Source organism: Cytobacillus citreus, assembly GCF_018343665.1.
GTDB lineage: Bacteria > Bacillota > Bacilli > Bacillales > Cytobacillaceae > Cytobacillus > Cytobacillus citreus.
This window is the reverse complement of the sequence record NZ_JAGYPM010000012.1, coordinates 1-57,671: the sequence shown is the minus strand read 5'-3', so window position 1 is coordinate 57,671 and position 57,671 is coordinate 1. Positions and strand designations below refer to the sequence as shown.

At 38.4% G+C, this 57,671-nt stretch carries 56 protein-coding genes, 1 tRNA gene and 2 rRNA genes (1 of these 59 running past the window's edge); 56 read left to right on the top strand and 3 right to left on the bottom strand.

The features are described from left to right. Positions 1-17 (top strand): 5S ribosomal RNA (gene rrf / locus KHA94_RS25530) (it extends 100 nt beyond the left edge of the window). Positions 18-641: 624 nt separating this feature from the next. Here the strand turns inward: rrf and KHA94_RS25525 are convergent. Beyond that, a complete protein-coding gene (locus KHA94_RS25525; protein ID WP_213104866.1) occupies positions 642-845 on the bottom strand; it encodes a sigma factor G inhibitor Gin in 204 nt (67 codons plus the stop codon). Positions 846-1,305: 460 nt separating this feature from the next. On the opposite strand from KHA94_RS25525, the gene KHA94_RS25520 reads away from it, so the two are divergent. The 9 genes from KHA94_RS25520 to rsmI all read left to right on the top strand — a co-directional run bounded on the left by KHA94_RS25520 (position 1,306) and on the right by rsmI (position 8,517). Further along, positions 1,306-2,745: an aminotransferase class I/II-fold pyridoxal phosphate-dependent enzyme gene (locus KHA94_RS25520; protein ID WP_213104865.1), complete on the top strand. Its 1,440-nt coding sequence runs from the start codon at positions 1,306-1,308 to the stop codon at positions 2,743-2,745. A 38-nt stretch (positions 2,746-2,783) separates the two neighbouring features. Beyond that, positions 2,784-3,422, top strand: coding sequence for a dTMP kinase (gene tmk / locus KHA94_RS25515; protein ID WP_213104864.1), 639 nt, complete (start codon positions 2,784-2,786; stop codon positions 3,420-3,422). A 155-nt stretch (positions 3,423-3,577) separates the two neighbouring features. Further along, positions 3,578-3,907 carry a cyclic-di-AMP receptor gene (locus KHA94_RS25510; protein WP_057776809.1) on the top strand — a complete coding sequence of 110 codons (330 nt, stop codon included), beginning with the start codon at positions 3,578-3,580 and terminating at the stop codon, positions 3,905-3,907. 53 nt (positions 3,908-3,960) lie between these two features. After that, a complete protein-coding gene (holB, locus tag KHA94_RS25505) occupies positions 3,961-4,968 on the top strand; it encodes a DNA polymerase III subunit delta' (protein WP_213104863.1) in 1,008 nt (335 codons plus the stop codon). Then, the gene (locus KHA94_RS25500) at positions 4,961-5,788 is read left to right on the top strand and encodes a PSP1 domain-containing protein (RefSeq protein WP_213104862.1); all 828 of its coding nucleotides are present in this window, start codon (positions 4,961-4,963) and stop codon (positions 5,786-5,788) included. Before holB ends, KHA94_RS25500 begins: the two co-directional genes overlap by 8 nt. A 13-nt stretch (positions 5,789-5,801) precedes the next feature. Further along, a complete protein-coding gene (gene yabA, locus KHA94_RS25495) occupies positions 5,802-6,176 on the top strand; it encodes a DNA replication initiation control protein YabA (protein ID WP_213104861.1) in 375 nt (124 codons plus the stop codon). A gap of 69 nt (positions 6,177-6,245) precedes the next feature. Continuing rightward, entirely contained in the window at positions 6,246-6,986 is a 741-nt protein-coding gene (locus KHA94_RS25490) for a tRNA1(Val) (adenine(37)-N6)-methyltransferase (protein ID WP_213104860.1), read from the top strand. Then, the gene (locus KHA94_RS25485; RefSeq protein WP_213104859.1) at positions 6,976-7,248 is read left to right on the top strand and encodes a GIY-YIG nuclease family protein; all 273 of its coding nucleotides are present in this window, start codon (positions 6,976-6,978) and stop codon (positions 7,246-7,248) included. The genes KHA94_RS25490 and KHA94_RS25485 overlap by 11 nt, the downstream gene beginning before the upstream one ends. A 384-nt stretch (positions 7,249-7,632) precedes the next feature. Next, positions 7,633-8,517: a 16S rRNA (cytidine(1402)-2'-O)-methyltransferase gene (rsmI, locus tag KHA94_RS25480; RefSeq protein WP_213104858.1), complete on the top strand. Its 885-nt coding sequence runs from the start codon at positions 7,633-7,635 to the stop codon at positions 8,515-8,517. A gap of 52 nt (positions 8,518-8,569) precedes the next feature. On the opposite strand, the gene KHA94_RS25475 is transcribed toward rsmI, so the two are convergent. After that, entirely contained in the window at positions 8,570-8,854 is a 285-nt protein-coding gene (locus KHA94_RS25475) for an AbrB/MazE/SpoVT family DNA-binding domain-containing protein (RefSeq protein WP_249365753.1), read from the bottom strand. A gap of 738 nt (positions 8,855-9,592) precedes the next feature. On the opposite strand from KHA94_RS25475, the gene metG reads away from it, so the two are divergent. The 26 genes from metG (at position 9,593) to KHA94_RS25345 (ending at position 35,936) form a co-directional block, all read left to right on the top strand. Continuing rightward, the gene (gene metG, locus KHA94_RS25470; protein WP_213104857.1) at positions 9,593-11,548 is read left to right on the top strand and encodes a methionine--tRNA ligase; all 1,956 of its coding nucleotides are present in this window, start codon (positions 9,593-9,595) and stop codon (positions 11,546-11,548) included. Between the two features lie 360 nt (positions 11,549-11,908). Further along, positions 11,909-12,676 (top strand): TatD family hydrolase, encoded by a 768-nt coding sequence (locus tag KHA94_RS25465; RefSeq protein WP_213104856.1) that lies wholly within the window; start codon positions 11,909-11,911, stop codon positions 12,674-12,676. A gap of 264 nt (positions 12,677-12,940) precedes the next feature. Beyond that, positions 12,941-14,125, top strand: coding sequence for a G5 and 3D domain-containing protein (locus tag KHA94_RS25460; protein ID WP_213104855.1), 1,185 nt, complete (start codon positions 12,941-12,943; stop codon positions 14,123-14,125). Positions 14,126-14,341: 216 nt separating this feature from the next. Next, positions 14,342-14,893 carry a ribonuclease M5 gene (gene rnmV, locus KHA94_RS25455; protein WP_213104854.1) on the top strand — a complete coding sequence of 184 codons (552 nt, stop codon included), beginning with the start codon at positions 14,342-14,344 and terminating at the stop codon, positions 14,891-14,893. Positions 14,894-14,895: 2 nt separating this feature from the next. Further along, on the top strand, positions 14,896-15,774 hold the full coding sequence (gene rsmA / locus KHA94_RS25450; RefSeq protein WP_213104853.1) for a 16S rRNA (adenine(1518)-N(6)/adenine(1519)-N(6))-dimethyltransferase RsmA: 879 nt from the start codon (positions 14,896-14,898) through the stop codon (positions 15,772-15,774). A gap of 527 nt (positions 15,775-16,301) precedes the next feature. After that, positions 16,302-17,171: a sporulation peptidase YabG gene (gene yabG / locus KHA94_RS25445; protein WP_420828197.1), complete on the top strand. Its 870-nt coding sequence runs from the start codon at positions 16,302-16,304 to the stop codon at positions 17,169-17,171. Positions 17,172-17,544: 373 nt separating this feature from the next. Further along, entirely contained in the window at positions 17,545-17,808 is a 264-nt protein-coding gene (veg, locus tag KHA94_RS25440) for a biofilm formation stimulator Veg (RefSeq protein WP_057776771.1), read from the top strand. A 196-nt stretch (positions 17,809-18,004) separates the two neighbouring features. After that, complete coding sequence (locus KHA94_RS25435) at positions 18,005-18,181, top strand: small, acid-soluble spore protein, alpha/beta type (protein WP_213104873.1); 177 nt, start codon at positions 18,005-18,007, stop codon at positions 18,179-18,181. A 357-nt stretch (positions 18,182-18,538) separates the two neighbouring features. Further along, positions 18,539-19,408, top strand: coding sequence for a 4-(cytidine 5'-diphospho)-2-C-methyl-D-erythritol kinase (gene ispE / locus KHA94_RS25430; protein WP_213104872.1), 870 nt, complete (start codon positions 18,539-18,541; stop codon positions 19,406-19,408). Positions 19,409-19,466: 58 nt separating this feature from the next. Continuing rightward, positions 19,467-20,285, top strand: coding sequence for a pur operon repressor (gene purR / locus KHA94_RS25425; protein ID WP_213104851.1), 819 nt, complete (start codon positions 19,467-19,469; stop codon positions 20,283-20,285). A 20-nt stretch (positions 20,286-20,305) separates the two neighbouring features. Beyond that, positions 20,306-20,680, top strand: a complete 375-nt coding sequence (gene ridA / locus KHA94_RS25420; RefSeq protein WP_213104850.1) for a 2-iminobutanoate/2-iminopropanoate deaminase — start codon at positions 20,306-20,308, stop codon at positions 20,678-20,680. A gap of 248 nt (positions 20,681-20,928) precedes the next feature. Next, the gene (gene spoVG, locus KHA94_RS25415; RefSeq protein WP_057776776.1) at positions 20,929-21,219 is read left to right on the top strand and encodes a septation regulator SpoVG; all 291 of its coding nucleotides are present in this window, start codon (positions 20,929-20,931) and stop codon (positions 21,217-21,219) included. Positions 21,220-21,463: 244 nt separating this feature from the next. After that, positions 21,464-22,837: a bifunctional UDP-N-acetylglucosamine diphosphorylase/glucosamine-1-phosphate N-acetyltransferase GlmU gene (glmU, locus tag KHA94_RS25410; protein WP_213104849.1), complete on the top strand. Its 1,374-nt coding sequence runs from the start codon at positions 21,464-21,466 to the stop codon at positions 22,835-22,837. A 17-nt stretch (positions 22,838-22,854) separates the two neighbouring features. Continuing rightward, entirely contained in the window at positions 22,855-23,811 is a 957-nt protein-coding gene (locus KHA94_RS25405) for a ribose-phosphate diphosphokinase (protein ID WP_213104848.1), read from the top strand. Between the two features lie 86 nt (positions 23,812-23,897). Next, on the top strand, positions 23,898-24,533 hold the full coding sequence (locus KHA94_RS25400) for a 50S ribosomal protein L25/general stress protein Ctc (RefSeq protein WP_213104847.1): 636 nt from the start codon (positions 23,898-23,900) through the stop codon (positions 24,531-24,533). Between the two features lie 248 nt (positions 24,534-24,781). Further along, complete coding sequence (gene pth, locus KHA94_RS25395; RefSeq protein WP_057776780.1) at positions 24,782-25,342, top strand: aminoacyl-tRNA hydrolase; 561 nt, start codon at positions 24,782-24,784, stop codon at positions 25,340-25,342. Between the two features lie 118 nt (positions 25,343-25,460). Next, positions 25,461-25,691 (top strand): anti-sigma-F factor Fin, encoded by a 231-nt coding sequence (locus KHA94_RS25390; RefSeq protein WP_213104846.1) that lies wholly within the window; start codon positions 25,461-25,463, stop codon positions 25,689-25,691. 105 nt (positions 25,692-25,796) lie between these two features. After that, the gene (mfd, locus tag KHA94_RS25385) at positions 25,797-29,330 is read left to right on the top strand and encodes a transcription-repair coupling factor (protein ID WP_213104845.1); all 3,534 of its coding nucleotides are present in this window, start codon (positions 25,797-25,799) and stop codon (positions 29,328-29,330) included. A 274-nt stretch (positions 29,331-29,604) separates the two neighbouring features. Continuing rightward, entirely contained in the window at positions 29,605-30,141 is a 537-nt protein-coding gene (gene spoVT / locus KHA94_RS25380) for a stage V sporulation protein T (protein WP_213104844.1), read from the top strand. 437 nt (positions 30,142-30,578) lie between these two features. Next, the gene (locus KHA94_RS25375; RefSeq protein WP_213104843.1) at positions 30,579-32,186 is read left to right on the top strand and encodes a putative polysaccharide biosynthesis protein; all 1,608 of its coding nucleotides are present in this window, start codon (positions 30,579-30,581) and stop codon (positions 32,184-32,186) included. Positions 32,187-32,194: 8 nt separating this feature from the next. Then, positions 32,195-33,673, top strand: coding sequence for a bifunctional methyltransferase/pyrophosphohydrolase YabN (gene yabN, locus KHA94_RS25370; protein ID WP_213104842.1), 1,479 nt, complete (start codon positions 32,195-32,197; stop codon positions 33,671-33,673). Further along, entirely contained in the window at positions 33,660-33,926 is a 267-nt protein-coding gene (locus KHA94_RS25365; protein ID WP_213104871.1) for an RNA-binding S4 domain-containing protein, read from the top strand. Before yabN ends, KHA94_RS25365 begins: the two co-directional genes overlap by 14 nt. Before the next feature lie 103 nt (positions 33,927-34,029). After that, positions 34,030-34,332 (top strand): sporulation protein YabP, encoded by a 303-nt coding sequence (gene yabP, locus KHA94_RS25360; RefSeq protein WP_213104870.1) that lies wholly within the window; start codon positions 34,030-34,032, stop codon positions 34,330-34,332. Next, complete coding sequence (gene yabQ / locus KHA94_RS25355; RefSeq protein ID WP_213104841.1) at positions 34,329-34,961, top strand: spore cortex biosynthesis protein YabQ; 633 nt, start codon at positions 34,329-34,331, stop codon at positions 34,959-34,961. The genes yabP and yabQ overlap by 4 nt, the downstream gene beginning before the upstream one ends. Positions 34,962-34,975: 14 nt before the next feature. After that, the gene (locus KHA94_RS25350) at positions 34,976-35,386 is read left to right on the top strand and encodes an FtsB family cell division protein (protein ID WP_213104839.1); all 411 of its coding nucleotides are present in this window, start codon (positions 34,976-34,978) and stop codon (positions 35,384-35,386) included. An 82-nt stretch (positions 35,387-35,468) separates the two neighbouring features. Further along, on the top strand, positions 35,469-35,936 hold the full coding sequence (locus KHA94_RS25345; protein WP_057776790.1) for a S1 domain-containing RNA-binding protein: 468 nt from the start codon (positions 35,469-35,471) through the stop codon (positions 35,934-35,936). Between the two features lie 464 nt (positions 35,937-36,400). On the opposite strand, the gene KHA94_RS25340 is transcribed toward KHA94_RS25345, so the two are convergent. Next, positions 36,401-36,474: transfer RNA gene (locus tag KHA94_RS25340), tRNA-Met, on the bottom strand. Between the two features lie 200 nt (positions 36,475-36,674). On the opposite strand from KHA94_RS25340, the gene spoIIE reads away from it, so the two are divergent. The 20 genes from spoIIE to KHA94_RS25240 all read left to right on the top strand — a co-directional run. Continuing rightward, positions 36,675-39,155 carry a stage II sporulation protein E gene (gene spoIIE, locus KHA94_RS25335; RefSeq protein ID WP_213104838.1) on the top strand — a complete coding sequence of 827 codons (2,481 nt, stop codon included), beginning with the start codon at positions 36,675-36,677 and terminating at the stop codon, positions 39,153-39,155. Between the two features lie 124 nt (positions 39,156-39,279). After that, the gene (locus KHA94_RS25330; RefSeq protein WP_338030881.1) at positions 39,280-40,032 is read left to right on the top strand and encodes a vWA domain-containing protein; all 753 of its coding nucleotides are present in this window, start codon (positions 39,280-39,282) and stop codon (positions 40,030-40,032) included. After that, positions 40,001-40,990, top strand: coding sequence for a serine/threonine protein kinase (locus KHA94_RS25325; protein WP_213104869.1), 990 nt, complete (start codon positions 40,001-40,003; stop codon positions 40,988-40,990). Before KHA94_RS25330 ends, KHA94_RS25325 begins: the two co-directional genes overlap by 32 nt. Positions 40,991-41,062: 72 nt before the next feature. Further along, positions 41,063-42,466: a tRNA lysidine(34) synthetase TilS gene (tilS, locus tag KHA94_RS25320; RefSeq protein WP_213104868.1), complete on the top strand. Its 1,404-nt coding sequence runs from the start codon at positions 41,063-41,065 to the stop codon at positions 42,464-42,466. Positions 42,467-42,516: 50 nt separating this feature from the next. Next, on the top strand, positions 42,517-43,062 hold the full coding sequence (hpt, locus tag KHA94_RS25315; protein WP_213104836.1) for a hypoxanthine phosphoribosyltransferase: 546 nt from the start codon (positions 42,517-42,519) through the stop codon (positions 43,060-43,062). Between the two features lie 144 nt (positions 43,063-43,206). Further along, positions 43,207-45,207, top strand: a complete 2,001-nt coding sequence (gene ftsH / locus KHA94_RS25310; RefSeq protein WP_213104835.1) for an ATP-dependent zinc metalloprotease FtsH — start codon at positions 43,207-43,209, stop codon at positions 45,205-45,207. A 179-nt stretch (positions 45,208-45,386) separates the two neighbouring features. Beyond that, entirely contained in the window at positions 45,387-46,163 is a 777-nt protein-coding gene (locus tag KHA94_RS25305; protein WP_213104834.1) for a type III pantothenate kinase, read from the top strand. A 43-nt stretch (positions 46,164-46,206) separates the two neighbouring features. Continuing rightward, positions 46,207-47,085 carry an Hsp33 family molecular chaperone HslO gene (gene hslO / locus KHA94_RS25300; RefSeq protein ID WP_213104833.1) on the top strand — a complete coding sequence of 293 codons (879 nt, stop codon included), beginning with the start codon at positions 46,207-46,209 and terminating at the stop codon, positions 47,083-47,085. A 22-nt stretch (positions 47,086-47,107) separates the two neighbouring features. Further along, positions 47,108-48,004, top strand: a complete 897-nt coding sequence (locus tag KHA94_RS25295) for a peptidyl-prolyl cis-trans isomerase (protein WP_213104832.1) — start codon at positions 47,108-47,110, stop codon at positions 48,002-48,004. Between the two features lie 253 nt (positions 48,005-48,257). Further along, positions 48,258-49,187: a cysteine synthase A gene (gene cysK, locus KHA94_RS25290; protein ID WP_213104831.1), complete on the top strand. Its 930-nt coding sequence runs from the start codon at positions 48,258-48,260 to the stop codon at positions 49,185-49,187. A gap of 48 nt (positions 49,188-49,235) precedes the next feature. Continuing rightward, positions 49,236-50,693 (top strand): anthranilate synthase component I family protein, encoded by a 1,458-nt coding sequence (locus KHA94_RS25285; RefSeq protein ID WP_420828196.1) that lies wholly within the window; start codon positions 49,236-49,238, stop codon positions 50,691-50,693. Next, a complete protein-coding gene (gene pabA, locus KHA94_RS25280) occupies positions 50,690-51,262 on the top strand; it encodes an aminodeoxychorismate/anthranilate synthase component II (RefSeq protein ID WP_213104829.1) in 573 nt (190 codons plus the stop codon). The genes KHA94_RS25285 and pabA overlap by 4 nt, the downstream gene beginning before the upstream one ends. A gap of 11 nt (positions 51,263-51,273) precedes the next feature. After that, positions 51,274-52,131 (top strand): aminodeoxychorismate lyase, encoded by an 858-nt coding sequence (gene pabC / locus KHA94_RS25275; RefSeq protein WP_213104828.1) that lies wholly within the window; start codon positions 51,274-51,276, stop codon positions 52,129-52,131. A gap of 15 nt (positions 52,132-52,146) precedes the next feature. After that, positions 52,147-52,968 carry a dihydropteroate synthase gene (folP, locus tag KHA94_RS25270; RefSeq protein ID WP_213104827.1) on the top strand — a complete coding sequence of 274 codons (822 nt, stop codon included), beginning with the start codon at positions 52,147-52,149 and terminating at the stop codon, positions 52,966-52,968. Positions 52,969-52,973: 5 nt separating this feature from the next. Then, positions 52,974-53,333 carry a dihydroneopterin aldolase gene (gene folB, locus KHA94_RS25265; protein WP_213104826.1) on the top strand — a complete coding sequence of 120 codons (360 nt, stop codon included), beginning with the start codon at positions 52,974-52,976 and terminating at the stop codon, positions 53,331-53,333. A gap of 3 nt (positions 53,334-53,336) precedes the next feature. Then, on the top strand, positions 53,337-53,864 hold the full coding sequence (gene folK, locus KHA94_RS25260; protein WP_213104825.1) for a 2-amino-4-hydroxy-6-hydroxymethyldihydropteridine diphosphokinase: 528 nt from the start codon (positions 53,337-53,339) through the stop codon (positions 53,862-53,864). Beyond that, positions 53,816-54,028 (top strand): helix-turn-helix domain-containing protein, encoded by a 213-nt coding sequence (locus KHA94_RS25255; RefSeq protein ID WP_213104824.1) that lies wholly within the window; start codon positions 53,816-53,818, stop codon positions 54,026-54,028. The genes folK and KHA94_RS25255 overlap by 49 nt, the downstream gene beginning before the upstream one ends. Before the next feature lie 53 nt (positions 54,029-54,081). Next, a complete protein-coding gene (gene dusB, locus KHA94_RS25250; protein WP_213104823.1) occupies positions 54,082-55,083 on the top strand; it encodes a tRNA dihydrouridine synthase DusB in 1,002 nt (333 codons plus the stop codon). A gap of 441 nt (positions 55,084-55,524) precedes the next feature. Further along, positions 55,525-57,015, top strand: coding sequence for a lysine--tRNA ligase (gene lysS / locus KHA94_RS25245; protein ID WP_338030879.1), 1,491 nt, complete (start codon positions 55,525-55,527; stop codon positions 57,013-57,015). A gap of 439 nt (positions 57,016-57,454) precedes the next feature. After that, positions 57,455-57,671, top strand: a 16S ribosomal RNA gene (locus KHA94_RS25240); the annotation flags it as partial.

The following is a 57,671-nucleotide window of genomic DNA, read 5'->3' as shown; positions in this document are numbered from 1 at the left end:
GTAGGACGTCGCCAAGCGAAATGAAGAACAGCTAAATGAGCTGTTCTTTTTTTACACGTTAAGAAAGTATAAATTGTCAGCGCAGAAGATGATTCGACGTAGTTTCCAATTTTAGGAATTAAGTATAAGTTCAACTACGCCTCTGTCTTCGCCTTTCCAAGGCTCGCCAATCGGCGAGTTTTCTTTATATGTGTTCGAAGAACATTTGAAAATTTGTATAGAAACGATAAGAAGTTTAGAAAGGGAACCCCGAGGCTTTGAAGAAGCAAGGAGATCAAGGAAGCAAGGGAGTGACGCCCGGAATGTGCGATGCACATGAGGACGGAACGAGTGCAGCTGACGTAGAGATCCGCCGCTTATTCAAAGCCGAGGCTGAACACGGAAGTTAAACTTCTGCGCCGATGGTAGTTAGGGGCTGTCCCCTTGTGAGAGTAGGACGTCGCCAAGCGAAATGAAGGAGTATCCAATGGGTACTCTTTTTTGTTTTGTATAAATTTTTTATTTATCTGTGAACTTGGACAAAATATTTCTAATTTTTAGCGCAGGTATTTTTTACAAGAAAAATAAATGAAAACAAGGGGATAAATAAATTTTATGCCAGGTTTGGTGCCAAAATAAAAAGCCCCAAACTGGAGGGCGCATTAAGAAAAAATTTCTGGATTTGTTATCTTTTTTAGCTGTTTTAAATAATATTTATATTTTGGATTGCTTGTATCTGTAGAAATTAAATCATTTTCACAATCTGTACAGATAAAAGAAGTGTATAGATGTATCCCTTTTATTTTTGTTTGCTCGCAAATGACACACTCTTCCCCTATATGTTTCTTTGCTAATAGCGAACTCAATCACTCCACCTCCATACACTAATTCTGCCCGGATTTATATTATTGTATACAATCTTTTGAAAATTCATCGTAAAGAGCTTACTTAATTACTATTGTATGAGATAGTTCTTATTTGGTTGTATGTCTTATTGAATTCTTTATCGTAGATTAACGCGTCCTCGAAAAAGAAAAAAGCTTTTACGAGGATGTCCTAGTTAAGCGAAGTCCACAGGATAAGGAAAGCATCATCAGCGATACTACGAACGATTAAAAGAGAAGTTTTTGGGAGGACGTGGTGTTCTGAGCGTGATAATTTCAACAAACAATCAGTAGGGGATGAAGGAAAAGCCCCACTGGTTAATGTTTCACTATATTATTAATAAGATCCGATTTCAAATGTCTAAGGTGGAAGTATCGCTTTAATCTCCTATTTGGTAAAATAGATGAGACAATAAAACAAATTGATTTTTGGTGATATGAATTGGATCAGACTCGAACACCGTTATTTGGAGCCTTAATAAGACATATAGATAATAAACCTGTTTCCTTCCATGTTCCAGGACATAAATATGGCAGCCTTTTTCCAAAGGAAGCAAAGCATTTCTATAATAAATTGTTAAAGCTTGATGCAACAGAGCTAAGTGGGTTAGACGACCTACATTCTCCTGAGGGGGCGATCTTGGAAGCCGAACAGCTACTTTCCCAATTATATGGAACTAAAAAGAGTTTTTTCTTAGTCAACGGGTCGACTGTCGGAAATTTGGCCATGATCATGGCAGCAATCAGGGAAGATGATACAGTTCTTGTTCAGAGAAATTGCCATAAATCAATATTAAATGGTATTAACCTTGTAAAGGCAGAACCTGTTTTTTTAGAGCCTACTTATGATGAGGAATGGGGTGTCGCAGGAGGCGTATCAATAAATACTGTTAAAAAGGCGATTAAAGCATTCCCTTCTTCAAAGGCGATCATTCTTACATATCCAAATTACTATGGGATGATTAATGATCTAGAGGAGATTATTCAATTTTCCCATTCAAAAGGAATACCAGTATTAATTGATGAGGCACATGGTACTCATTTTATAGGAAATGATATTTTTCCACAGTCCGCTGTTTCATTAAAGGCTGATATCGTTGTCCAATCAGCCCATAAAACGCTTCCGGCGATGACGATGGGGTCATATCTTCATTTTAATAGCAATCTTCTTTCAGAAAAGGATATTCGCAGCTATCTTGAAATTTTACAATCAAGCAGTCCATCCTATCCAATTATGGCTTCATTGGATATAGCTAGAAGCTATTTAGCTGGATTTTCGAATGATGATGCAGAGGCTCTTTTATATAAAATTCAGGATTTCAAAAGGAGATTACAAAAATTAAAAGGAATTAAAGTGTTATCTTTTAAAAATGGAATAGGCGATCCGTTGAAAATAACCCTTCAATCCACCTCTTCTTTAAGTGGGTATGAACTGCAGGGTAGACTTGAAAGCGTTGGCATTTTTACGGAGATGGCTGATCCTTATAATGTTTTGCTTATTTTTCCTTTACTGAAATCAGATATGGAATACTCCATTGAGGATATGGTCGATCGATTTGAAGCAGCCCTTAAATCGGTTACAATTCATAAGCACCCCAAAAAAGCAAAAACTGGTTTTGTCACGTCAAGTATTTCAAAGCTGGAATTGAATGCGAAACAGAGAGCCGATCTTACTAGCATATCTGTTCCAATGGACGAGGCAATAGGAAAGGTATGTGCACAGTTTATTATCCCCTATCCTCCAGGTATTCCTTTATTATTTCCTGGGGAAACAATTAGTAAGGAACATATAGACAATATTAGATTACTCTTTGAAACGGGGGCTAGATTTCAAGGGGCTGAGGGCATAAAGTCCGGAATGATAGACATATTTCCCAATTAATTAAATATATTATTATTGAAGCATCTTGGAGGTTTACGATGGAAAAAGGAATGTTTATTACGGTGGAAGGGCCGGAAGGAGCAGGAAAAACGACGATCATTGGCATGTTAGGAGAAGATTTACAGGCAGAAGGCTATCAAGTCTTACTAACTAGAGAACCTGGTGGAATCGATATTGCTGAGCAAATAAGAAATGTTATTCTTGATAAGAAAAACACGAAAATGGATCCTAGAACAGAAGCTCTTTTATACGCAGCGGCAAGAAGGCAGCATCTTGTTGAAAAAGTCCTTCCTGCTATTGAGAAAGGATATATCGTTTTATGTGATCGCTTTATTGATAGCTCTCTAGCTTATCAAGGGTATGCAAGAGGATTAGGTATAGATGATGTGCTTTCAATTAATCAATTTGCTATAGAAGGTATGATGCCAATACTTACTTTTTATTTTGATATTGATCCTAAAATTGGCCTTGAAAGGATAAATCGGCATAAGGAGCGAGAAGTAAATCGTCTTGATTTAGAAGACTTAGAGTTCCATCATAAAGTACGTGAAGGCTATTATCATTTAATGAAGGAGCATCCTGAACGTATATATAAAATAGATGCTTCAAAGCCAATTGGAACTGTATATAAAGAAGCAAAAAGCTTGCTGAAAAAAATGATTGATCAGGAAGATTAAACAAATGCCTTAAAGAACACTCTTTAAGGCTTTTTTGCACCAAATCCATGAAACGAATTCCAGCTGATAACAACGATTTATATATGTTTGTTCATAAAATAATTGTTATAATGGAGATAGGAAAGAAAGTGGAAAAAATGAAAGGGGCTGAGAGAATGAAACTTATATTAGCGGTTATTCAAGACCAAGACAGCAATAAATTAATGAATGCATTGGTGGACAATAACTTCCGTGCAACCAAGCTAGCAAGTACAGGTGGCTTTCTGAAATCAGGAAACACAACCTTTATGATTGGAACAGAAGATATTCGAGTGGACAGAGCATTGCAAATAATAAAGGATAATTGCAAGTCAAGAGACCAGCTAGTTGCCCCTATCTCTCCAATGGGTGGAAATGCTGACTCGTATGTTCCTTATCCAGTGGAGGTTGAAGTTGGTGGTGCAACAGTGTTTGTATTGCCAATTGAAAATTTCCTGCAATTTTAAAAAGAATGACTTCAATGTGAATTCATAATAAAGTTACGTAAGTGGTGATGATTGTGGCAAAAACGTGGGAAGAGCTAGAAGACATACAGCCTATCGTTTTGAAAATGTTTAAAAATAGTATGATGAAGAATAGGCTGGCTCACGCTTATTTATTCGAAGGGATGAAGGGGACAGGGAAACGCGATGCAAGCTTTCTTTTAGCGAAAAGTGTTTTTTGCCACTCACCTATGCAAGGTTATATCCCTTGTGAAACATGTGTAAATTGCAAGAGAATTAATAACGGAAACCATCCAGATGTTCATCTTGTCGAACCAGATGGGCTATCAATCAAAAAAGCCCAAATTCAATCACTTCAGGAGGAGTTCTCCAAAACGGGTGTTGAATCGAAAAAGAAGCTATATATGGTTGTCCATGCGGATCGAATGACTGTGAATGCAGCGAATAGTTTGCTAAAATTCCTTGAAGAACCACATCCGGAGACAATAGCTATATTGATGACAGAACAGGCACAGCAAATACTTCCTACAATTCTTTCTCGTTGCCAAACGATCTCATTTCAGTCATTATCAGCTGAAAAAATGATTGAAAAGCTAAAATCCCACAATGTCGAACCACAGATAGCACCATTAATTGCCCAGCTTACCAATAATATTGATGAGGCAATTGAATTTAGTCAGAATGATTGGTTTGTACAAGCACAAAAAATAGTGTTAAAATTATATGAAGTACTTAAAAAAACACCATTGGAAGCAATGGTTTCTCTTCAGGATGATTGGTTTAAGCACTTCAAAGAGAAAGAACAATTTGATCTTGGGTTAGATCTTTTACTTCTTATTTTTAAGGATTTATTATATATACAACTTGGCAAGGAGGAGCAGGTCGTCTATCTAATCGAAAAGGAGCGTTTAGAGCAGTTTGCTTTGCAATCTACAAGTCGAAGGATATCTGAGCAGATGACGGCTGTTTTGGAAGCAAAGAGAAAATTGCATGCAAATATGAATCCGCAGCTGTTAATGGAACAGCTTGTGTTGAAATTGCAGGAGGGGTCTTTGTTTGTATGATGTAGTAGGAGTCCGCTTTAAGAAAGCGGGTAAAATATATTATTTCGATCCTGGTGGACTAGCAATCGAAAAAGATGACTTTGTCATTGTTGAAACGGTTCGTGGTGTAGAGTATGGCAAGGTTGTGGTTGCACCAAAGAAAGTGGATGAACATGATGTAGTCCTCCCCTTAAAAAAGGTTCTCCGAATTGCAGATCCTAAGGATCGGATGATTGTTGAGGAAAACAAGCAGGCAGCAAAGGAAGCTTATGAGGTTTGCAATGAAAAGGTTATTACTCATCAATTAGATATGAAACTAGTTGATGTCGAATATACATTTGATCGAAATAAAGTGATCTTTTACTTCACTGCCGATGGAAGAGTAGATTTTCGAGAGCTCGTTAAAGATCTTGCAGCCATATTTCGTACTAGAATTGAACTTCGGCAAATTGGTGTAAGAGATGAAGCGAAAATGCTAGGTGGTATTGGTCCTTGCGGTAGAATGCTTTGCTGCTCTACTTTTTTAGGCGATTTTGATCCAGTATCTATCAAGATGGCAAAAGATCAGAATCTTTCCTTAAACCCAACAAAAATTTCGGGTTTATGTGGTCGTTTGATGTGCTGTTTAAAATATGAAAATGACGAATATGAAGAAGCAAAAGCTCAGCTTCCAGACCTTGGAGAATGGATTCAAACACCTGAAGGACCAGGAAAAGTAGTAGGATTAAATATTTTAGAGCGGGTGCTGCAAGTGGATGTCACAGCTGCTGAACGCGTCCTGGAATATACACTTGATGAATTATCGAAACAAGGTGCTGTAACAGTTCAATCCACAGATTAATGAGGTGGAATACGTGGATAAAAAAGAAATCTTTGACTCAGTAAGTAATATGGAAATTCAAATTGGTCAGTTATATACGCAGCTTGGTGAGTTAAAGCAGCATTTGGCAGAAATATTAGAAGAGAATAACTCTTTAAAGCTGGAAAATGAACATTTAAGACGCCGTTTAGAATTAACAATTGATAAAGAAGAATCGGCTAGAAAAAAAGATCAAGCACCAAGTAATCCAGTGGGTACAACTTATGATAAATCGGTCGATATTGGAGAAGGCTACGATAATCTTGCCCGTCTATACCAAGAGGGCTTTCATATATGTAACCTCCATTTTGGAAGTCCCCGAAAAGAAGGAGATTGCCTTTTTTGCTTATCTTTTCTTAATAAGAAATAATATGATGGCCTTCCCGATAAAGGAAGGCTATTTTTTAGCTAATGAAACTTAATATTTGGAGGAAAGAAGATGGACTTTTTAAAAGGAGATGAACGATTAGATTATTTACTCGCAGAAAATTTGCGCATTATTCAGAGCCCTACTGTGTTCTCCTTTTCATTGGATGCTGTGTTACTGGCAAGGTTTGTGTATGTGCCGATTCAAAAGGGTAACCTGATCGATCTTTGCAGCGGTAACGGGGTGATACCGTTATTTCTAAGTGTAAGAACAAAGGGAACGATAACAGGTGTTGAAATTCAAGAGCGGCTTTTCGATATGGCTAAGAGAAGTATTGAGTACAATCAATTGGAACATCGATTACATATGGTACATGGTGATATTAAAGAAATGCCGAAAGAGCTAGGGTATGGGAAATTCGATGTTGTTACATGTAATCCACCTTATTTCCCGACTCCATCTTCTGAAGAGATGAATGAGAATGAACATTTGGCCATCGCCCGCCATGAAATCCTCTGTACACTAGAGGATGCGATTAAAGCCTCAAGCCAGCTAGTCAGGCAAGGTGGAAAGGTAGCATTTGTTCATCGGCCGGGACGATTTCTAGATATCGTAACATTAATGCGTAAATATAAGCTAGAGCCAAAAAAAATTCAATTTGTTTATCCAAAACAGGGGAAAGAGGCCAATACACTGCTTATTGAAGCAACTAAAAACGGCAGTCCAGATTTGAAAATAATGCCACCCTTAATCGTTTATAATGATGATAACGAATACACCTCTGAAATAAAGGAAATTTTATATGGGAAATAATCATTACTTTTATGTTCTTCATTGTAAAGATGACAGTTTGTATGCGGGTTATACAAATAATCTAGAGAGGCGTGTGAAGCTTCATAATGAGGGCAAGGGGGCTAAATATACAAGGGGCAGAGGACCAGTAGAGCTGGTTTTTTCAAAAATGTATGATAATAAAAGTGATGCATTAAAGGCAGAATATGAATTTAAGCAATGGCCCCGAAGGAAGAAAGAAGAATATATAAAAATCAATATAGAAAATAACTTTGAAAGTTAGATAATTGTTTAGCTCCACAATGAATGCTACGGCAGGATATGCATCGCACGACTAAAAGTGGAGCTTTTAGGAGGAGCGCCTACCCCCTCGGCGACAAAAACGCCACGTCCTGTGGCATTGTCGCCACTAGCACGTCCTGTACGTCGGAGGTCACAAGCTTGTCTAGTTACGGCTCCTGGGGACGAAAGTCTAGCCAATCCCTTCCAGAAGACAAAGAACGTCTTCTTACAGGGCTCGTCTTAAGCTGTCGTCCCTAAACAGTCGCCTCCACATTTCGATCAATCCTCCCAGAAAGGTAAAGAACACCTTTCAGAGAGGCACGTCTTGTGCTATGCCTGAGGGTAACCGAGGCGCTTCCGCATTTTAATGAAACGGGTGGTACATATGTGGCAGCAAAAAAGTTTTGAAAATGAAAAAGGAAAAGGAATTTTGTATTTAGTCCCGACTCCCATTGGGAATCTTGAGGATATGAGCTTTCGAGCAATAAGAATGATGAAAGAGGCAGATTATATAGCTGCAGAGGATACGAGAAATACGAAAAAGCTTTGTAATTATTTTGAAATCGAAACCTCTATTATTAGCTATCATGAACACAATAAAGCAGTAAGCGGACAGAAAATACTTGAAAAATTAGCTAATGGGGCAAAAATTGCTCTTGTGAGCGATGCGGGAATGCCGACTATTTCTGATCCTGGGTATGAGCTTGTTACTGCTGCTGTAGAGGAGAAATTAACGGTTGTGCCACTGCCCGGTGCAAATGCTGCTTTAACAGCATTAATTGCATCAGGTCTTAATCCGCAGCCCTTTTATTTTTTTGGTTTTTTAGATCGCCATAAGAAGACAAAAAAGAAAGAGCTTCAAGAACTGGCTAAAATGTCTGCAACGATCATCATATACGAAGCTCCACATCGTTTAAAAGAAACACTTACTCTTATAGATGAACAATTGGGTAATAGAAAAATAGTCCTATGTCGTGAATTAACAAAAAAATACGAAGAATTTATTCGTGGGACGGTACAAGAAGCCTTAAATTGGGCAACAAACGAAGAAATAAGAGGTGAATTTTGCCTCATTATTGAAGGATCTTCTGAAAATTTACAGGATGAGGAAGAATCTTGGTGGATAGATTTAACGATCCAAGCACATGTAGAGCATTATATGGATGTGAATGGAATGACAAGTAAGGATGCAATTAAGCAAACAGCAAGCGACAGAAGCATGAATAAAAGAGAAGTATACCATGCTTTTCATGTACAAGAGCAGGGATAAAAAGAGTAAGTATAAAAAAAGCTTCTCAGTTTACTGAGAAGCTTTTGTATTATTATTTTACAAGTTCAAATCGAGATTGAATTTCTTGTAATAAATTTTCTGCACCTTCACGGCTAACAATTAATTTTCCGTTTGCTAATGAGATGTTATCGTCGGAAACTTCACCAGTTACAAGACATGTCATATTTGGCTTGTACTTTTTAAGGATAATACGATCATCATCCACATAAATTTCAAGCGCATCTTTTTCTGCAATGTCTAATGTACGTCTTAATTCAATAGGAATAACCACACGACCAAGCTCATCAACCTTACGAACAATACCAGTAGATTTCATAAAAATTCTCCTCTCAAACCTCAAAATATATTTTTCTAATTCGTCAATATTCGACAAAATTCTTTATTAATTCAATAATACCAGCGTTTCCCAAATACGTCAATTACTTTATTTTTTAATTTGAATAGAAATTTTTTACTTTCATTATAAAAGTTGATATATAGCGGTTTTATAAGATTTTAATTTTTAGTAAATCCAATTAATAGAAAATCCCTTATTAAATAAGTATAAATTGAAGAAATTTTCATCAATATTTTTCGACAAAATTCCCTTTTTTCTATTAAAACCATATAATAATATTCGAAGAAAGAATTGAGTATTTGTCCAGATTGTAGTAATAAAAAGTATTACTTTTATGAATTAGAGAAATGTCCAGCTCCATAAGGAAAGCTCCTTAGAATAATCATCGCAGGGACAATCTGAACTTTGATTGTTCCGAAGGTGTTTGCGCTTTTCTTATTTGTTGCACAAATACTAATTTTTAGGTATATTTTGATGGTATAAGAGGATATGATGAATGAAAGTATTATCTTATTAATTTTGTCCTTATTAATATAGAAAGTTCAATATTACCGTGTATTACAGTATGTTCTCGTCCCTCATTGGGGCCGGGATTTTTTATATATAATGAAGGTATTCGTTATATGACTGATTGCAATACAAGGAAGCCTAAGTCAGCAATGAATGAGACATTGCTGGCAAAGGACTTTTAACTGATTTTTTAGGGAGGGAATTCTCATGGAGGAAAAATTAAAAACCTTTTATTTGACAACACCGATTTATTATCCTAGTGGAAATTTACATATAGGCCATGCCTATACGACAGTAGCTGGAGATGCAATGGCTCGTTATAAGCGTTTACGTGGCTTCGATGTGATGTATCTAACTGGCACGGATGAGCATGGCCAAAAGATTCAGGAGAAAGCGGAGGAGAATGGAGTTACTCCTCAAGAATATGTTGATGAAATTGTTGCTGGAATTCAAGAACTATGGAAAAAACTTGATATTTCTTACGATGATTTTATTCGTACGACTCAGGATAGACATAAGCAGGTTGCCCAAAAAATCTTCTCTCAATTATTGGAGCAAGGTGATATTTACCTCGGTGAATATGAAGGATGGTATTGTACACCATGTGAATCATATTTTACTGAGCGTCAGTTAGTAGAAGGAAATTGCCCGGACTGCGGAAGATCTGTGAACAAAGTGAAGGAAGAATCTTATTTCTTCAAAGTGAGTAAATACGCTGATCGATTGCTGCAATATTACGAAGAGAATCCTTCATTTATTCAGCCAGAATCACGAAAAAACGAAATGATTAATAATTTTATCAAGCCAGGTTTGGAAGATCTTGCTGTTTCTAGGACGACATTTGATTGGGGAATTAAGGTTCCAGAGAATCCAAAGCATGTAATCTATGTTTGGATTGATGCTTTAGCAAACTATATTACGGCTCTTGGATACGGGACTGATGATGACTCGAAATACTTAAACTATTGGCCAGCTAATGTTCATTTAGTAGGAAAAGAAATCGTTCGATTCCACACTATTTATTGGCCAATTATGCTTATGGCTCTAGATTTACCGCTTCCGAAAAAAGTATTTGCCCACGGCTGGCTATTGATGAAGGATGGAAAAATGTCCAAATCAAAAGGAAATGTTGTTGATCCTGTAACATTAATTGATCGATATGGCCTAGATGCACTAAGATATTACCTATTGCGCGAGGTTCCATTTGGTTCAGACGGCGTTTTCACACCAGAAGGTTTTGTAGAGAGAATTAACTTTGATTTAGCAAATGATTTAGGAAACTTACTAAATCGGACATTAGCAATGGTAGACAAATATTTTGAAGGGATTATTCCAGCCTATAATGGCTCCGTTGGAGAATTTGATCAGTCATTACTTCTTGCAAACAAGGAAGCTGTAACTAAATATGAAGAAGCAATGGAAAAAATGGAATTTTCCGTGGCACTAACTGCTATTTGGCAATTAGTAAGCAAAACAAATAAATACATCGATGAAACACAGCCTTGGTCTTTAGCGAAGGATGAAGCTAAGACAGCTGAGCTTGGAAGCGTAATGGCACATTTAGCGGAATCGCTTAGAAGAATCGCTGTTCTTCTACAGCCTTTCTTAACACGTACACCAAAAGAAATATTTACACAATTAAATGTAAATGAAGAAGGCCTAACTTCTTGGGAAAGCTTAGAAGAATTTGGTTTGATTCCTAAGGATACAAAGATAGCAAAAGGTGAACCGATTTTCCCTCGTCTTGATTTAAATGAAGAAGTGGAGTTTATTAAAACAAAGATGCAAGGATCTGCTCCACAAGTAGAAGAAGTGAAAGTGGAAGAAAAGCCTGATAGTGAAGAAATTACGATTGATGATTTTATGAAGGTTGATTTACGAGTAGCAGAAGTTATTCAAGCCGAACCTGTAAAAAAAGCTGATAAGCTCCTTAAATTGCAGCTAGATCTTGGTTATGAAAAGCGACAAGTTGTATCTGGGATTGCACAATTTTACAAGCCAGAGGATCTTGTTGGACGTAAAGTTGTATGTGTCACAAATTTAAAGCCTGTTAAATTGCGCGGTGAGCTTTCTGAAGGCATGATCCTTGCAGGCAGTAAAGACGGCGAGCTTTCATTAGCAACCATTGCAGAATCTCTTCCGTTGGGAGCAAGAGTGAAGTAAAGTAAACTTCAATCAAGGGGACCTTAACGACCGTTAATCTGCGATAAAGTGAAACTTCCATCAGTGGGGGTCTTACTGCCCGTTAATCTGCGATAAAAGTCGAAAACATAGAAATGTTTCACGTGTAACATTTGACGTCGGACATTTCTATGTTTTTCTTTTATTAAATAATAATGACAAAAAAAATGATCCATAATATCAATGTTATATTGAAAATTCAGGCATACATTTAATATATTTAAATAATAAAGTGATAATCCTAATATTATATTGACAAAACATCTTGAATTTTGACTTAGTTGTTACTTTAATGAGAAATATGTAATCAAAAAATAATTTTTGTTAAAAGGAGACTTTTCTATGTTTTTCGACACACACGCACATTTGAATGCTGAGCAATATAATGATGATCTAAGAGAGGTTATTGACAGAGCTTTAGGAGAGGGAGTTTCACGCATTGTCGTTGTGGGTTTTGATCGTCCAACCATTGAAAAAGCGATGGAACTTTCGGAACAATATGATTTTATATATGCGAGTGTTGGCTGGCACCCTGTTGATGCAATTGATATGACGAATGAGGATCTCAAGTGGATTGAGGAGCTGACGCAGCATCCAAAGGTTGTTGCTCTTGGTGAGATGGGGCTAGATTATTATTGGGACAAGTCTCCAAAGGATATTCAAAAACAAGTATTTAGAAAGCAAATCCAGCTTGCTAAAAAAGTAAAGCTGCCTATTATTATTCATAATCGGGAAGCAACAGCAGATATCGTAGAGATTTTAAAAGAAGAAGGAGCAGAGGAAGTAGGAGGCATCATGCATTGCTTTAGCGGCAGTCCAGAAATTGCTAAGGAATGTGTTGAGATGAATTTTTATATTTCCTTAGGAGGGCCAGTAACCTTTAAAAATGCGAGGAAACCAAAGGAAGTAGCAGAGGCCATTCCGTTGGAAAAGCTCTTAATTGAGACAGATTGCCCTTATTTAGCCCCACATCCTTATCGTGGAAAACGAAATGAACCGAGCTATGTTAAGCTTGTCGCGGAGCAAATTGCCGAAATAAAAGGTGTCACTTTAGAAGAAGTTGCAGAAGCAACGACGTCCAATGCAAAAAAATTATTCGGCATAAACTGATAATGATTTTTGTCGATTTAAGGGTGTGCATGTCCTTTTATTTTCTAATTCTAAAAAGTTCTACATTTCCTTGTCCGCTCATAGGATAACCATGTCGATAAGTCTCTCTTTCATTTCTTTTGAAGTTTTTGCATAATAGTGAATATGTTCAGAAAGGAGATGGTTTTTGGAAAGGGGAAAGTGAAAGAGAGTTGACAAACCTGCAAGATAGTCTATATAATCACTCCGAGAGAAAAGGAGGCGTTTTTCATCGTATTTCAAAACATGAAAAACCTGTTATCCAAGTCTTTGAGTAAAAAGAAATTGGCCGTAATCTCTGCTAGTTTCATAGTTTTTACAGCTGCTATTGGCTTTTTAATTTTTGAAACAACACAGAAAACGGTAGCAATTACATTAGACGGTCAGGAAAAAGTCATTAAGACACATGCAGGAACAATCGAAGAGCTTTTCGATGATTTAGATATTTCTTTGCGCTCAGAGGACTATGTGTTTCCTTCGGTAAACACAAAGGTGAAAAACAACTTAGAAGTTGTTTGGAAGCCGGCTAAACAGGTTCATATTGTGAAAGACAACGAGAAGAAAACGATTTGGACACTATCGAATACAGTAGAGGAACTTTTACAAGAACAAGAGATTGCTATAACTGAGCATGATAAAGTTCAACCAAATCTCGAAGAAAAAATAAAAAATGATCTTGAAATCACTGTAGATAAAGCATTTCCGCTCACATTATCAGATGGAGGGAAAGAGCAGAAAGTATGGTCAACTTCGACTACGGTCGGTGACTTTTTAACACAGCAGGGCATTACACTAAATGAATTAGATCGTACTGAGCCTAAAGCGGAAGAGATCGTCAAAGAAAATGACATCATCCAAATCGTTCGAGTAGAAAAAGTCACCGATGTAGTGGAAGAACCAATTCAATTTGCTGTTGTTACGGAAAAGGACTCAAGCCTTGCCAAAGGATCTCAAAAAGTCATTAACGAAGGTAAGGAAGGCCTTCTAACGAAGGAATATGAAGTCGTTTTAGAGAATGGCAAAGAAATCTCAAGGAAATTAATTAGCGAGAAAAAGTCAAAAGAAAAACAGGATAAGGTTGTTGCAGTAGGAACAAAACCATTAGCTGTAAAGCAAGTTGCTTCCCGAGGCAGCGAGAGCGGCCAGGAATTATATGTGGATTCAACTGCCTATACAGCAAACTGTAACGGCTGTTCAGGAAGAACAGCAACGGGAATTAATCTGCGTTCAAATCCTGGTGCTAAAGTGATAGCAGTAGATCCGAGAGTAATCCCATTAGGCACAAAAGTCTATGTAGAGGGCTACGGGTATGCTATTGCCGCTGACACAGGCGGATCTATTAAAGGAAATAAAATTGATGTATTTTTTCCATCGAAAGCAGATGCCTATCGTTGGGGACGAAAGACTGTCAAAATAAAAATCCTAAATTAATTTCTTAAGGTGCAGGGGATAATTATCATCCTCTGCATTATTTTTTTATTTCTTTTCGTTTTTCATATATAATAATTAAAATCATTATTTACAGCTCATCTATATAGACGAATTACATTACAAAAATGTTTCAGTTTTTTATCAAATATTTTATTTATATTTTTAACTGAATGAAAAAGAATATCTTTTCTAACTTCCAGGCTCTAAGGGGGAACTATGAGAATTAGAGAAATTATTGTGGTTGAAGGCAAGGATGATACGACTGCAATTAAAAATGCATTAGATGCAGATACAATTGAGACAAATGGTTCAGCCATTAACGAAGAAACGATAGAAAAAATAAAGCTCGCTCAAAAGACGAGAGGTGTTATTGTTCTTACGGATCCAGATTATCCAGGTCAGAAAATACGCAATACGATCAAAGAAAAGGTACATGGCTGCAAGCATGCATTCATTGAAAAGGGCGATGCTATTCATAAATACGGCAAAGGGGTTGGAGTTGAGCATGCATCCCCTGAGGTGATTCGAAAGGCTCTTAGCAATGCACATATGATGCATGAAGAGATTATTGAGACCATTACACAAGAAGATTTAATTGCGGCTGGCCTAATTGGCGGGTCAGGTGCAAAAGAGCGAAGAGAGAAGCTTGGAAAACTGCTTAAAATTGGCTTTACAAATGGAAAACAGCTTCATAAAAGTTTAATGATGTTTCAAATTAGTAAAGAAGAATTTGCTGCTGCCATCCAAGTGATACGTCAGGAGGAATAATATTGCAAAAAGATATTGCTACCCCAGTAAGGACTCGTGCCATTCTAGAAAAGCATGGGTTCTCCTTTAAAAAAAGCTTAGGACAAAATTTTTTAATTGATACAAATATCCTCAAAAGGATTGTCGATCATGCAGAACTTACCGAAGAATCAGCTGCGATTGAAATTGGTCCAGGAATTGGAGCTTTAACTGAGCAGCTGGCAAGAAGAAGCAAAAAAGTAGTAGCATTTGAAATTGATCAGCGGTTACTGCCAATTTTACAAGAAACATTAGCGCCATACCCAAATACCACTATTATTCATGAAGATGTATTAAAAGCTGATGTCCTAGGGATGGTTGAAAAGGAATTACAAGGTATTGATGATATTATGGTGGTGGCTAATCTGCCGTACTACGTAACAACGCCGATTATTATGAAGCTGCTAGAGGAAAAGCTGCCCATTAGAGGGATCGTCTGTATGCTTCAAAAGGAAGTCGCTGATCGCATCTCTGCCAAGCCAGGGACGAAAGATTACGGATCCTTATCCATTGCTATTCAGTATTATACTGAGGCCGAAACGGTTATGATTGTCCCTAAAACGGTATTTATTCCTCAACCGAATGTTGATTCGGCTGTTATCCGATTAACAAAGCGAAAGGAACCAGCAGTCTCGGTTAAAGATGAGCCATTCTTTTTCCAAGTAATAAGAGCAAGCTTTGCACAAAGGCGCAAAACTTTACTCAATAACTTGATTAGTCATCTGCCTGAAGGAAAGCAAAAGAAGGAAGATATCCTGGCCGCCTTAGAGCAGGCAGAAATTGAACCAGGTAGAAGAGGGGAAACCTTATCTATAGAGGAATTTGCCCGTTTAAGTGAATCTCTATATCCAATCTTTAAATAAAGACCCGTTATCACGGGTCTTTGTTTTTGTCGTCTTCGAGGTCATAAGCTTGGCTAGTTGCGGCTCCTAGGGACGAATGTCTAGCCAATCCCAGCCAGAAGACAAAGAACGTCTTCTATCTGGGTTCGTCTTATGCAGTCGTTCCTAACAGTCGCCTCCACATTTCGATCAAGCCTCACAGAAAGGTAAAGAACACCTTTCCGTGAGGCTTGTCTTATGCTTGTCGGGGGTGATCAAGGCGCTTGCGCTTTTCTGTTTTTCATGATTTCTCCTTTTCCCACACAAAGTGACCATTTTTCACTTAATCACAATAGCGGCTTTTCAATCACATGTTTATTCTCGAATGCATAATTTATGAAAGAGTCATTTCTATTTAGGCTTTAAAAGGAACTGATTTGTTCTAATTGCATATTTGTAAAGATAGTTAATATATTTTGATTGCCCCTAATCATGAAGGACTAAGTTCATAAAAATCATACATTTCATGTTTGGGCAAATTGGAGTGACAACTGTTGAGCATAAGTATTATGGATATTGTCGGGAGAGCTTCCTACCAATGTGATATTATGTTTCGAGTCATTGATATTCGGGAACAAAATGGGAAGAAATATGCCATTTTGTATGGAGAGGACATTCGGCTGATCGCTGATGCACCAGTCGAAGATTTAATTGCTATCAGTCCATCTACAAGAGAAAAGTTAGCAAATCAGTTTCATTCCTTGGAGGAACAATCTTTAGAATTGTTTCGACAGGATGTGGAGCTATTAAAGCAGAAGCAGGAGTATGAAGCAACAGACGGTTATAGTAAAGCGTTTAGCTATTTTCAAATACCTGGAAGGGTCCTTCATTTAGATGGAGACCCAACCTATTTAGAAAAATGCTTAGCCTTATATGAAAAAATAGGTGTTCCTGTAACAGGTATACATTGCAAGGAAAAGGAAATGCCACTTAAGATCGGCCATCTCATTGATTACTATCGTCCAGATATTTTAGTGGTAACCGGACATGATTCGTATTCAAAGGCCAAGGGCAAGAAGACAGATTTAAATGCGTATCGGCATTCGAGACAATTTGTGCAGACAGTTAATGAGGCGAGGAGAAAGGTTCCCCATTTAGATCAGCTCGTAATATTTGCAGGAGCATGCCAATCCCATTTTGAATCGCTTATCCAAGCAGGCGCAAATTTTGCAAGTTCTCCATACAGAGTGAATATCCATGCGTTAGATCCAGTTTATATCGTAGCAAAAATTAGCTTCACACCATTTATGGAGCGAATTAATGTATGGGATGTTTTAAGAAATACATTAACCGGGGAAAAAGGGATAGGAGGAATTGAATCAAAAGGAGTTCTTAGAACTGGAATGCCTTATAATAGTGAGCATAATATTGAGTCTTAATGAAAAGCCGTTTTTTACAATCAAACGGTTTTATTTTTTTTCTAACCAGAAAAGTTTAAGTTTATTAACGTACTAAAGTAAAGTGTGTGTTCAATTGAATATCTGCTAATAAGATCGCATAAGAAAACTAAGGCATTCGTCAAAAAGAACTTGGCGAATGCCAAGTTCTTCTAATCATTTTTTTATTGTCATATTCCTTCCGAATTCACGTACATATTTTACTATGATTATGGATAACCTAAAAATGTTGAAAAATAGAAGAAATTGTGGACGAAAATATATTGACAATCTTTTTTAAAGACTGTTATAATTTATATTTTTATTTGACTCCACTGTGTCAGTGTGATATACTTAACATAGTGAGGTGGAACGAATGGCAAAAACATTATTGGATATCAAAAAGGCTCTTGATTCAAACCTTGGTAAAAGACTTTTACTCAAAGCGAATGGTGGACGAAGGAAGACGATTGAGCGTTCAGGTGTTTTAGCAGAAACGTACCCTTCTGTATTTGTTATTGAGTTAGATCAGGATGAAAACGCGTTTGAACGCGTATCTTACAGCTATGCTGATGTTCTAACTGAAACGGTTCAAATTACATTCTACGAAGATACAACAGGACGAGTTGCTTTAAATTAATATATTTTTTTTTTGCTTGTCGGCGGCAAACATTTGTTTGCCGCTGTTTTCTTTTTACATATAAAAGTATCGATCTTTCTACTTTCAGGAAATTTTAACATAAGCCATAAACATACCTATTCTCTAAAAAGCCCTAATGATTATACATTAAGTGTTTCATACTATTATTACCGCAGTGTGAAAGGAGATGTTAATCATAGGCAGAAGAAGAGGGATAATGTCAGAAGGCTTTAAAGAGGAACTAGCGAAGGAGCTTGGTTTTTATGATGTTGTCCAAAAAGAAGGATGGGGCGGCATTAAAGCTAGGGACGCCGGTAATATGGTAAAACGCGCAGTTGAAATTGCACAGCAAAGCATGAAAAATTACCGTTAACCTCAGGAGACATATCCGTTTTATATGAATGAAGGATTTGTGATTAATACGAAATGGACTCATTGCGGGATGCCGGGGCTTAAGCTCCGGCATTTTTGAGTTGATAATAATGTATGAATGAAATTATTTTAGTCATGCGATTTATAAGCTAACGCAGCATTCCTTATGGAGCAAGACATAGAAATACTAATCGATTTGCCGAAATAAAGAATGAGTGTTAAGTTTTTTTGATTAAATTATGACAAATCGATAACTTTTATGAAAGAAAGTCTGATCAAAAGGTCTTACTTTTGATGTTTTGTGGTAAAATAGGACAAAAAATGGAGACGCCCGAATTTGGCAAAGTAGGTGGACATGTTGAAGCTTTTGGTAAAGGCACCGGCAAAGATCAATTTATCCTTGGATGTTTTACATAAACGTAAGGATGGTTATCATGAGGTTGAAATGATTATGACAACCATTGATTTAGCGGATCGCCTAGAATTAACATTATTAGAGCGAGAAGAAATAAAAATTATTTCACATAATCGTTTTGTACCGGATGACCAGCGGAATCTGGCATATCAGGCTGCGCTTCTTTTAAAAGAGCGGTTTCATGTAAAGAAAGGAGTAGCCATTACAATTGAGAAGACCATTCCAGTTGCTGCTGGTCTTGCAGGTGGTAGCAGTGATGCGGCTGCTGTATTAAGAGGGCTAAACAAACTATGGAATCTTGGATTATCGATAGATGAACTAGCGATTATTGGTGCAGAGATTGGTTCTGACGTCTCTTTTTGTGTATACGGAGGGACGGCGCTTGCGACAGGAAGAGGAGAGATTATTAAGGAGCTTCCCGCTGCACCGACCTGCTGGGTTATTTTAGCCAAGCCATTTATTGGTGTTTCAACAGCAGATGTCTATCGTAGACTTCAATTAAATGGTATCAATCATCCCCAGACGAGGGAAATGATAAACGCCATAGAAGATGGCAATTATGATCAGGTTTGTAGGAATGTCGGAAATGTTCTTGAAGAGGTTACCTTTCATTTGCATCCTGAAGTTGCTCAAATTAAAGAGCAGATCAAAAGGTTTGGAGCAGACGCTGTGCTAATGAGCGGCAGTGGACCAACTGTTTTTGGACTTGTTCGTCACGACTCAAGAATGCAGCGGATTTATAATGGCTTAAGAGGCTTTTGTGATCAGGTTTTTGCGGTTAGAATGCTTGGTGAAAGACATAAGCTTGATTAAATCCGGATAATAATGATATATTAACGATAAATTATTCGGATTTACTGGGGGTCCTATAATGAAATTTCGTCGAAGTGAACGCTTAATTGACATGACGAATTATTTACTAGAGCATCCACGACAATTGGTTTCTTTAACCGTTTTCTCAGAGAGATATAAATCAGCTAAATCATCTATTAGTGAGGATCTGGCCATTATTAAGGAAACCTTTGAACAGAGAGGAATCGGTACATTACAAACTGTGTCAGGTGCTGCAGGCGGGGTAAAATTTCAAATTAAAGTGACGGATGAAGAAGCAAGGCCATTTATAACAGAGCTATGTGAACAAATTGCCAGTCCTGATCGATTGCTTCCCGGCGGGTATTTATATATGACAGATATATTAGGGGATCCTTCTATCGTGAAACGTGTCGGCCGTTTATTTGCTTCAGCTTTTGCAGAAACGCAAATTGATGTGGTAATGACCGTAGCAACAAAAGGGATTTCCTTAGCTTATGCTGTTGCAAGCTATTTAAATGTTCCCGTTGTGATCGTCAGAAGAGATAGTAAAGTGACAGAGGGCTCGACCGTCAGCATTAACTATGTTTCCGGCTCAACGAAAAGAATCCAAACGATGCTTCTATCGAAAAGAAGTCTTGCTGAAGGGTCAAAAGTGCTCATCGTCGATGATTTCATGAAAGCGGGAGGAACTGTTAATGGGATGGTCAGCATGCTCGAGGAGTTTAAAGCTCATGTTGCAGGAATTGCTGTTTTAGTAGAAGCTGAAAAGACGGAGGAACGTCTCGTTGATGATTACCTCTCTCTTGTAAGACTTTCAGATGTGGATGAAAAAGGGAAGAAAATTAAGGTAAGTGAAGGGAATTATTTTAAAAAATAGTATACTTAGGGGGAATTACGTTGGAAACGGTACAAACAACAAATGCACCAGCTGCAATAGGCCCATATTCACAAGGGATCATAGTCAATAATCTTTTTTATAGTTCAGGTCAAATACCGTTAACTGCTGAAGGTGTAATGGTTGAAGGCGATGTAAAGGCCCAGACACATCAAGTATTTAAAAATCTCCAAGCTGTCTTGGAGGAAGCTGGTGCATCTTTGGATACCGTCGTAAAGGCGACTGTATTTATTCAAAGCATGGAAGATTTCGCTGCTATAAATGAGGTGTATGGTGAGTACTTTCATACCCATAAGCCTGCACGCTCATGTGTAGAGGTAGCGCGTTTGCCGAAGGATGCCTTAGTGGAAATTGAAGTAGTTGCCCTTGTAAAATAAAAATATTGGTAATAATTAACAAGCTCGAGGATTATTGGGCTTGTTTTTTATTACAAAAATTCAGAAAGTGATAATTTTAATTTTTTCGTATATTTCTAATTAAATCTAGTAATAGTGAATGAGGGTTTACAGAACTTATCTATTACCAAAAAAATTCTAAAAATTTTTTCCATTTATAGAAGGAAAAATGGAAGTAGTGTTGAATTATTATCTTAGGATTGTATCTTCTAGCAAAGGTGGTGAACAGAATGGAAGTAACTGACGTAAGATTACGCCGTGTTAATACAGATGGACGTATGAGGGCTATTGCATCCATTACATTGGATCATGAATTCGTTGTTCACGATATTCGAGTAATTGATGGTAATAATGGTCTTTTTGTAGCAATGCCTAGTAAACGCACTCCTGATGGCGAATTTAGAGATATCGCTCACCCAATTAACTCAGGGACACGGAGCAAGATCCAGGAGGCTGTATTGTCAGAATACCACCGACTAGGAGAATTAGAAGTTGAATTTGAAGAAGCTGGAGCTTCCTAAAAATAAACATCAAGGGCCTACTTCCTAAGTAAGGCTCTTTTTTAGCTAAGTATACTAAAGGAACTTATTAGATTCATTTTGATTTCAATCAATATATTCATACCCCTTACTCCCACAATAAATCTCCAACTTTCAAAAAATTTCCGAATGTAAATTATATGTACTTTGTCATCATTCCTTGAAATAAGCGCGTTAATAAGATATATTTTAAAATGGATAAAAAGGTAATATTGGAGGCCTGTCAATGAATAATCGTTATGCGGTGATCTTAGCCGCAGGCCGAGGGACAAGAATGAAGTCTAAACTTTATAAAGTCCTTCATCCTGTGTGCGGGAAGCCAATGGTTCAACATGTAGTTGATCAAGTTTCACAGCTTAATATAGAGAAAATTGTTACGATCATTGGTCATGGGGCAGAGCTTGTTCGAGATCAGCTTGGTGATAAAATTGAGTATGCCTTACAGAAAGAGCAGCTAGGTACTGCTCATGCTGTTATGCAGGCAAAAGAAATGCTTGATGGAAAAGAAGGCGTTACAATTGTCGTTTGTGGAGATACACCACTAATTAAGCATGAAACAATGGAAGCGCTTTTTAAACATCACGAGGAAACGGCTGCTAAGGCAACAATTCTTACTGTATTTGCAGACAACCCTGCCGGCTATGGACGCATCGTTCGAAATGAAATCGGACATGTAGAGAAAATAGTGGAACATAAGGACGCTACAGAAGACGAACGAAAGGTTCAAGAAATTAATTCGGGAACTTATTGTTTCGATAATAAAGCATTATTCGAAGCATTAAACAAAGTTAGCAATGATAATGTTCAGGGGGAATACTATCTGCCTGACGTAATTGAAATTTTAAAGAATGAAGGGGCAACAATTTCAGCATATCAGACGGCTGAATTTGACGAGACACTTGGTATCAATGACCGCATCGCTCTTTCTGAAGCAGAACGAATTATGAGAAAGAGAATCAATGAGCAGCATATGCGGAATGGGGTTACGATTATCGACCCATTCAATACTTATATCGGTGCAGAAGTTGAAATTGGAATGGACACAATCCTATATCCAGGAACAATGATTTCTGGAAAAACAACGATTGGCTCCAATTGCATCATTGGCCCTCAAAGTGAAATCTCTGATTGTGTTATAGGGGATCAAACTGTCATCCGTCAATCAGCTGCCTTTGATAGTCAGATTGGGTCAGATGTCCAGATTGGACCATTTGCGCATATTCGTCCTAAATCAGAAATCCACGGAAATGTGAAAATAGGAAACTTTGTTGAAGTGAAAAAATCTGTTTTCAGTGAAGGAAGCAAAGCCTCTCATCTTAGTTATATCGGAGATGCCGAAGTCGGTCGCGATGTAAATATTGGCTGCGGAACAATAACGGTTAATTATGATGGTAAAAATAAATTCTTAACAAAAATTGAGGACGGCGTTTTTGTTGGCTGTAATTCCAACCTTGTTGCTCCAGTAACGGTTGGGAAAAATGCATATATTGCTGCTGGCTCAACCATTACAGAGGATGTTCCAGGGGAAGCACTTTCGATTGCGAGAGCACGTCAAGTGAACAAGGAAAATTACGTAGAAAAACTAAACAGAAAGAAATAAATCGATGGAGGCATAGCATGTCTAACCAATATTTAGATCCAAATTTAAAAGTTTTTAGCCTAAACTCTAACCGTGAATTAGCTTCAGAAATTGCAAGCTTTATTGGCGTGGAGCTAGGAAAGTGTTCTGTTCAACGCTTTAGTGATGGAGAAATTACAATCAATATTGAAGAAAGTATTCGTGGATGCGATGTATTTGTTATTCAATCAACTAGCTCTCCAGTGAATGAGCATTTAATGGAGCTTCTCATCATGATTGATGCTCTAAAGCGTGCTTCAGCGAAAACAATTAATATTGTTATGCCGTATTATGGCTATGCACGTCAGGATCGTAAGGCAAGAGCACGTGAGCCAATTACAGCTAAACTAGCGGCGAATTTACTAGAAACTGCAGGTGCAACGCGTGTCATTACTCTTGACTTGCATGCCCCTCAAATTCAAGGCTTCTTCGATATTCCAATTGATCACTTAATGGGCGTGCCTATCCTTTCAGAGTATTTTAAAAGCAAAGCAATGGACGGAGATCTTGTTATCGTGTCACCAGACCATGGCGGTGTAACAAGAGCAAGAAAAATGGCTGAACGTTTGAAGGCTCCAATTGCGATTATTGATAAGCGCCGTCCAAAGCCGAATGTGGCAGAAATTATGAATATTGTTGGTAACATTGAAGGGAAAATTGCGATCTTAATAGATGACATTATCGATACGGCTGGAACAATTACATTAGCAGCAAATGCTCTTGTTGAACATGGAGCATCTGAAGTGTATGCATGCTGTACACACCCAGTATTATCAGGGCCTGCAATTGATAGAATTCAAAACTCCTCTATTAAAGAATTAGTTGTGACAAATTCAATTGCGCTTCCAGAAGAAAAGAAAGTAGATAAAATTGTACATCTTTCAGTTGCGCATTTAATCGGTGAAGCAATTATTCGTGTTCATGAGGAGCAATCAGTAAGCACACTTTTTGATTGATGGTTAACTAAAGGGTTTAGACTTCCTCGTTTTAGGGCAATTTTTAAAGAGAGCCTTTTAATAAAATGAGGAAGGGGATCTTTTTAATGACTGCAGTCCTACAAGCAAAGGAAAGAAAAGAATTCCGTGGATCTGTATTAACCCGTTTGCGACAGGAAGGGAATATTCCTGCTGTCGTCTATGGGGCAAAAGTAGAAAGCAAGCCGATCTATTTCAGTGAGGTAGATTTTACGAAAATTGTTCGCCAGGTGGGTAGAAATGGCGTTATTTCTTTGGATTTAGATGGTCATAAACATAATGTTGTATTAAGTGAATATCAGGCAGATCCGATCAAAAATGAGATCATTCATGTTGACCTTCTTGCAGTAGATATGTCAAAGGAAATCACAGCAAATGTTCGTGTCGTCCTAATTGGGAATGCAGCAGGCGTAAAGGATGGCGGTGTAATGCAGCAGTCTCTGCATGAAGTATCCGTAACTGCTACACCTGATAGTATTCCGCAATCTGTAGAGGTCGATGTAACGAACATGCAAGTCAATGAGACAATGACGATAGCAGATATTAAATCGAACCAAGGCTATGAAATCAATCATACTGAGGATGAAGTCATTGCTTCCATTCTTCCTCCTAAACAGGAAGAAGAAATTCATAGTGGTGAAAAGCAGAACGAAGGTACACCTGAGAATGAAGAGGGAAGAGAAACGAAAGCAAATGAAGAATAAAGAGGCTGATTAAGATTATGCCTTGCAAAAGTAAGGGTCTGGCTCGAAAACATTAGTCAGCCCCTTCTTTTTTAAATAGAATAAAGTATGACTTTTTTAATTTGAGAAATGTCTAGCTCCAGCGCCTACCCCCTCGAGGTCACAAGCCAATCCTCCCAGAAAGGTAAAGAACACCTTTCCGAGAGGCTCGTCTTGTGCTTGTCGGGGGTGAGCAAGGCGCTTCCGCATTTCGATTCGGGGGTGATAGTATGAAATTGATAGTGGGTTTAGGGAATCCTGGTAAACAGTATGAAAAAACAAGACATAATATCGGTTTTGAAGTGATTGACTCCCTTTCAAACAAATTTAACATTCCTCTTGATCAAGCGAAGTTTCAAGGAGTCTATGGAGTTGGTCATGTACAGGGTGAAAAAGTATATTTATTAAAACCACTTACATATATGAATTTATCAGGAGAATCCATTATTGCTTTAATGGATTATTTTCAAATTGAAGATGATGAGCTCGTTGTGATTTACGATGATTTAGATCTGCCAGTTGGAAAAATCCGTCTGCGGCAAAAAGGGAGTGCTGGTGGTCATAATGGCATTAAGTCCACAATTGCTCACCTTGGTACACAAGAGTTTAACAGAATAAGAGTAGGCATAGATAGGCCACCAGCTGGAATGAAGGTTCCAGACTATGTATTAGGGCGATTTACGCAAGAAGAGCAAGAGCAAATGGGCGAGGTTATACAAAGATGTGCAGCGGCGTGTGAAGCTTGGTTGTCTAAACCATTTTTGCAAATCATGAATGAATATAATCAGTAAAATCATATTTCTTTATCTTTATCATAATAATATATCATTCTCATTTATTTCTAATGAATAAGTTCCTTTTAAAGCGTTCATACTACAGGTATCAACGTTTTTAATAGGAGGAACGGGAATGGCCATTCATTATCATTGCCGTCATTGTGGTGTAAAAATTGGTACAATTGATGATACTGCAATCAATACAGAGCAATTGGGATTTCATTTGCTAAATCATGAAGAACGCCAAGAAATGATCACATATGATCAGACTGGCAACCTTCAAGTAAAGGCAATATGTGAAGATTGTCATGAATTGCTTCAACGGAATCCTGATTTTCATCAGAATGAATTTTTGATTCAATAACAGGCTTTGGACTGTCATCCAAAGCATTTTTCTATTTAAAAGATTAATCGAGTTTGAGAAATGTCTAGCTTTGGCGCTTGCGCTTTTCTTAGAAGGAGGGTAGCCATGAAAGGGCTTAAACAGATAATAAGTCAGCAAGATGATCTCCAATCCGTTTTGTCTGGTATTCGAGAAGGATTAAAGGAACAGCTTATATCAGGTTTATCGGGCTCCGTAAGAACACTTTTCTTAGCCTCTGTTTATGAACAGACAAGAAAGCCCATCTTGATCGTTACACACAATCTTCTGCAAGCACAGAAGCTGTATGATGATATTGTTCATTTAGTTGGGGAAACAGAAGTGTTTTTATATCCTGCGAATGAATTAATTGCTGCCGAAATTAGTATTGCAAGTCCGGAATTAAAGGCACAGCGAATTGAAGTTTTAAATCATTGGAGCAAAAGCAGTAATGGGATCATGATTGCACCAGCGGCAGGCTTGAGAAAAATTCTTCCACCAGCAGCACTTTGGAAAGAAAGCCAACTAACATTAAAAGTGGGCGATGAACTTCTTGAGGAACAGTTATTGATGTTCGTTCAAATGGGCTACTCACGGGTTGGCATGGTTTCATCTCCTGGGGAATTCAGTGTAAGAGGGGGGATTATTGATATTTACCCATTAACGGAAACAGATCCAATCCGAATTGAATTATTCGATACGGAAGTAGATTCAATCCGTTCTTTTTCACTGGAAGATCAGCGGTCTAAGGAGAAGCTATTGGAAGTGACGATTGGTCCGGCAACGGAGTATCCTTTACAGCCGATGCATTATAAGAAAATAATTGAAAAAATTGAAACAGGCCTAGGAACTAGCCTGAAAAAAATAAAAGATGATAAAGCAAAAACATTGCTTGCTCAAAATATTGGATACGAGCTTGAGCAATTAAAAATGGGCAGTAAACCAGATCAACTATTTAAATATCTTTCCTTAGCTTATGAGGAAGAAAATAGTTTAATAGACTATCTCCCTGAAAATGGACTCATTTTTATTGATGAAGTCAGCCGCGTGCAAGAAATGAATGATTCATTAGAAAAGGAAGAGGCTGAATGGTATACAAGTCTATTAAGTGAGGGGCAAATCATTCATGATGTGAAAATATCACATAATTTACGTGGTTTTTTACAAAAAAAGAAACAGCCGCTCATTTATATGTCATTGTTTCTAAGGCATGTCCCAAATACAAATCCACAAAATCTTATAAATGTTTCCTGTAAGCAAATGCAGAATTTCCACGGTCAAATAAATGTTCTTAAAGCGGAGCTTGAACGTTGGAAAAAAGGAAGCTATACCGTTATTTTTCTTGGCTCTGATCAAGAACGGGTTAAGAAGCTTAAAAGAGTTTTAGAAGATTATGAAATTGAAGCAGCATTTATAGCAGAGGATCAGGCCCTCCTTCTTAAAAAAGTTCAAATAATGGAAGGTAGTTTACAAACGGGATTTGAGCTTCCAAGCCAAAAGCTTGCTGTTATTACAGAAGAAGAGCTTTTTAATAAAAAAACGAAAAAGCAGCCACGCCGCCAGAAGCTTTCCAATGCAGAGCGCATCAAAAGCTACTCTGAACTAAAGGTTGGCGATTATGTTGTCCATGTTAATCATGGGATTGGGAAATATTTAGGGATAGAAACGCTTGTGATTAACGGGGTTCATAAGGATTACCTGCATATTCGATATCAGGGCAGTGATAAACTCTATGTACCTGTCGAGCAGATTGATCTTATCCAAAAATATGTTGGGTCTGAAGCAAAGGAACCGAAAATATATAAATTAGGCGGCAATGACTGGAAAAGAGTTAAAAAGAAGGTAGAATCCTCTGTTCAGGATATTGCTGATGATTTAATTAAGCTTTATGCAGAGCGAGAAGCTTCGAAAGGACATGCTTATAGTCCAGACGGAGAGATGCAACGCGAATTTGAAGCGGCTTTTGCTTATCAAGAAACAGATGATCAGCTGCGTTCGATCCATGAGATTAAAAAAGACATGGAACGAGAGCGTCCGATGGATCGGCTGCTATGTGGAGATGTTGGATATGGAAAAACAGAAGTCGCTATTCGGGCTGCATTTAAGGCAGTAGCAGATGGAAAGCAAGTAGCATTTCTTGTTCCAACAACGATCCTAGCACAGCAGCATTATGAAACAATGCGAGAGCGGTTTCAAGATTATCCGATTGAGATCGGCCTTATGAGCCGATTCAGATCAAGGAAACAACAGACTGAAACGATAAAAGGTTTAACGGCGGGCACAATTGATGTTGTGGTCGGTACTCATCGGATCTTATCCAAAGATATTTCCTACCGGGATTTAGGGCTTCTGATTGTAGATGAGGAGCAGCGATTCGGGGTTACTCATAAAGAAAAAATTAAACAGCTGAAAACGAATGTTGATGTGCTGACGTTAACAGCCACACCAATCCCAAGGACTCTTCATATGTCCATGCTTGGTGTTCGTGATTTATCCGTAATTGAAACACCTCCTGAAAATCGTTTTCCTATCCAAACGTATGTCATGGAGTATAATGGCGGCATAGCTAGGGAAGCCATTGAAAGGGAGCTTGCACGGGATGGCCAAGTATATTTCCTTTATAACAGAGTAGAGGATATTGAGCGAAAAGCAGAGGAAATCTCCATACTAGTTCCTGACGCCAGAGTGACCTATGCCCACGGGCAAATGTCTGAAAACGAATTGGAGTCCGTTATGCTAAGCTTCCTTGCGGGCGAATTTGATGTTCTTGTCAGTACGACGATCATTGAAACAGGTGTTGATATTCCAAATGTGAATACACTCATTGTCCATGATGCTGATAAAATGGGGCTTTCTCAGCTTTATCAATTAAGGGGAAGAGTTGGGCGCTCGAATCGAGTAGCTTATGCTTATTTCACATATAGAAAAGATAAAGTACTGACAGAAGTGGCGGAAAAGCGTCTTCAAGCGATAAAGGAATTTACAGAGCTAGGTTCTGGATTTAAAATTGCCATGCGAGATTTGTCCATTCGAGGCGCTGGAAACTTGTTAGGTGCTGAACAGCATGGCTTTATTGACTCAGTAGGCTTTGATTTATACTCTCAAATGCTTAAAGAAGCCATTGAGGATAGAAAAGGCAATATAGAGACACGAGAGAAGCAGAGATTAGAAATCGATCTTGAGCTGGATGCCTATATTCCTGACTCCTATATTTCAGATGGGCATCAAAAAATTGAAATGTACAAACGTTTTAGGGGAGCTGTATCATTAGAGGATATTGAAGAGCTGAATGAAGAAATGATCGATCGTTTTGGCGAATATCCTGTTGAGGTATCCTATTTGTTCCAAGTGGCAGAAATGAAGGTCCATGGTGAGCTCTCTGGAATTGAAATCATTAAACAGACAAAAAATGAAGTATTAATTATGTTATCCGAAAAGGCTAGCGAACAAATTGATGGCCAAAAAATCTTCCAAATCACAAGTAAATATGGCAGGACGGTTGGTCTTGGAATGGAAGGGAAAAAACTAAAGGCTGTCCTCCATGTTAAAGGTATGAAATCAAATGAATGGTTAAACATAGCCTTTGAAGTGGTCCGAGGCTTTAATCAATCAAAGAAAGAGCAGCAAGGGCAAGTAATATAAGAGGATTATGAAGCATGCCGAAAAAAGCATATTTTTATGTTTTTTATTCATTAATACTTTGGGATAAATCGGAAATAAGAATTTATAGAACAATTATCCAATTTTGGTACCCTTTACATACTTAAGAAAAAATATTTGAGCGTGTATAGAACTTTCCAGATGAAAGATACTAAGTTCAAACATGGCGGTGTATTCATTTTCTCCCAAATATGGATCATAGCCAATGAGAAAAACTTTGTAAAAAAATCATCAGATGAAAGTGAGGCAACATTGGATGAAAGCAACTGGTATTGTTCGTCGAATCGATGATTTAGGGCGAGTGGTGATTCCTAAGGAAATCCGCAGAACATTGCGTATTCGTGAAGGAGATCCACTGGAAATTTTTGTGGATCGTGATGGAGAGGTCATTTTAAAGAAGTACTCACCAATTAGTGAATTAAGCGATTTTGCAAAAGAATATGCTGAGGCATTGTATGACAGCTTAGGAAATCCCGTTTTAATTTGTGACAGGGATACGTACATTGCTGTTGCGGGTGGTTCTAAAAAGGATTATTTAAACAAAAGCATTAGTGAATTAATTGAAAAAACAATGGAGGATCGCAGTTCTGTTCTCATGAATCAGCCGGGAGATATTTCCCTTGTTGATGGGAATACAGAATCCGTTTCTTCATACACAGTTGGTCCAATTATTGCAAATGGGGACCCGATTGGAGCAGTCATTATTTATGCAAAAGAGGATTCATTAGGGGAAGTTGAGCAGAAGGCTGTTGAAACAGCTGCAGGCTTCTTGGCAAGGCAAATGGAATCATAAGGTGAAACTTTCATAAGTGGGCTCCCATAGTCTTTGGGAGCCCACTTGGTTTTTAAAAGAAATGTCTAGCTCCAGCGCCTACCCCTGACGTACAGGACGTACTAGTGTCGACAATGCGACAGGACAAGGAAAGCTTCGTCAGCGAAACATCGCACGACCAAAAGTAAAGCTTTTGGGAGGACGTCGCGCTTTTGTCGACCTCGAGGTCATAAGCCAGTCCGCCAAGAAGGTTAAAGAACAACCTTCCTGTCGGCCCGTCTTATGCTTGTCGGGGGTGAGCATAAAGGAAAGCTTCACGAATAGACATCGCAGGAACAATCTGTTTTTGATTGTTCCGAAGGCGCTTGCGCTTTTCCTAAATAAAATTAGCTTTTTCGATAAATTCATTGTCATCATGCTATAATACTTTCGAGCTTAAGTTTGGAAGGAGATGGACGATGAGGGCCGAGAATCATACAAAAGATTTATTTAAGGGAGCCTTCATTTTAACAATTGCTGCCCTTATTACAAAAATACTAAGTGCGGTTTATCGAGTACCATTTCAAAATATTGTAGGAGATGTTGGTCTTTATATTTATCAGCAGGTGTATCCTTTTTACGGAGTTGCTTTGACATTATCTACATATGGATTTCCTGTAATTATATCTAAGCTATACGCAGAAGAGGCTAATAAGAAAGAAAAGTCGGGTATACAGCATTTATTTATTACAGCTGCTTTTATTTTATTTATGATAGGCTTTCTTGGCTTTGCAGCTCTTTATTGGGGCGCTGACCTATTAGCAGCACAAATGGATGATCCACAGCTTGCCATTTTGCTGAAGGTAATTTCTATTACCTTTTTGATCTTCCCAATTGTCTCGTTGTTTAGGGGGTATTACCAAGGAAAAGGATATATGGTTCCTACGGCTGTTTCACAGGTCGGTGAGCAGCTAATAAGAGTGTTAACGATATTTTTGGCGGCTTTTTTGCTTACGGGTCAAGGATATAGTCTATATATCGTTGGAGGAGGAGCAGCTTTCGGCTCTGTTACAGGGGGAATCGTATCGATTCTCATTTTAGTTACTTTTTATTGGTTCAGAAAAGGGAAATTTCATTCATCAATCGTAAAAATTGATTTTAAAAAAAGCAGAAAGTTCGCTAGTATCCTTTTGCTTCAGGGCTTAGCAGTTTGTGTAAGCAGCATGCTTCTTGTTTTTATGCAGATGGCAGATTCATTTAATCTATATTCCTTGCTTGTTTCCTCAGGTATGAAGGATCTTGATGCGAAAGAGCTGAAAGGAATTTATGACAGAGGACAGCCCTTAATTCAAGTGGGGATGGTTGTTGCGACATCTATGTCTTTATCATTAGTTCCTATCATAACGAGTGAGAAGCTGAAGGCAAGTGTTGAACTGATGCATGAAAAAATCCGCCTTGCACTCAAAATAGGATTGTTTGTAGGGGCTGCTGCGACAGTTGGTTTGTGGAATATTATTATCCCTACAAACATCATGCTTTTTGAAAATAGCAATGGTTCTGATGTATTGGGTGTTTTGAGCATCATTATTTTATTAAGCTCCATGATTATGACCATTACGGCCATTTTACAAGGCTTAGGAATGACCCTATTTCCTGCCTTTGTCATCCTTTGTGGCTTCGGGGTGAAATATGTCATGAATATGCTACTTGTTCCGCAGTATCATACAATGGGAGCTGCAATCGCATCTTGTATAACTTTAAGCTTGATTATGGTTATTTTGTTTTTCAAGCTTCGCAGCCATTTGAATACTCCCATCTTGAATGGGCGATTTTTGATCGTGATTAGTTTTGCTGCTTTTGTCATGTTCATTGTCCTGCAGGTTTATTTATATTTAACAGGATTTATCCATCATTTTGGCCACGATCGTTTATTCGCAGGCTTTCAGGCGCTTAGTGCCGTTTTAGTTGGAGGTATTAGTTATCTATGGATCGTGTTAAAAGGAAACACCTTCAAGGAAGAGGAGCTTTCCATGCTGCCTTTTGGAAGCAAGCTAATGATTTTGCTGCCTAAAAAGAATAGGAGATGAAAACGAAAATGTCAAAAATTACAATATTAGGGTTGGGCGCAGGAGACATTGACCAGCTTCCGCTTGGAGTATATCGATCTTTAAAAAATGCTTCACCCCTGTTTTTACGAACAAAGGAACACCCTGTTGTGCTGGAGTTAGAAAAGGAAGGATTAGCATTCACTTCATTTGACAGTATTTACGAAAAGCATGAGCAATTTCACGAAGTCTATGAAGAGATATGCAGATCTATATTAGAGGTCGCTGTCAAAGAAGATGTTACCTATGCCGTCCCTGGCCATCCACTTGTTGCCGAACGAACTGTGCAGCTATTGTTAGAACGAGCAGAAGAGCTTGGAGTAACCATTGAGATTGGCGGAGGACAAAGCTTCCTCGATGCTTTATTCCAAGTGCTAAAAATTGATCCGATTGAAGGCTTTCAGCTTCTTGACGGAACGAGTTTGAAAAAGGATGAAATGGAAGTTAAGCATCATATGATCATAGCTCAGGTGTATGATCAGTTTGTTGCTTCGGAAGTGAAGCTTATTCTAATGGAAATCCTTCCATATGATTATATCGTGTATATTGTGACTGCTGCAGGGAGTAAAGAGGAGCAAATTCGAAAGGTTCCGCTATACGAACTTGATCGTGAGATGGAGATCAATAATCTAACCTCCATCTATGTCCCCCCTGTGACGGATGAACCCATTTTATATAAAAATTTTTCCAAGCTTCGTGAAATTATTGCTGAGCTACGCGGGCCGAATGGGTGTCCATGGGATAAAAAGCAAACACATGAATCGTTAAAGAAATATTTAATTGAAGAAGCCTATGAATTAATTGAAGCGATTAATGAAGAGGATATTGACCATATGATTGAAGAGCTTGGTGATGTTCTTCTGCAGGTACTGCTTCATGCGCAAATTGGGGAAGATGACGGTTTCTTTTCCATTGAAGATGTCATAGAAGGGCTTTCTGAAAAGATGGTACGCCGCCATCCACATGTATTTGGTGATATAACGGCAGAAACGGAAGAGGATGTATTGAAAAATTGGCAAGACATCAAGAATGAGGAGAAGGGCTCCGTAGAAGAGTCGTCCCTCCTTGATGGAATTGGCAAGTCCCTCCCTAACTTAAGGGCTGCAGTTGAAATTCAAAAGAAAGCGGCAAAAGTTGGCTTTGATTGGAAGGAAGTCGGGCCTGCTTGGGAGAAGGTAAAAGAAGAAATCGGTGAATTTGAAATAGAGGCAGAGAAGGAGAGCGACAATAAGATTCATGAGTTTGGTGATATCCTATTTGCTTTTGTAAATATTGCCCGTTTTTATCAGGTTGATCCTGAGGAAGCGTTATTTCTCACAAATCAAAAGTTCAAGCGCCGTTTCTCTTATGTTGAAAAAAAGGTTAAGGAGAGCGGGCAAGCTTTTTCTGACTTCCAATTAGAGCAATTAGACGAATTTTGGGAGGAAGCAAAGAAAATGGAGAGGAGAATGAATGATGAGATTAGATAAATTTTTGAAAGTATCGCGATTAATAAAAAGACGGACGCTTGCAAAAGAGGTTTCGGATCAAGGGCGAATTTTAGTAAATGGCCTACAGGCGAAAGCAAGCACAACCGTTAAAGTCGGAGATGAGTTAGTTATTCGCTTCGGACAAAAGCTAGTTACGGTTAAAATTGATCGATTACAAGAGACAACGAGGAAAGAAGAAGCATCTGAAATGTATACGGTTGTAAAAGAAGAAAAGGCTGAAGCGGAAGCTTAAATGCTACGCGCCTGAATTCTGATTTCTGAAAGTTCTATTTCACCCACTCCTTTCATAAACATGTACAAAAAGCTTGTACTTTTGTGATGTGAGGAGATGTATGATGAGCCAATATTATGAGCAAAATTCAACGAAATCGAATGTCCAAGAGCATGATGTTATTATGCGTGGGAGAAGGCTTTTAGACATTACAGGCGTTAAACAAGTTGAGAGCTTTGATAATGAAGAGTTTCTATTAGATACCGTCATGGGCTTTCTTGCGATTAAAGGTCAAAACTTGCAGATGAAGAACTTGGATGTTGATAAGGGAGTCGTCTCTATTAAAGGAAAAATATTTGATCTCGTTTATATAGATGATCAGCATGGAGACAAAACTAAAGGCTTCTTTAGCAAGTTATTCCGATGACACTAAATATACAATTTATGACCATGCTGGCCATGATCGGCATGGGAAGTGTCTTTGGTGCCTCCTTAGATACGTACAACCGTTTTTTAAAGCGCACAAAGCGCAAAAGTTGGATTGTTTTTGTTAATGATATCCTATTTTGGATTGTACAAGGGTTAGCTATTTTCTATATATTATTTATCGTTAATCGCGGAGAATTAAGGTTTTATATATTTGTAGCCTTATTATGCGGATTTGCAGCTTATCAAAGTTTATTTAGAAGACTATATCTTCATCTGCTGGAGATTGTCATCTTGATGATAATCTCTATTTATCGCTTTTTGCTTAAATTATTCCATTATGTAATTTATAAACCGGTAAGGGGTTTAATTCTGGCTGTCATTTCGATTCTTCTCCTTTTAGGTAAGGGCCTTCTAGCGCTGTTAAACATCATCTTCAAGCTGATCTTGTTCCTATTAAAGGTGATATTTCTTCCATTCAAATGGATTTTTCTACTTTTGTGGAAACTTATGCCGAAAAATCTTAAAAAATCAGTCGAGAAGATATATAATAGAATGGCAGGAGTTTTGAGAAAAATAAAGAATTATTGTATGAATTGGATATCTAGTTTGAAAAAACATAAAAAGTGAGGAGGGGATGCGAAATGGGTGCCATCCAGAAAAAGAAAGTAGCCAAAATTCAAACAAGCTATGCGGTGCAGCAAGAAGCAGCTGAGATTAATAAAGGAAGGAAAAGAAAGCTTTTATTTAGAAGATTAGCTATCTTTTTTATAGGTGCTGCCTTTATTTCATTTCTCATGATCTCTACACTCGTTTCGCAATCCGCTGCTCTTGAGGAAAAAAACGAGGAGAAAAAGCAGCTTAAAAACGAGTTGGCATCATTACAGAAAAAGGAAGTTGAGCTCGAAGAGGAAATTGTAAAGCTGAATGATGATGAATATATAGCTAAGCTTGCTAGAAAGGATTATTTCCTTTCTGAAGAAAATGAAACAATCTTTAAATTGCCTGAGGAAAAGGAAGAAAAAAAGGAAAAAAAGGAAAAATCATCTGATTAGACCTTGTATTGAACTCTTTTCTTAAGTTCTGTATAATATATAGTAAGTATTTTTATATCTTTCAAGGAGGAAGTTTCTTTTTATGTCAATCGAAGTGGGCAGCAAGTTACAAGGAAAGGTAACAGGGATTACAAATTTCGGAGCGTTTGTGGAGTTACCGGAAGGCTCTACCGGTCTAGTGCACATTAGTGAAGTCGCAGACAATTATGTAAAAGATATTAACGATCATCTTAAAGTTGGTGATCAAGTTGAAGTAAAGGTCATTAATGTCGAAAAGGATGGAAAGATCGGTTTATCCATTAAAAAGGCAAAAGATCGTCCTGAAAGACCTGAAAGACCTGAAAGACCAGAAAGAGGCGACAGAAGAGAGTCAAGAGGAAATGCACATTCCGGGCGTCCACGCCAAGGCAGACCAAACGATAATCGCCCCTCTAGAGAGAATTTTGAGTCAAAAATGGCTCGGTTTTTAAAGGATAGTGAAGATCGTCTGTCATCTTTAAAACGCAATACTGAATCAAAGCGTGGAGGAAGAGGAGCTAGACGAGGTTAACTTGCTGCTTAGTTGATATATGATTTATATATAGCTGGGTTGAACGTTAATGATTCCCATTTGTAAAGACAAGTCAATAATTGGCTTGTCTTTTTGTGTTATTTCATTGAAAAACAGCAAAAAAAGCGGAAGTATTAGTTATGTAACTAATGCTTTCGCTTTTTTTGTCTTATGCTTGTCGCCGATAAGCAGGCGCTCTCCGCTTTTTATATTGTCTAGCTCCAGCGCCTAGGGGCTCGAGGTCATAAGTCAAGCCAACAAGAAGGTTAAAAAACAACCTTCCTGCCGGCTCGTCTTATGCTTGTCGCCCCTGATCGAGGCGCTTCGCTTTTCTGTATTGTCTAGCTCCAGCGCCTACCCCCTCGAGGTCACAAGCCAATCCTCCCATAAAGGTAAAGAACACCTTTCCGTGAGGCTCGTCTTGTGCTTGTCGGGGGTGGACAAGGCGCTTCCGCATTTCGATATAGCGGCGGAGGGGATCGAACCCCCGACCTTACGGGTATGAACCGTACGCTCTAGCCAGCTGAGCTACACCGCCATGGTTAAATTAAACACAAAGACAATCATACAAAGGTTTTTACTTAAAGTCAATGAAATTTATGAGATTTTGTTTTCTTTTTGAACATTTCGGGGAAATGCGTCGAACGAATAATGGAAGCCTGTCCGCCATTATGACAAACTTCTAGCGGTATTAATTTTATAATAATCAGAATAATAAAGGATGGGGAGTGATGTTAAATGGAAAAGGCAGAAAGGAATTTAATCGAACCGCTCGGCGAAGTTAATTTTAACAAACCTAAATTGGAATTATCGAAGGGATTAATTAAATTTCAGTTACGAGTGGAAACCTTCTTTCTTAAAAAAGGCTATCTTCTATTGTTGATCGGATTTTTACTTGGCAGAGCTTTAATCTTGTCCAAGCTTATGCCTTTTAGTCTCCCGTTTTTTGCCGCTGTTTATTTTATCAGAAGGGATAAAGCACCTCTTGCTTTAATAGGGCTCATCGCTGGTGCAGCTACCATCTCCATTGCTAACGCCGTGTCAGCTTTTGGGATTACCTTCTTATTCTTATTTGTTTTTCGTGTTTCCAAGAAGTGGCTGCATAATGAATTGCGTGCATTGCCATTCTTTGTGTTTTCTACTTTGCTCGCTGGAAAATTAGTAGAGGATTTTATTTTAACAAAAAAACTGACTCTTTATGATGGAGTGATGGCTGGTGTAGAAGCAAGCTTAGGATTTATCCTCACACTGATTTTTATTCAAAGCATTCCGTTGTTATCTATTAGCAAGCGTCGGCAAACTTTGAAAACCGAGGAAATTGTCTGTTTAATCATTATGTTAGCTTCCGTTATGACAGGTACGATTGGTTGGTCAGTCTACGATCTCTCCATTGAACATGTCATGAGCAGATATTTAGTTTTACTTTTTGCCTTTGTTGCCGGGGCTACCGTCGGATCGACGGTAGGTGTTGTAACAGGCTTAATATTCAGCCTTGCAAATGTATCTAGCTTCTACCATATGAGTCTGCTTGCATTTGCCGGCCTCCTTGGCGGGCTTTTAAAAGAAGGAAGGAAAATCGGTGTTGCAGCTGGTTTATTAATTGCTACTCTATTAATCGGCATGTATGGAGAAGAAAATAGCCATTTATTAAAAACAGTACTGGAAACAGCTGCTGCTATTTTCTTGTTTATTCTTACGCCACAAGCACTATTAACGAAGATTGCGAAGCATATTCCAGGAACGCCAGAATATGCAGCAGAACAGCAGCAGTATATGCGAAAGATGCGGGATGTCACCGCTCAACGAGTGGCTCAGTTTTCTAATGTCTTTCAAGCGCTTTCTAAAAGCTTTTCATCCTATGATGATCCATCTGAATGGCAAAAGGGAGAAGAAGGAAGAGAGTTTGATTACTTTTTAAGCAATGTTACTGGGAAAACATGCCAAAATTGCTTCAAAAAGGAACATTGCTGGACAAGGAACTTTGATACAACATATGACTATATGAAAGAGATTATGAATGAATTAGATCATTTTGGCGAAACTTCTCCACGCCTGTCTAGGGAGTGGGAAAAGCATTGCACTCGTTCGAAAAAAGTAACAGAAACGATCCAGCAAGAGCTCACATTTTATCATGCAAATCAAAAGCTAAAAAAACAAGTACAGGAGAGCAGAAGATTAGTTGCAGACCAGTTAAGGGGCGTTTCAGAGGTGATGGGTGACTTTGCCAAGGAAATTCAAAGAGAAAGGGAAAATCATCATAAGCAGGAAGAACAGATTTTAGAAGCCTTACAGGACTTTGGCATCCATATTGAGCAGGTGGAAATCTATAGCCTTGAACAAAGAAATGTCGATATTGATATGACAATTCCTTACTGCAGAGGACATGGGGAATGTGAGAAGCTGATTGCTCCTATGCTGTCAGATATTCTAAGAGAAACGATTGTCGTGAAAAATGAGGAATGTTCAACCTTTCCAAATGGATTCTGCCACGTTACATTTCGTTCAGCAAAGGCGTTTAATGTTGAAACAGGAATTGCGCATGCAGCGAAGGACGGAGGATTTATATCAGGCGACAGTTACTCCACGATGGAGTTAGGATGCGGAAAGTTTGCGATTGCGATTAGTGATGGGATGGGCAATGGGGAAAGGGCACATATTGAAAGCAACGAAACGCTTCAGCTTTTACAAAAGATATTACAATCAGGAATTGAGGAAAAAGTTGCGATAAAGTCAGTGAACTCTATATTATCGTTACGCACCACGGATGAAATATTCTCTACGTTGGATTTAGCTATGATTGATCTGCAAAATGCAGGAGCTGAATTTTTGAAAATAGGATCTACTCCTAGCTTTATTAGAAGGGGGAATAAAGTCATTAAAGTGGAGGCAAGCAATTTGCCAATGGGCATTCTGCAGGAGTTTGAGGTGGATGTTGTGAGTGAGCAGCTAAAAGCTGGAGATTTACTAATTATGATGAGCGATGGTATTTTTGAAGGGCCAAAGCATGTAGAAAATTTTGATTTATGGATGAAGCGGAAAATTAGTGAGTTAAAAACAGAAGACCCGCAGGATGTAGCTGATTTAATTATGGAGGAGGTCATCCGATCAAGATCTGGATATATAGAAGACGATATGACAGTGGTTGTTGCAAAAATTAAACACAATACACCAAAGTGGACAAGCATACCCGTCCATAATCTTAGAAAAAAGGCTAATTAGTTAATTTAACCTAAATAAATTAAAATTATGTATATTTCCCCTCCATCAAGTCGAAAATGGAAACGAAAAGCGGAAGCGACTTCGGAACAATTTCAGATTGTTCCTGTGAAGGTTATTCAAAAAAGTGGAGGGGAGTTTTATGAAAACAGGTACGTTAAAGCAAATTTTACTCATAACGGATGGCTGCTCTAACCAAGGTGAGGATCCGATTGCGATGGCGGCCTTAGCGAAGGAGCAAGGGATAACAGTCAATGTGATCGGTGTAATGGAAAGAGATGAAATTGATGAAAAGGGTATAACTGAGATTGAAGGCATTGCCATGTCAGGCGGGGGCGTTAGTCAGGTTGTCTATGCAAAGCAGCTATCACACACCGTCCAAATGGTCACGAGAAAAGCGATGACACAAACACTGCAAGGAGTAGTTAACAGAGAGCTGCAGCATATTCTTGGCGGTGAGAAAACAGTAGAGGATCTCCCTCCTGACCAAAGAGGAGAGGTAATGGAGGTAGTGGATGAGCTCGGAGAAACAGCTGAGCTTGAAGTGCTAGTGTTAGTGGATACAAGTGCAAGTATGAAGCATAAGCTGCCAACGGTAAAGGAATCATTGTTTGATTTGTCTTTAAGCTTAAATGCTCGGTCTGGTGAAAATCGCTTTTCTGTTTTTGTATTTCCGGGGAAAAAGAAGGAAGTTGAAAAGCTCCTAGATTGGTCTCCGAACCTTGGATCTTTAACAAGTATTTTCAGCAAGCTAACGACAGGCGGCATTACCCCTACTGGTCCTGCGATTCGTGAAGCATTGACCTATTTTAAGAAAAAACGATCATTAAGGAGTCTGCTTTCCCGTGATGATGAATCATTCTTTGAAGAGTCAGTTTAAAATCAATCAAGGTACAGTTATTGAAGGGAAATGGCATCACAACCGCTATACGATTGTAAAGGAGTTAGGATACGGTGCCAATGGGATCGTGTATTTAGCGCAATGCCGCAATCAGCAGGTGGCGTTAAAAATGAGTGATAATGGAATGTCCATTACATCAGAGGTAAATGTTCTAAAATCCTTTGCAAAGGTCCAAGGCGATTGCCTAGGGCCTTCTTTGCTTGATGTTGACGATTGGATTTACAAGCAGGGGCAAATTTCCTTCTACGTCATGGAGTATATTCAAGGTCCTGATTTGCTATCCTTCATTCAGCAAAAGGGACCATCCTGGATAGAGGTTGTTATCCTGCAGCTTCTGAACAATTTACATAGGCTTCATCAAAATGGATGGGTATTCGGTGATCTTAAACCAGATAATTTAATCGTCACAGGTCCTCCACCTAGAATTCGCTGTATTGATGTTGGCGGCACAACGATTCAGGGGAGAGCGATTAAAGAGTTTACAGAGTTTTTTGATCGTGGATATTGGGGGCTTGGCACACGGAAGGCGGACCCTGGCTATGATTTATTTGCTGTTGCTATGATTCTTATCAATATTGCCTATCCGAAACGATTTAACAAAACATCTGGTGATCTGAAACAGCTAATTTTCATGGTACGGCAAAAAAAGGAGCTTCAAAAATATGAAGGAGTCATATTAAATGCACTGCAGGGGAAATACCATTCAGCAGAAGAAATGAGAAATTCGCTCCTGCAGCTTAATCAAGCTAGGCCCCAGTCCAAAGCAACAAATAGAGCACCTAATAGTAATCAAAATCAAGCTCGAACGAACAGAATAGTGGTGAGCAGGCAAACACATTTGAAAAAGAAAAAAAGAGGAGGATTTTTGGAGACATTTTTCATTTTTCTTATTATCTCTCTTCTCTATATTTTCTATATATATGGTCAATTAGTTTGAATGGACCTTACCTTTTGAAATTGGAAGAAGGAAAATGTTATGCTCAAAGAAAATAAAAGAAGGAAGAAGTATATGCTAGATGCAAAGGTCAGAGCTTTTCTGCAGCGAAAAGGCATAAAATTAAATAATAAAAAAATCGTGATCGGGGTGTCTGGAGGGCCGGATTCATTGGCTCTTCTTCATTATTTATGGAGTAAAAGACAGCCTGATCAACTTCAACTTGTTGCGGCACATGTTGATCATATGTTTAGAGGAGAGGAATCCTTTGCAGATGCCCAATTTGTCCGGGAATTTTGCGAAGAAAGGGAGATTCCTTTTGAAATGGAGCGTATCAATGTCCCTGAATATATTCAAGAATCAGGGAAAAGCTCACAAATTGCTGCAAGAGAATGCAGATACAATTTTTTTGATAAAATCATGGACAAGTACGGTGCAGATTATCTTGCCTTAGGACATCATGGGGATGACCAGGTTGAAACCATTCTCATGCGATTAACTAGAGGCAGTTCAGGAGATGCTAGAGCGGGAATGGCCTTTGTAAGACCGTTTGGTAATGGAGAAATCCTTCGTCCTTTTTTATGTTTAAGTAGACAGGATATTGAAAATTATTGTACAGACCATGGACTTAATCCACGAAGAGACCCAAGCAATGAAAAGGGGATTTACAGCCGTAATCGTTTTCGCAAGGAGATTATTCCCTTTCTGAAGAAGGAAAATGTTCATGTACATGAACATTTTCAGCGTTTTAGTGAAGAAATTCAAAGTGATGAAGCCTTTTTGCAGGAATTAACTGTCCAAAAAATGAATAAAGTAATGGAAAAGAAAGATTCTCAGGAAATAATAATAAATATTAAGGAATTTCAAACAATGCCAATACCTTTACAAAGAAGAGGTATTCAACTAATATTAAACTATCTATATAAAATAAAACCTTCATCTTTATCTGCATTACATATTGAAAAAGTTTTTTCATTAATGAACAGTCCACACCCATCTGGAATCCTTCATTTCCCAAACGGTTTGAATATTGTACGCTCTTACGAAAGATGCCATTTTTCATTCCCTCTTCCTTCTATACAAACTTATCGTTATGATATGATGGGACCTGGGAAATGGGAATTGCCAAACGGGGATAGTATTTCTTTTGAATATACGAATAGCTCTGAAGGCATCTGTCGATCTAACACCCTTCTTTTAAATCGTGATGACGTAACCTTACCACTTGTGATTCGAACAAGAGAGGAAGGGGATCGTATGACGATAAAGGGTATGAAGGGTACAAGGAAAGTTAAGGATATTTTTATAGATAAGAAAATTCCTTTATCAGAGAGAAAAACTTGGCCAATCATAACGGATTTCAATGGCCAAATTCTATGGGTGCCAGGGTTAAAAGAGTCTCATTATTCAATACAGCATCATGTTCAGTCAAGTTATATTCTTTTAACGTACAAAACGAAAAGGGACGAAAAAAGTTAGCTCTTCCCTTAATCTACCAAGCATTGATCTTCTAGGGGGCATTACAAAACATGAAAAACGATATTGAAAAGGTATTAATTACAGAAGAAGAAATTCAAGAAAAGATAAGAGCCCTTGCCGCAGAGCTTACGGAGGAGTATAAGGATCGTTTTCCTTTAGCCATTGGGGTATTAAAAGGGGCTATGCCATTTATGGCAGACTTGTTAAAGCGTGTAGATACATATCTTGAAATGGATTTCATGGATGTTTCCAGCTACGGAAATTCTACTGTTTCAACAGGGGAAGTCAAAATTGTTAAAGATCTTGATACTTCTGTTGAAGGTAGAGATATTTTAATCATTGAGGATATTATCGACAGCGGTTTGACGTTAAGCTATTTAGTCGATTTATTCCACTATCGTAAGGCAAAATCCATTAAAATTGTCACTTTACTTGATAAGCCTTCAGGCCGTAAAGCCGATCTGAAAGCGGATTATGTTGGGTTTATTGTTCCTGACGCGTTTGTAGTTGGGTACGGACTTGATTATGCAGAAAAATACCGAAACCTTCCATATATTGGAGTGCTTAAACCAGAGGTATATAGTAATAACAATTGACAAAAAATATTAAAATGGATCAGCTTATTAATAGACTTTACCTAATATGAATTACCCTGTAATGAAAAGTGTAAATTCTTGTATTGGCACGATTTTCTATGATACTATACATTATAGTTTGTTTACCGTGGGAGGAGGTAAGGGATGAATCGGATCTTCCGGAACACCATCTTTTATTTATTAATATTTTTAGTCATTGTTGGTGTTGTTAGTTTTTTTAACGGCAATAATGAAGCGACTCAACAAATTTCTTATGATGAATTTGTTGCTCATTTGGAAAAAGGAGATATTAAGTCCATTACAATGCAGCCAGAAAGAGGCGTGTTTGAAGTACGCGGACAGCTTGAAGGCTATGAAAAGAATCAGTATTTCGTGACTTATGTAGTGAATAGTGATAAGATTCTTGATCGCATTGATGATCTAGCTGTAGCTCAAAAATCAGAAGTAGATTTTCAGCCAGCGAAGGAAACAAGCGGTTGGGTTGCATTTTTTACTTCAATCATTCCATTCATCATCATTTTCATTTTATTCTTCTTCTTGCTGAACCAAGCACAGGGCGGTGGAAGCCGTGTGATGAACTTCGGTAAAAGTAAAGCAAAGCTTTACGATGAGAGTAAAAAGAAAGTCCGCTTTAAAGATGTTGCGGGTGCAGATGAAGAAAAGCAAGAGCTAGTTGAAGTTGTTGAATTTTTGAAGGATCCTAGAAAGTTCTCTGAATTGGGAGCAAGAATACCAAAGGGTGTTCTTCTAGTAGGACCTCCAGGAACAGGTAAAACATTGCTTGCCCGTGCAGTTGCAGGTGAAGCAGGCGTTCCATTCTTCTCTATTAGTGGTTCAGACTTTGTTGAAATGTTTGTCGGTGTAGGGGCTTCACGTGTTCGTGATTTATTCGAAACAGCTAAGAAGAATGCTCCATGTATTATTTTTATCGACGAAATTGATGCTGTTGGACGTCAGCGTGGCGCAGGATTAGGTGGCGGACATGATGAACGTGAACAGACACTGAACCAATTATTAGTTGAAATGGATGGATTCGGTGCAAATGAAGGAATTATTATCATTGCTGCTACAAACCGTCCAGACATTTTAGACCCAGCCTTATTACGTCCAGGACGTTTTGACAGACAAATTACAGTAGATCGTCCTGATGTAAAAGGAAGAGAAGCTGTTCTTAAAGTACATGCACGAAATAAACCTTTAGATGAAGGTGTTAATTTAAAAGCTATTGCACAGCGTACACCAGGCTTCTCAGGTGCTGACTTAGAAAACTTATTGAATGAGGCAGCTCTTGTGGCAGCTCGTCAAGATAAGAAAAAAGTTGATATGTTCGATATTGATGAGGCGACTGACCGTGTAATTGCCGGTCCTGCAAAGAAAAGCAAAGTCATTTCGAAAAAGGAAAGAAATATTGTTGCCTTCCACGAAGCAGGTCATACAGTTATTGGTGTCGTTCTTGAGGATGCAGAAATGGTTCATAAAGTAACGATTGTACCTCGTGGTCAGGCTGGCGGTTATGCAGTGATGCTTCCGAAAGAAGATCGTTTCTTCATGACAAAGCCAGAGCTTCTTGATAAAATTGTCGGATTGCTTGGCGGCCGTGTTGCAGAGGAAGTTGTTTTCGGTGAAGTAAGTACAGGAGCTCACAATGACTTCCAGCGTGCAACAGGAATTGCCCGTAGAATGGTTACTGAATTTGGGATGAGCGATAAGCTTGGTCCATTACAATTCGGCCAATCACAGGGAGGTCAAGTCTTCTTAGGAAGAGATTTTAACAATGATCAGAATTATTCTGATGCCATTGCTTATGAAATTGACCTTGAAATTCAACGCATTATTAAAGATAGCTATGAAAAGGCGAAAAAGGTTCTTACAGAAAATCGTGAGAAGCTTGATCTTATTGCTAATACACTTCTTGAGGTTGAAACCCTTGATGCAGAACAAATCAAACATTTGATGGATCATGGAACTTTACCTGAGCGTCCTGTAAAGGCAGACGAATCATCTTCTGATGAGGTTAAAGTAAATATTAACTTCTCTAAAGAAGACGAGGATACTTCTCTGGAAATACCAGAAGCAAGGGAAAATATAACACCGGCGGAAGAAGAAAACCCGCCTGCAATCGGTGAAGATCGAAAAGAAGAATAGATGAAAAAAGCGCTCGTGATGAGCGCTTTTTTTTCATGAATAAGTATAACTTTTTTGAGTTAGAGAAATGTCTAGTTAACAAAATCATTTCCAATTACACGATCACATTCAAGTTATGTTATGATGTTTTCAGTGAAAAAACCCTCGTTAATATATAAATAATAAAGTGGTGAGATAAATTGATATTTGTTTTTGATATTGGAAATACAAATATGGTATTAGGGGTATACGATGGGGATGAACTAAAATACCATTGGAGAATTGAAACAAATCGACATAAAACAGAAGATGAATACGGAATGGTGGTAAAGTCTCTTTTTGATCATGTAAAGTTAACTTTTTCTGACATTGAAGGAATTATTATTTCTTCTGTAGTACCGCCAATTATGACTGCACTTGAACGGATGTGCGATAAGTATTTTCAAATAAAACCTCTGATTGTTGGGCCAGGAATAAAAACGGGATTAAATATTAAGTATGAAAATCCGAGAGAAGTGGGAGCGGACCGGATTGTGAATGCGGTAGCGGCTATTCATGATTATGACAGCCCGCTTATTATTGTAGACTTTGGGACCGCAACGACTTACTGCTATATAAACGAGAAGAAACAGTATATGGGTGGTGCGATTGCTCCTGGAATTGGCATTTCCACGGAGGCACTTTATTCCCGAGCAGCTAAGCTGCCGAGAATTGAAATTGCTCGTCCAGATGGCATTATCGGAAAGAATACAGTGTCTGCTATGCAGGCTGGAATCTTATTTGGTTATGTAGGACAAGTTGAGGGAATCGTAAAAAGAATGAAGGAACAGGCAACTAAAAATCCTACTGTCATTGCCACTGGCGGTCTAGCAGGTTTAATTGCAAAGGAATCAACAATTATTGATATTGTTGATCCGTTTCTAACCTTGAAAGGACTGCAGCTTATTTATAAACGTAATATTGAGTCATCTAAGTAATGCAAAACAATGATGAATTAAGCATTTGAAAGGAAGTAAAAAAATGGGTGATTATTTAGTTAAAGCACTTGCCTATAATGGTCAAGTTCGTGCCTATGCAGTTCGTACGACAGAAACGATTGGAGAGGCGCAAGTGCTTCATCAAACATGGCCGACTGCATCTGCTGCATTAGGAAGAGCGATGTCAGCCGGTGTTATGATGGGTGCGATGTTAAAAGGTGAAGAGAAGCTAACGATAAAAATCGAGGGCGGCGGCCCAATTGGTGTTATCTTAGTAGATAGCAATTCAAAGGGTGAAGTGAGAGGATATGTAACGAATCCACAAACTCACTTTGATTTGAATGAACAGGGCAAGCTTGATGTCCGACGTGCGGTCGGTACAACGGGTTTGTTAAGTGTTGTGAAAGACGTTGGCATGAGGGAACACTTTACTGGCCAAGTTCCAATTGTTTCAGGGGAATTAGGGGAAGATTTTACGTATTATTTTGTTACTTCAGAGCAAACCCCTTCATCCGTTGGGGTAGGCGTACTTGTAAACCCTGATAACACGATTCTTGCTGCAGGAGGCTTTATTATACAATTAATGCCTGGGACAGAGGAAGAGACCATTACAGAGATTGAAAATAGGTTAAAGTCAATTCCTCCTGTATCCAAGCTAATTCAGCAAGGCTTAACCCCAGAAGAGTTGTTAGAAGAGGTTTTAGGAAAAGAAAATGTAAAAATCTTGGAAAAACAGCCTGTTGCCTTTGTATGTACATGCTCAAAAGAAAGGTTTGGAGCTGCTATTACAAGCTTAGGTGTTGAAGAAATACAGGATATTATCGATACAGAAGGCAAGGCTGAAGCGCAATGCCACTTCTGTAATGAGGTTTATCATTATTCGAAGGAAGAATTAGAGGAATTAAAACAAGAAGCGAAGTAATAGGTTTGGGGGAGAGTATCAATTGAAGAAGGAGAGGCTAAAGAGGGAGAAGCTTTTGTTAGTCATAGCCCTACTTATTTTGTTAAACTGCGTAACGATTGTTTTTTTTCTAGCTAAAGGGAATACAGGAAGTAATGAAACAGTGGCAACTGTCGGCAAGGAAAAGATCACCCGACAGGAATGGCTAAATGAGATGGAATCAAGATATGGCAAGGAAGTACTAATAGAATTAATTGACCAAAAAGTGGTTGAAGCAGCCGGGGAAAAATATAAGGTTAAAATATCGGATAAAGATGTTGAACGTGAATTAATGATGATCAAATCCATGTACGGCTCATCTGGAGGTTACCAAGCAGTCGATGAGGACAAATGGAGAGAGCAAATCAAAAATACCTTAATGTTGGAAGAGCTTCTGACTAAAGATGTGAAAATATCAGAAAAAGAAATAAAGGATTACTACGAACAAAATAAAAAGCAATATATTTTGCCTGATTCCTATCATATATCTCAGATTATCGTCAAAACAAAGGAAGAAGCAGAGCAAACCATAAAGGAATTAGAGAATGGTTCCAGTTTTTCCGTATTGGCAATGGAACGCTCGATTGATGAATTCACAGCTAATTTGGGCGGAGATGCTGGATATGTGAATGAAAATAGTGGGCGCTATACGAAGAATTTTATTAACCAAATAAAAAGCATAAAACCGGGTAAATGGAGTAAACCGATCAAAATGGAAGATCATTATGCGATCGTTATGATGCATGAGCATGTTAAAGGTAAAGAATACTCCTATAAAGAAGTAAAAGACCAAATTCGCAGACAAATGGCATTAGAACAAATGGATACCCCTGTTTCAGCAAGACCACTCTGGAATGACCTGGATATAGAATGGTTTTACGGAGATAAGGAAGCGCGGTAGAAAAGCAGAAGCGCCTTTGGACTAGACATTATTTATAAATTCATGATTTGCTATTTAACACGGACAAGTTCCGTGTTTTTTGCATTTCATCAGAGTAAGATGGATAGGATAGTATGGGTTAAAGAAGATAGGCAAAAGGGTGAATTTTTGTAAAAATAAAACATTTCTAAATGAAATCATTTGACATTTTTGATTATTCGTATTAAATTTTAATTAAACCAATATAAATACTCGGAAATAAGGAGTGGAGAATATGCCTCGTATAGCAAATTCTATTGCAGAGTTAGTTGGACAGACGCCGATTGTTAAGCTTAATCGAATTGTGGATGAAAGTAGTGCTGATGTGTATGTAAAATTAGAATATATGAATCCTGGAAGCAGTGTAAAAGATCGAATTGCCCTTGCGATGATTGAAGTAGCAGAGGAAAGTGGAGCCTTAGTACAGGGATCAACGATTATTGAACCGACAAGCGGTAATACTGGAATTGGCCTTGCAATGATTGCAGCTTCCAAAGGCTATAAAGCCGTTTTAGTGATGCCGGAAACAATGAGTATGGAAAGACGAAATCTTCTTCGTGCATATGGAGCAGAGCTAGTATTAACACCTGGAACAGAAGGGATGAACGGTGCCATTCGTAAAGCAGAAGAGCTGGCCAAAGAGCACGGTTACTTCATGCCGCAGCAATTTGAAAATCCATCAAATCCAGACATTCATCGCCGAACAACGGGTGAAGAGATTGCCCTGCAAATGGGCGATCAGCTTGATGCATTTATTTCAGGTGTCGGAACTGGCGGGACCATCACAGGTGCTGGTTCTCTTCTTCGTGAAAAATATGAGAGTGTAAAAATCTATGCGGTTGAACCAAGCGATTCTCCAGTTCTTTCAGGCGGAAAGCCAGGACCTCATAAAATCCAAGGGATTGGTGCAGGTTTTGTGCCAAAAGTTCTCAATGAAGAAATTTATGATGAGATCATAAAGGTAACGAATGATGAGGCGTTTGAATATGCCCGTCTTGCAGCAAGAGAAGAAGGAATCCTTGGCGGAATATCTTCGGGTGCGGCCATCTTCGCAGCCTTGAAGGTAGCGAAGGAGCTTGGGAAAGGAAAGAAGGTTCTTGCCATCATTCCTAGTAATGGAGAGCGTTATCTAAGCACACCTTTATATCAATTCGAAACAGAATAATGAAGCAAAAGCAATGGCTGAAATTAGCTGTTGCTTTTTTCATGCTTCATGTATGATAAAAAAAGAGAAATGAAGAGGGGTGACATTCCTTTGAATAAATTTTACATATATGCAAAAAAGTACCCGATTTCGATAAACCAATTTTTTAAGCAATACCGTCATTTAACAGTGGACAAACAGCATCATGTCTTATTAGAAAGCGGGAGAGGCGGGCGTTATAGTATTGCCGCTTTAGACCCAGAAACTGTTCTAATCGGTAAAAATTCAAAGCTCGAAATTATTGAGCCTGAAGGAAGGCAGATTCTTGAAGGAAATCCCCTTCATTTATTGAAGGAATGGCTGCGGCAATATCAAGTGGAGAAAGTGGACGGACTACCAGATTTTCAGGGCGGTGCTATTGGCTTGATTAGCTATGATTATGGCAGCTATATTGAACGCTTGCCTTCTGTCGCCATGGATGATCTGCTCATTCCTGATATTCATTTTTTAACTTTTAAGGAATGGTTTGTATTTGATCATAAGGATGAGGCTTTATGGATCATGGTTTTATATGGAGAAAATGAAGATGAGCAGTCTTTAGAAATGAGAGCAGAGGAATGGATAAGTCGTTGGACGGCGGAATATTCAAATTTGCCGATTAAAAAAGCTCTGCATAAAAATGATCAGCTTGAGGTTTCAATGAATGAAGAGGAGTTTATTCAAGCTGTTGAAAAGGTTCAGCATTATATTTCACAGGGTGATGTGTTTCAAGTTAATCTGTCTGTTCGCCAAAGTCAGCCGATCGGCGTGGATGCTATTGATGTATATGAACAGCTTCGAAGATTGAACCCATCTCCATATATGGGCTATTTTCATACTCCAGAATATCAGCTTGTAAGCGGATCACCTGAACTTTTGATTAAGAAAAAGGGTGAGGAGGTTAGCACTCGTCCAATAGCAGGAACGCGGTCGCGCGGAAGGAATGAGAATGAGGACTTCGAGCTTGCAAACGAATTAATTGAAAATGAGAAAGAACGAGCAGAGCATGTGATGCTTGTCGATTTAGAAAGAAATGATCTGGGGCGAGTATGTAAATTTGGCTCTGTCGAAGTGAATGAATTCATGGTGATTGAAAAATATTCTCATGTTATGCATATCGTATCGAATGTACGTGGAGAATTAGCGAATGGGAAGGATGGTTTTGATTTAATTGATGCCGTATTCCCAGGAGGGACGATTACAGGAGCACCAAAGGTTCGAACGATGGAAATCATTGAAGATCTTGAACCAGTTACAAGAGGTCCTTATACCGGCTCGTTAGGCTGGATCAATTACAGTGGTGATTTAGAGCTTAATATTATAATTCGGACAATGATTGTAAAAGAAGGAAAAGCTCATGTACAAGCAGGTGCAGGGGTTGTCATTGATTCAAATCCCAAAAACGAGTATAAGGAATCATTAAAGAAGGCGATTGCCCTATGGAAGGCAAAAGAGATGGCTGAACATGAAGAAGGTAACGAGACATGATTTTTATGATTGATAACTATGATTCATTTACCTATAATCTCGTGCAATACCTTGGAGAGATTGGCGAGGAATTAATCGTGAAAAGAAATGATGAAGCAACGATTGAAGAGATTCGTCATAAGCAGCCGAATTTTTTAATGGTTTCGCCCGGTCCTTGTACTCCAAAGGAGGCAGGAATTAGTCTTGAAGCGATAGAGACCTTTGCTGGTCAAATTCCTATTTTCGGTGTTTGTCTAGGACATCAATCCATTGCGCAAGTGTTTGGCGGGGATGTCGTCCAAGCGGAGAGGCTCGTGCACGGAAAAACATCCGACATATATCATGATGGAAAAACGATTTTTCAGGGCATGCCTAACCCATTTCCAGCAACGAGATATCATTCCTTAATTGTCAAAAAGGAAACTCTCCCATCTTGCTTAGAGGTGTCTGCCTGGACGGCTGAGGGAGAAATAATGGCCATTCGGCATAAAGATCTGCCGATTGAGGGAGTGCAATTTCATCCAGAATCGATTATGACGAAAGCAGGCAAGGAATTGCTAAGAAACTTTCTTCACTTTTATCTCAGCTAGGAGGGAGAAACGTGTTTTTATATATGAATGGCGAACTCGTTCGGAAGGAAGAGGCGTCTATTTCTCCATTTGATCATGGCTTCCTATACGGAATGGGCTTGTTTGAAACATTCAGAACCTACAATGGTCATCCGTTCTTATTAGATGACCATTTAGAGCGACTGAATAATAGCTTAGAGGTTTTAAATATAAAGGCTCTGTATTCGAGGGAAGACATACTTGCTGCCATCCGTCTTTTATTGAAAGAGAATCATTTAACAGACGCCTATATTCGGTTGAATGTATCAGCTGGTATGGATGAAATCGGATTGAAAACAGAACCTTATACACAACCGAACTTGATTATGTTTGCAAAGCCTCTTCCGCAAAGAAATCCCTTTTTGGAAAAAGAAGCGATTGTTCTAAAGCTAAAGCGCAATACACCAGAGGGGCTAGAGAGGTTAAAATCTCACCATTACTTAAATAATATTCTAGCGAAGAGAGAAGTAGGAAATTCACATGATTGTGAAGGGATCTTTCTTACAGATGAAGGCTTTTTAGCAGAAGGGGTTGTATCCAATCTCTTTTGGATTAAGGACAATATCCTGTTTACTCCTGCGGTTGAAACAGGAATCTTAAATGGTATTACAAGACAATTTATTTTAAAGTTTGCTGGCAAAAATGGAATGATGATTCAAGAGGGACTTTTCACGCTCGATCAAGCCATGAAGGCAGATGAGATTTTTGTCACGAACTCGATTCAAGAGATTGTCCCAATTTCTTTGTTTGATGGAAAAAAGATGCCTGGTATTATGGGAAAAAAAACAATAGAGCTACAACAACAATATGATCAATTTTCAAAGGTTTTATGGAGCAGAAAAGAGTTGTAAAGGAGTTATGCTGTGATGAATGTGATCAAATGTGGGCCTTATTCATTGGATTATGAAAGAAAAACATTGATTATGGGGATTTTAAATGCAACCCCTGATTCTTTTTCAGATGGTGGAAGGTTTAATCATATTGATAGAGCCGTTGAGCGTGCGCTGCAAATGGTTCAAGATGGTGCTGATATTATTGATATTGGCGGGGAATCTACCCGACCTGGCTTCGATGCTGTTTCATTAGAGGAGGAATTAGAAAGGGTGATCCCTGTCATAGAGGCCATCTCTAAAGAAGTAGATGCTCCTATATCTATAGATACGTATAAAGCGGAAGTAGCTAGACAGGCAATTAAGGCGGGTGCTCATATTATTAACGACATTTGGGGCGCGAAAGCTGATCCAGATATGGCATTAGTTGCTGCAGAGCTACAGGTTCCTATTATTTTAATGCATAATCGAAAGAACCAGGATTATTCTGTTTTCTATCGAGATGCCGTAAACGATTTATATGAGAGTATCACGCTAGTGAAAAACGCTGGCGTTAAAGATGAAAATATTATTCTAGATCCAGGCATTGGTTTTGCTAAGGATTTAGATTTGAATCTTGAAATGATGAGACATTTGGACAAGCTTGTTTCGATTGGTTATCCTGTTTTATTAGGGACATCTCGGAAATCAATGATCGGAAGTGTTCTTGATTTGCCTGTCAATGAGCGGATGGAAGGGACAGGTGCGACAAATTGCTATGGAATCCAAAAAGGGTGTCAAATCATTCGGATTCATGATGTGAAAGAAATGAAGCGGATGGCTACAATGATGGATGCACTTATTGGGAAAGGGATATAACATTTATGGATCGAATTATTATAAATAAAATGGCGTTTTATGGCTATCACGGTGTTTTTCCAGAGGAAACCCGGCTTGGGCAACGATTTTTCGTAGATTTGACTGTGGAGACAGATTTGAAAAAGGCTGGAGGGTCAGATCATCTCGAGGATTCAATTAATTATGGTGAGCTCTATCAAGTTTGTAAAGATGTTGTTGAAGGAAAACCTTTTAAACTCATAGAAGCTGTAGCTGAAAAGATTGCCGGGGAAATGTTAGACCGGTATCGTGCTATTTCCCAAGTGACAGTGAGGATGATTAAGCCTGACCCCCCAATTCCTGGCCATTATGATTCAGTAGCCGTTGAAATTACAAGGGGAAGGTAAAATATGAAAAGTGAAGCTTATATTGCTTTAGGTTCTAATATTGGGAACAGGTTTGAAAATTTTAAGGAAGCCATTACAAGCATTGTGGCTGCTCCAAAAATAAAAGTGGTAAAAACTTCTTCTATTTATGAAACAGACCCGGTAGGATATGAGGAGCAGGATCAATTTTTAAACATGGTGATTCAAGTGAAAACAGACTTAACATCGACTGAATTACTTGATGTTTGCTTAGAAATTGAAAAAAAACTTGGGAGAAAAAGGGGTATTCGATGGGGACCTAGGACAATAGACCTTGACATTTTGTTATATAATCAAGAAAATATTAATTCAGAGAAGTTAATAGTTCCTCATCCTCGGATGCATGAAAGGGCTTTTGTCATCATTCCTCTATTAGAGATTCAGTCTGGCATCAAAATTCCGACGATGGAAACTCCTCTTCAAGCAGTTTTAGAGGATATACCAGATAGAGAGGGAGTACGAATATGGAAGCAGAAAAATGGGGAAGACGTATTCGCGCTTTTCGAAAATTAAAAGGCTATACACAGGAAAGCTTTGCAAGGCAGCTAGGTGTATCTGTTTCGATCCTTGGAGAAATTGAAAGGGGAAATCGGATGCCGGCTCTTGATTTTTTAGAACGAATTGCCCGCTTGCTAAATATTACTATTGAAGATCTGACTCCACCGGAGGAAAATTAATAATAGATTTGTTTTTTGTCTAATACACCAGAAAGTTAAAAAGGAGGTTCCGCATGTTCAAAATTGGTGACATTGAATTAAAAAACCGTGTTGTTCTCGCTCCAATGGCAGGAGTATGTAACTCAGCGTTTCGTCTCACTGTCAAAGAGTTTGGCGCTGGACTTGTTTGTGCAGAAATGGTCAGCGATAAAGGGATTGTGTTCAAAAATGAGAAAACGATGAATATGCTTTATATAGATGAAAGAGAAAAACCGCTAAGCTTGCAAATTTTTGGCGGCGAAAAAGAGACGTTAGTAGAAGCTGCTCAATTTGTTGATAAAAACTCAAATGCAGATATTATCGATATTAATATGGGCTGCCCTGTACCAAAAATCACGAAATGTGATGCGGGAGCTAAATGGCTGCTTGATCCTAATAAAATCTATGAAATGGTTTCTGCAGTAACGGCTGCTGTTGACAAGCCTGTAACAGTTAAAATGCGTATGGGCTGGGATGAGGACCATATCTATGCTGTCCGAAATGCTCAAGCAGTTGAGAGTGCAGGTGGAAAAGCTGTTTCTTTACATGGACGTACCCGCGTACAAATGTATGAGGGAAAAGCAAATTGGGATATCATCCGTGAAGTAAAGCAAAATATTAACATTCCTTTAATAGGGAATGGTGATGTCGTGACGCCTCAAGATGCGAAGCGTATGCTTGAAGAAACTGGCTGTGACGGTGTTATGATCGGCCGGGCTGCACTAGGGAATCCGTGGATGATTTACCGTACAGTGAAGTATCTTGAAACAGGTGAATTAATGGATGAACCAAGCGTTCGCGAAAAAATTGATGTATGTATCCTTCATCTTGACCGATTAATTGCGTTGAAAAATGAAGATATCGCAGTTCGTGAAATGCGAAAGCATGCAGCGTGGTACTTAAAGGGTATTCGCGGAAATGCAAAGGTTCGTAATGCTATTAACGAATGCAGCACAAGAGAAGATCTTGTTACTTTATTAACTGCACTTGTTATAGAGGCCGAAGAGAAAGAACGAAGCCAAACACAAGTTGGATAAAGTGATCCTTCGGAGATTCGGACACACAGGATGTGCTATTTCAGATTATGATAGTAGATAAACTTTTGTAATATCTTCCATCTTACGCGGGTTGTTAATCTGCGATAAAGTTTGACATGGCCTTATTCTTTATCTATAATACTTTTCATATAAGAGAACTGCCAGTGGACATGCTGGCAGTTTTTATTAGCTAATAGGGAAATTTTAGTTTATTATCTTACTAAAGTATAAATGAATTTTTGATTAAGTATCTAGAATAATCATCGCATAATAAAGACTAAGGCATTCGCCGGAAGGACTTGGCGAATGCCAAGTCTTTCTAATATTTATAAACATTAATGATGTCTATGCAGTCCACTTTGTGTAAAATAAGTATGGGAATCTTTAATATCGCAGTTTTACACTTTACATAAAAAGATCTACAAATTGGAGATGATACAAGTGAGTCAGAGCCATGAAGAATTAAATGACCAAATTATTGTCAGAAGGGAAAAAATGAATAGCCTGCGTGAAAAAGGGCTAGATCCGTTTGGAAAACGTTTTGAACGTTCCCATCAGTCAAAAGAGTTAATTGAACAATACGGAGAGTTAGAAAAAGAAGACTTAGAACAGAAAAGTGTTTCAGTAACAGTTGCTGGCCGTATTATGACTAAGCGCGGAAAAGGAAAAGCTGGATTTGCTCATATTCAAGATTTAACAGGACAAATTCAACTATATGTTCGTAAAGATGCTGTAGGCGATGAAAAGTATGAGATTTTCGACAGTGTGGATCTTGGCGATTTAGTTGGCGTGTCTGGTACACTTTTCAAAACACAAGTAGGAGAACTTTCTATTAAAGTTCAGGGATTCGAACTATTAACAAAGTCACTACGTCCGCTTCCTGATAAGTTTCATGGGCTTAAGGATGTTGAACAGAGGTACCGTCAGCGTTATTTAGATTTAATTATGAGCGAAGAAAGTAAAAATACTTTTGTAACTCGCAGCCGTATTATTCAATCTATGCGCCGTTATCTAGATAGCCTAGGATATCTAGAGGTAGAAACACCAATGATGCATTCAATTGCTGGAGGTGCATCTGCACGCCCGTTTATCACGCACCACAATGCCCTTGATATGGAACTTTATATGCGTATTGCTATTGAGTTACATTTAAAACGATTAATTGTTGGCGGATTAGAAAAGGTTTATGAAATTGGCCGTGTATTCCGCAATGAAGGGGTTTCTACTCGTCACAATCCTGAATTCACAATGATTGAATTATATGAAGCGTATGCTGATTATCGTGATATCATGAGCTTAACTGAAAACTTAATTGCACATATCGCTCAAGAGGTTCATGGAACAACGAAGATCCAATATGGTGAACATGAAGTAGATCTAACACCTGAATGGAAAAGACTTCATATGGTAGATGCGATTAAGGAATATACAGGTGTAGACTTCTGGAAAGAGATGACGACTGAGGAAGCTAGAAGTTTAGCAAAAGAACATGGTGTTGAAATTACTGAGCACATGCTCTATGGACATATTGTTAATGAATTCTTTGAGCAAAAGGTCGAAGAGAAATTGATTCAGCCGACATTTATTTTTGGGCATCCAGTTGAAATCTCTCCTCTTGCGAAGAAAAATGACGAAGACCCACGTTTTACAGATCGTTTTGAACTGTTTATTGTTGCTCGTGAGCATGCTAATGCATTTACAGAATTAAATGATCCTATTGATCAAAGAGAGCGCTTTGAGGCACAGCTAAAAGAACGTGAACAAGGTAATGATGAGGCACATATGATGGATGATGACTTTATTGAAGCGTTAGAGTATGGTATGCCTCCAACTGGAGGACTTGGAATCGGAATAGATCGATTAGTTATGTTATTAACGAATTCTCCTTCTATTAGGGATGTGCTATTATTCCCATTAATGCGCCATCGTTAAATTTTCTTAAAAAGGCAGGGTACTATTGTGCCCTGCCTTTTTAAATGCGTGTATGATGAAATAGTGTCAATGTATTGAAGCAGTTCTTCTATATAAAAGCAATAAATCTTGTAAACTTCCGTCGTTAAAATAGATTCTATTTTCTGGTTGTTCAGAGTGAAATAATTCGAATATTTTTTCTTTGATTTTTATCTAAAAAATATATTGCATACAAGTATTAATGGTGATATATTAATATCTGTTGTCGCAAAGATAGCAGCTTCGAAATAAAAAAGCTTAAAAAAGTTGTTGACTCAACTTATTGAATCTGGTATTATTAAAAAGTCGTCTTAAACGACAAAAACATTTGAAGTTGTTCTTTGAAAACTGAACGAACAAAAACGTCAACGTTAATTCTAAGTCTTTTTATAAGACATTTTTAAGAGCTAAATCTTACTCTTTATTGGAGAGTTTGATCCTGGCTCAGGACGAACGCTGGCGGCGTGCCTAATACATGCAAGTCGAGCGGACTTGTGAGAGCTTGCTCTCACAAGTTAGCGGCGGACGGGTGAGTAACACGTGGGCAACCTGCCTGTAAGACTGGGATAACTTCGGGAAACCGGAGCTAATACCGGATAATTCTTTTCTACACATGTAGGAAAGCTGAAAGATGGCTT

Excerpts from the sequence above, each read along its gene's own strand:
- pabA (WP_213104829.1), top strand. The coding sequence starts at position 50,690 with ATGATTTTTATGATTGATAACTATGATTCATTTACCTATAATCTCGTG.
- hslO (WP_213104833.1), top strand. The coding sequence starts at position 46,207 with ATGGGTGATTATTTAGTTAAAGCACTTGCCTATAATGGTCAAGTTCGT.
- KHA94_RS25345 (WP_057776790.1), top strand. The coding sequence starts at position 35,469 with ATGTCAATCGAAGTGGGCAGCAAGTTACAAGGAAAGGTAACAGGGATT.
- KHA94_RS25510 (WP_057776809.1), top strand. The coding sequence starts at position 3,578 with ATGAAACTTATATTAGCGGTTATTCAAGACCAAGACAGCAATAAATTA.
- spoVT (WP_213104844.1), top strand. The coding sequence starts at position 29,605 with ATGAAAGCAACTGGTATTGTTCGTCGAATCGATGATTTAGGGCGAGTG.
- KHA94_RS25255 (WP_213104824.1), top strand. The coding sequence starts at position 53,816 with ATGGAAGCAGAAAAATGGGGAAGACGTATTCGCGCTTTTCGAAAATTA.
- KHA94_RS25485 (WP_213104859.1), top strand. The coding sequence starts at position 6,976 with ATGGGAAATAATCATTACTTTTATGTTCTTCATTGTAAAGATGACAGT.
- tmk (WP_213104864.1), top strand. The coding sequence starts at position 2,784 with ATGGAAAAAGGAATGTTTATTACGGTGGAAGGGCCGGAAGGAGCAGGA.
- KHA94_RS25285 (WP_420828196.1), top strand. The coding sequence starts at position 49,236 with ATGTATGATAAAAAAAGAGAAATGAAGAGGGGTGACATTCCTTTGAAT.
- folB (WP_213104826.1), top strand. The coding sequence starts at position 52,974 with ATGGATCGAATTATTATAAATAAAATGGCGTTTTATGGCTATCACGGT.
- veg (WP_057776771.1), top strand. The coding sequence starts at position 17,545 with ATGGCAAAAACATTATTGGATATCAAAAAGGCTCTTGATTCAAACCTT.
- yabP (WP_213104870.1), top strand. The coding sequence starts at position 34,030 with ATGAGCCAATATTATGAGCAAAATTCAACGAAATCGAATGTCCAAGAG.
- purR (WP_213104851.1), top strand. The coding sequence starts at position 19,467 with ATGAAATTTCGTCGAAGTGAACGCTTAATTGACATGACGAATTATTTA.
- rnmV (WP_213104854.1), top strand. The coding sequence starts at position 14,342 with ATGAGAATTAGAGAAATTATTGTGGTTGAAGGCAAGGATGATACGACT.
- hpt (WP_213104836.1), top strand. The coding sequence starts at position 42,517 with ATGAAAAACGATATTGAAAAGGTATTAATTACAGAAGAAGAAATTCAA.
- folP (WP_213104827.1), top strand. The coding sequence starts at position 52,147 with ATGAATGTGATCAAATGTGGGCCTTATTCATTGGATTATGAAAGAAAA.
- KHA94_RS25405 (WP_213104848.1), top strand. The coding sequence starts at position 22,855 with ATGTCTAACCAATATTTAGATCCAAATTTAAAAGTTTTTAGCCTAAAC.
- KHA94_RS25400 (WP_213104847.1), top strand. The coding sequence starts at position 23,898 with ATGACTGCAGTCCTACAAGCAAAGGAAAGAAAAGAATTCCGTGGATCT.
- KHA94_RS25350 (WP_213104839.1), top strand. The coding sequence starts at position 34,976 with ATGGGTGCCATCCAGAAAAAGAAAGTAGCCAAAATTCAAACAAGCTAT.
- glmU (WP_213104849.1), top strand. The coding sequence starts at position 21,464 with ATGAATAATCGTTATGCGGTGATCTTAGCCGCAGGCCGAGGGACAAGA.
- spoVG (WP_057776776.1), top strand. The coding sequence starts at position 20,929 with ATGGAAGTAACTGACGTAAGATTACGCCGTGTTAATACAGATGGACGT.
- KHA94_RS25325 (WP_213104869.1), top strand. The coding sequence starts at position 40,001 with ATGATGAATCATTCTTTGAAGAGTCAGTTTAAAATCAATCAAGGTACA.
- KHA94_RS25460 (WP_213104855.1), top strand. The coding sequence starts at position 12,941 with ATGAAAAACCTGTTATCCAAGTCTTTGAGTAAAAAGAAATTGGCCGTA.
- cysK (WP_213104831.1), top strand. The coding sequence starts at position 48,258 with ATGCCTCGTATAGCAAATTCTATTGCAGAGTTAGTTGGACAGACGCCG.
- yabN (WP_213104842.1), top strand. The coding sequence starts at position 32,195 with ATGTCAAAAATTACAATATTAGGGTTGGGCGCAGGAGACATTGACCAG.
- spoIIE (WP_213104838.1), top strand. The coding sequence starts at position 36,675 with ATGGAAAAGGCAGAAAGGAATTTAATCGAACCGCTCGGCGAAGTTAAT.
- folK (WP_213104825.1), top strand. The coding sequence starts at position 53,337 with ATGAAAAGTGAAGCTTATATTGCTTTAGGTTCTAATATTGGGAACAGG.
- metG (WP_213104857.1), top strand. The coding sequence starts at position 9,593 with ATGGAGGAAAAATTAAAAACCTTTTATTTGACAACACCGATTTATTAT.
- dusB (WP_213104823.1), top strand. The coding sequence starts at position 54,082 with ATGTTCAAAATTGGTGACATTGAATTAAAAAACCGTGTTGTTCTCGCT.
- rsmI (WP_213104858.1), top strand. The coding sequence starts at position 7,633 with ATGTGGCAGCAAAAAAGTTTTGAAAATGAAAAAGGAAAAGGAATTTTG.
- KHA94_RS25475 (WP_249365753.1), bottom strand. The coding sequence starts at position 8,854 with ATGAAATCTACTGGTATTGTTCGTAAGGTTGATGAGCTTGGTCGTGTG.
- yabQ (WP_213104841.1), top strand. The coding sequence starts at position 34,329 with ATGACACTAAATATACAATTTATGACCATGCTGGCCATGATCGGCATG.
- ftsH (WP_213104835.1), top strand. The coding sequence starts at position 43,207 with ATGAATCGGATCTTCCGGAACACCATCTTTTATTTATTAATATTTTTA.
- yabG (WP_420828197.1), top strand. The coding sequence starts at position 16,302 with ATGGATATTGTCGGGAGAGCTTCCTACCAATGTGATATTATGTTTCGA.
- KHA94_RS25375 (WP_213104843.1), top strand. The coding sequence starts at position 30,579 with ATGAGGGCCGAGAATCATACAAAAGATTTATTTAAGGGAGCCTTCATT.
- pth (WP_057776780.1), top strand. The coding sequence starts at position 24,782 with ATGAAATTGATAGTGGGTTTAGGGAATCCTGGTAAACAGTATGAAAAA.
- KHA94_RS25465 (WP_213104856.1), top strand. The coding sequence starts at position 11,909 with ATGTTTTTCGACACACACGCACATTTGAATGCTGAGCAATATAATGAT.
- tilS (WP_213104868.1), top strand. The coding sequence starts at position 41,063 with ATGCTAGATGCAAAGGTCAGAGCTTTTCTGCAGCGAAAAGGCATAAAA.
- KHA94_RS25365 (WP_213104871.1), top strand. The coding sequence starts at position 33,660 with ATGAGATTAGATAAATTTTTGAAAGTATCGCGATTAATAAAAAGACGG.
- mfd (WP_213104845.1), top strand. The coding sequence starts at position 25,797 with ATGAAAGGGCTTAAACAGATAATAAGTCAGCAAGATGATCTCCAATCC.
- KHA94_RS25390 (WP_213104846.1), top strand. The coding sequence starts at position 25,461 with ATGGCCATTCATTATCATTGCCGTCATTGTGGTGTAAAAATTGGTACA.
- KHA94_RS25490 (WP_213104860.1), top strand. The coding sequence starts at position 6,246 with ATGGACTTTTTAAAAGGAGATGAACGATTAGATTATTTACTCGCAGAA.